This is a genomic window from Streptomyces albus subsp. albus (genome assembly GCF_000719865.1).
Taxonomy (GTDB): domain Bacteria; phylum Actinomycetota; class Actinomycetes; order Streptomycetales; family Streptomycetaceae; genus Streptomyces; species Streptomyces albus_E.
This window is the reverse complement of record NZ_JOID01000001.1, coordinates 115,344-173,014: the sequence shown is the minus strand read 5'-3', so window position 1 is coordinate 173,014 and position 57,671 is coordinate 115,344. Positions and strand designations below refer to the sequence as shown.

The 57,671-nt window shown below is 72.3% G+C and carries 50 protein-coding genes and 1 tRNA gene (2 of these 51 cut by a window edge); 35 read left to right on the top strand and 16 right to left on the bottom strand.

The window, feature by feature from the left end; all coding sequences use genetic code 11:
- The 4 genes from IF83_RS34440 to IF83_RS0100735 form a co-directional block, all read right to left on the bottom strand.
- On the bottom strand, positions 1 to 2,754 hold the 5' portion of the coding sequence (locus IF83_RS34440; protein WP_244176741.1) for a DUF5682 family protein. 552 nt of this gene lie to the left of the window's left edge; the window shows 2,754 of its 3,306 coding nt (coding positions 1–2,754); the start codon lies at positions 2,752 to 2,754; the stop codon falls past the left edge of the window.
- A gap of 14 nt (positions 2,755 to 2,768) precedes the next feature.
- On the bottom strand, positions 2,769 to 3,920 hold the full coding sequence (locus IF83_RS0100745) for an ATP-binding protein (protein WP_030542015.1): 1,152 nt from the start codon (positions 3,918 to 3,920) through the stop codon (positions 2,769 to 2,771).
- On the bottom strand, positions 3,917 to 7,690 hold the full coding sequence (locus tag IF83_RS0100740) for a DUF4132 domain-containing protein (RefSeq protein ID WP_030542014.1): 3,774 nt from the start codon (positions 7,688 to 7,690) through the stop codon (positions 3,917 to 3,919). The genes IF83_RS0100745 and IF83_RS0100740 overlap by 4 nt, the downstream gene beginning before the upstream one ends.
- Positions 7,691 to 8,043: 353 nt before the next feature.
- Positions 8,044 to 8,679, bottom strand: coding sequence for a DUF4291 domain-containing protein (locus tag IF83_RS0100735; RefSeq protein ID WP_037678114.1), 636 nt, complete (start codon positions 8,677 to 8,679; stop codon positions 8,044 to 8,046).
- A gap of 433 nt (positions 8,680 to 9,112) precedes the next feature.
- Between IF83_RS0100735 and IF83_RS0100730 the strand changes: the two genes are divergently transcribed.
- Genes IF83_RS0100730 through IF83_RS0100720 form a run of 3 tightly spaced genes read left to right on the top strand, consistent with a single transcriptional unit; the run spans position 9,113 to position 10,444 of the window.
- Positions 9,113 to 9,469 (top strand): hypothetical protein, encoded by a 357-nt coding sequence (locus tag IF83_RS0100730; protein ID WP_158710960.1) that lies wholly within the window; start codon positions 9,113 to 9,115, stop codon positions 9,467 to 9,469.
- A 20-nt stretch (positions 9,470 to 9,489) separates the two neighbouring features.
- Positions 9,490 to 9,807 (top strand): hypothetical protein, encoded by a 318-nt coding sequence (locus tag IF83_RS0100725; RefSeq protein WP_158710959.1) that lies wholly within the window; start codon positions 9,490 to 9,492, stop codon positions 9,805 to 9,807.
- Positions 9,808 to 9,844: 37 nt separating this feature from the next.
- Positions 9,845 to 10,444: a 3'-5' exonuclease family protein gene (locus IF83_RS0100720; RefSeq protein WP_030542010.1), complete on the top strand. Its 600-nt coding sequence runs from the start codon at positions 9,845 to 9,847 to the stop codon at positions 10,442 to 10,444.
- A 79-nt stretch (positions 10,445 to 10,523) separates the two neighbouring features.
- Here the strand turns inward: IF83_RS0100720 and IF83_RS0100715 are convergent, their stop codons facing one another.
- Positions 10,524 to 11,585, bottom strand: coding sequence for an AAA family ATPase (locus tag IF83_RS0100715; protein WP_030542009.1), 1,062 nt, complete (start codon positions 11,583 to 11,585; stop codon positions 10,524 to 10,526).
- Positions 11,586 to 11,737: 152 nt separating this feature from the next.
- Positions 11,738 to 12,460 carry a nicotinamide riboside transporter PnuC gene (pnuC, locus tag IF83_RS0100710; RefSeq protein ID WP_078843039.1) on the bottom strand — a complete coding sequence of 241 codons (723 nt, stop codon included), beginning with the start codon at positions 12,458 to 12,460 and terminating at the stop codon, positions 11,738 to 11,740.
- Between the two features lie 336 nt (positions 12,461 to 12,796).
- Here pnuC and IF83_RS0100700 point away from each other — a divergent pair, with 336 nt between their 5' ends.
- A complete protein-coding gene (locus IF83_RS0100700; protein ID WP_030542007.1) occupies positions 12,797 to 13,027 on the top strand; it encodes a YcxB family protein in 231 nt (76 codons plus the stop codon).
- Positions 13,028 to 13,081: 54 nt separating this feature from the next.
- Here the strand turns inward: IF83_RS0100700 and IF83_RS0100695 are convergent, their stop codons facing one another.
- Positions 13,082 to 14,377 carry a serine hydrolase domain-containing protein gene (locus IF83_RS0100695; RefSeq protein WP_030542006.1) on the bottom strand — a complete coding sequence of 432 codons (1,296 nt, stop codon included), beginning with the start codon at positions 14,375 to 14,377 and terminating at the stop codon, positions 13,082 to 13,084.
- 713 nt (positions 14,378 to 15,090) lie between these two features.
- Between IF83_RS0100695 and IF83_RS0100690 the strand changes: the two genes are divergently transcribed.
- Positions 15,091 to 16,632 carry a PE-PGRS family protein gene (locus tag IF83_RS0100690; protein WP_244176739.1) on the top strand — a complete coding sequence of 514 codons (1,542 nt, stop codon included), beginning with the start codon at positions 15,091 to 15,093 and terminating at the stop codon, positions 16,630 to 16,632.
- A gap of 67 nt (positions 16,633 to 16,699) precedes the next feature.
- Here IF83_RS0100690 and IF83_RS0100685 read toward each other — a convergent pair whose 3' ends face one another.
- Positions 16,700 to 18,304: an FAD-binding oxidoreductase gene (locus tag IF83_RS0100685; protein ID WP_030542004.1), complete on the bottom strand. Its 1,605-nt coding sequence runs from the start codon at positions 18,302 to 18,304 to the stop codon at positions 16,700 to 16,702.
- Between the two features lie 68 nt (positions 18,305 to 18,372).
- Between IF83_RS0100685 and IF83_RS0100680 the strand changes: the two genes are divergently transcribed.
- On the top strand, positions 18,373 to 19,011 hold the full coding sequence (locus tag IF83_RS0100680; RefSeq protein WP_030542003.1) for a TetR/AcrR family transcriptional regulator: 639 nt from the start codon (positions 18,373 to 18,375) through the stop codon (positions 19,009 to 19,011).
- Between the two features lie 117 nt (positions 19,012 to 19,128).
- Here IF83_RS0100680 and IF83_RS0100675 read toward each other — a convergent pair whose 3' ends face one another.
- Positions 19,129 to 19,530 carry a RidA family protein gene (locus IF83_RS0100675; protein ID WP_030542002.1) on the bottom strand — a complete coding sequence of 134 codons (402 nt, stop codon included), beginning with the start codon at positions 19,528 to 19,530 and terminating at the stop codon, positions 19,129 to 19,131.
- Between the two features lie 101 nt (positions 19,531 to 19,631).
- On the opposite strand from IF83_RS0100675, the gene IF83_RS0100670 reads away from it, so the two are divergent.
- The 5 genes from IF83_RS0100670 (at position 19,632) to IF83_RS0100650 (ending at position 22,770) form a co-directional block, all read left to right on the top strand.
- Positions 19,632 to 20,015 (top strand): winged helix-turn-helix transcriptional regulator, encoded by a 384-nt coding sequence (locus IF83_RS0100670; protein ID WP_030542001.1) that lies wholly within the window; start codon positions 19,632 to 19,634, stop codon positions 20,013 to 20,015.
- A gap of 135 nt (positions 20,016 to 20,150) precedes the next feature.
- The gene (locus IF83_RS0100665) at positions 20,151 to 20,432 is read left to right on the top strand and encodes a hypothetical protein (protein WP_030542000.1); all 282 of its coding nucleotides are present in this window, start codon (positions 20,151 to 20,153) and stop codon (positions 20,430 to 20,432) included.
- On the top strand, positions 20,429 to 21,052 hold the full coding sequence (locus IF83_RS0100660; protein ID WP_030541999.1) for an HD domain-containing protein: 624 nt from the start codon (positions 20,429 to 20,431) through the stop codon (positions 21,050 to 21,052). Before IF83_RS0100665 ends, IF83_RS0100660 begins: the two co-directional genes overlap by 4 nt.
- A 103-nt stretch (positions 21,053 to 21,155) precedes the next feature.
- Complete coding sequence (locus tag IF83_RS0100655) at positions 21,156 to 21,698, top strand: DinB family protein (RefSeq protein ID WP_030541998.1); 543 nt, start codon at positions 21,156 to 21,158, stop codon at positions 21,696 to 21,698.
- A gap of 199 nt (positions 21,699 to 21,897) precedes the next feature.
- The gene (locus tag IF83_RS0100650) at positions 21,898 to 22,770 is read left to right on the top strand and encodes a class I SAM-dependent methyltransferase (protein ID WP_030541997.1); all 873 of its coding nucleotides are present in this window, start codon (positions 21,898 to 21,900) and stop codon (positions 22,768 to 22,770) included.
- Positions 22,771 to 22,978: 208 nt separating this feature from the next.
- Here the strand turns inward: IF83_RS0100650 and IF83_RS0100645 are convergent, their stop codons facing one another.
- Entirely contained in the window at positions 22,979 to 23,818 is an 840-nt protein-coding gene (locus IF83_RS0100645) for an SMP-30/gluconolactonase/LRE family protein (RefSeq protein WP_030541996.1), read from the bottom strand.
- A gap of 518 nt (positions 23,819 to 24,336) precedes the next feature.
- Between IF83_RS0100645 and IF83_RS0100640 the strand changes: the two genes are divergently transcribed.
- The 5 genes from IF83_RS0100640 (at position 24,337) to IF83_RS31470 (ending at position 28,411) form a co-directional block, all read left to right on the top strand.
- Positions 24,337 to 25,722 (top strand): hypothetical protein, encoded by a 1,386-nt coding sequence (locus IF83_RS0100640; RefSeq protein WP_030541995.1) that lies wholly within the window; start codon positions 24,337 to 24,339, stop codon positions 25,720 to 25,722.
- A gap of 225 nt (positions 25,723 to 25,947) precedes the next feature.
- Positions 25,948 to 26,247 (top strand): hypothetical protein, encoded by a 300-nt coding sequence (locus IF83_RS0100635; protein WP_030541994.1) that lies wholly within the window; start codon positions 25,948 to 25,950, stop codon positions 26,245 to 26,247.
- Positions 26,248 to 26,254: 7 nt separating this feature from the next.
- A complete protein-coding gene (locus IF83_RS34435; protein ID WP_244176737.1) occupies positions 26,255 to 26,527 on the top strand; it encodes a hypothetical protein in 273 nt (90 codons plus the stop codon).
- A gap of 75 nt (positions 26,528 to 26,602) precedes the next feature.
- A complete protein-coding gene (locus tag IF83_RS29660; protein ID WP_244176735.1) occupies positions 26,603 to 27,877 on the top strand; it encodes an alpha/beta hydrolase in 1,275 nt (424 codons plus the stop codon).
- Positions 27,878 to 27,898: 21 nt separating this feature from the next.
- Complete coding sequence (locus IF83_RS31470; protein WP_244176733.1) at positions 27,899 to 28,411, top strand: hypothetical protein; 513 nt, start codon at positions 27,899 to 27,901, stop codon at positions 28,409 to 28,411.
- 90 nt (positions 28,412 to 28,501) lie between these two features.
- Here the strand turns inward: IF83_RS31470 and IF83_RS0100620 are convergent, their stop codons facing one another.
- The 3 genes from IF83_RS0100620 to IF83_RS0100610 all read right to left on the bottom strand — a co-directional run bounded on the left by IF83_RS0100620 (position 28,502) and on the right by IF83_RS0100610 (position 32,680).
- Entirely contained in the window at positions 28,502 to 28,717 is a 216-nt protein-coding gene (locus IF83_RS0100620) for a DUF397 domain-containing protein (RefSeq protein ID WP_030541992.1), read from the bottom strand.
- Positions 28,714 to 29,562 (bottom strand): helix-turn-helix domain-containing protein, encoded by an 849-nt coding sequence (locus IF83_RS0100615; RefSeq protein ID WP_030541991.1) that lies wholly within the window; start codon positions 29,560 to 29,562, stop codon positions 28,714 to 28,716. Before IF83_RS0100615 ends, IF83_RS0100620 begins: the two co-directional genes overlap by 4 nt.
- 217 nt (positions 29,563 to 29,779) lie before the next feature.
- Entirely contained in the window at positions 29,780 to 32,680 is a 2,901-nt protein-coding gene (locus IF83_RS0100610) for an SCO7613 C-terminal domain-containing membrane protein (RefSeq protein ID WP_051722322.1), read from the bottom strand.
- A gap of 444 nt (positions 32,681 to 33,124) precedes the next feature.
- Here IF83_RS0100610 and IF83_RS0100605 point away from each other — a divergent pair, with 444 nt between their 5' ends.
- The 4 genes from IF83_RS0100605 (at position 33,125) to IF83_RS0100590 (ending at position 36,611) form a co-directional block, all read left to right on the top strand.
- The gene (locus IF83_RS0100605; protein WP_030541989.1) at positions 33,125 to 33,586 is read left to right on the top strand and encodes an SRPBCC family protein; all 462 of its coding nucleotides are present in this window, start codon (positions 33,125 to 33,127) and stop codon (positions 33,584 to 33,586) included.
- Positions 33,587 to 33,649: 63 nt separating this feature from the next.
- A tRNA-Val gene (locus IF83_RS0100600) sits at positions 33,650 to 33,724 on the top strand.
- Positions 33,725 to 33,951: 227 nt separating this feature from the next.
- Positions 33,952 to 35,931, top strand: a complete 1,980-nt coding sequence (gene thrS / locus IF83_RS0100595) for a threonine--tRNA ligase (protein ID WP_030541988.1) — start codon at positions 33,952 to 33,954, stop codon at positions 35,929 to 35,931.
- Positions 35,932 to 36,053: 122 nt separating this feature from the next.
- Positions 36,054 to 36,611 (top strand): HIT family protein, encoded by a 558-nt coding sequence (locus tag IF83_RS0100590; protein ID WP_030541987.1) that lies wholly within the window; start codon positions 36,054 to 36,056, stop codon positions 36,609 to 36,611.
- Between the two features lie 180 nt (positions 36,612 to 36,791).
- On the opposite strand, the gene IF83_RS0100585 is transcribed toward IF83_RS0100590, so the two are convergent.
- Together IF83_RS0100585 and IF83_RS0100580 are read right to left on the bottom strand one after the other, a co-directional pair.
- Positions 36,792 to 38,438, bottom strand: a complete 1,647-nt coding sequence (locus IF83_RS0100585; RefSeq protein WP_030541986.1) for a hypothetical protein — start codon at positions 38,436 to 38,438, stop codon at positions 36,792 to 36,794.
- Between the two features lie 190 nt (positions 38,439 to 38,628).
- Positions 38,629 to 40,845 carry an elongation factor G-like protein EF-G2 gene (locus IF83_RS0100580; protein WP_030541985.1) on the bottom strand — a complete coding sequence of 739 codons (2,217 nt, stop codon included), beginning with the start codon at positions 40,843 to 40,845 and terminating at the stop codon, positions 38,629 to 38,631.
- 209 nt (positions 40,846 to 41,054) lie between these two features.
- Here IF83_RS0100580 and pgsA point away from each other — a divergent pair, with 209 nt between their 5' ends.
- The 15 genes from pgsA to IF83_RS0100505 all read left to right on the top strand — a co-directional run bounded on the left by pgsA (position 41,055) and on the right by IF83_RS0100505 (position 57,042).
- Positions 41,055 to 41,726 carry a phosphatidylinositol phosphate synthase gene (gene pgsA / locus IF83_RS0100575; protein ID WP_030541984.1) on the top strand — a complete coding sequence of 224 codons (672 nt, stop codon included), beginning with the start codon at positions 41,055 to 41,057 and terminating at the stop codon, positions 41,724 to 41,726.
- Positions 41,723 to 42,655 carry a phosphatidylinositol mannoside acyltransferase gene (locus tag IF83_RS0100570; protein ID WP_030541983.1) on the top strand — a complete coding sequence of 311 codons (933 nt, stop codon included), beginning with the start codon at positions 41,723 to 41,725 and terminating at the stop codon, positions 42,653 to 42,655. The genes pgsA and IF83_RS0100570 overlap by 4 nt, the downstream gene beginning before the upstream one ends.
- The gene (locus tag IF83_RS0100565; RefSeq protein WP_030541982.1) at positions 42,652 to 43,845 is read left to right on the top strand and encodes a glycosyltransferase family 4 protein; all 1,194 of its coding nucleotides are present in this window, start codon (positions 42,652 to 42,654) and stop codon (positions 43,843 to 43,845) included. The genes IF83_RS0100570 and IF83_RS0100565 overlap by 4 nt, the downstream gene beginning before the upstream one ends.
- Positions 43,846 to 44,153: 308 nt before the next feature.
- Positions 44,154 to 44,699, top strand: a complete 546-nt coding sequence (locus IF83_RS0100560; protein ID WP_037678106.1) for a membrane protein — start codon at positions 44,154 to 44,156, stop codon at positions 44,697 to 44,699.
- A gap of 178 nt (positions 44,700 to 44,877) precedes the next feature.
- Positions 44,878 to 45,795, top strand: a complete 918-nt coding sequence (gene pdxS / locus IF83_RS0100555) for a pyridoxal 5'-phosphate synthase lyase subunit PdxS (protein ID WP_030541980.1) — start codon at positions 44,878 to 44,880, stop codon at positions 45,793 to 45,795.
- Positions 45,796 to 45,976: 181 nt separating this feature from the next.
- Positions 45,977 to 46,579, top strand: coding sequence for a pyridoxal 5'-phosphate synthase glutaminase subunit PdxT (pdxT, locus tag IF83_RS0100550; RefSeq protein ID WP_030541979.1), 603 nt, complete (start codon positions 45,977 to 45,979; stop codon positions 46,577 to 46,579).
- A 44-nt stretch (positions 46,580 to 46,623) separates the two neighbouring features.
- Positions 46,624 to 47,385, top strand: coding sequence for a YebC/PmpR family DNA-binding transcriptional regulator (locus IF83_RS0100545; RefSeq protein ID WP_030541978.1), 762 nt, complete (start codon positions 46,624 to 46,626; stop codon positions 47,383 to 47,385).
- A gap of 141 nt (positions 47,386 to 47,526) precedes the next feature.
- Positions 47,527 to 48,192 (top strand): crossover junction endodeoxyribonuclease RuvC, encoded by a 666-nt coding sequence (ruvC, locus tag IF83_RS0100540; protein ID WP_051722320.1) that lies wholly within the window; start codon positions 47,527 to 47,529, stop codon positions 48,190 to 48,192.
- Entirely contained in the window at positions 48,189 to 48,812 is a 624-nt protein-coding gene (gene ruvA, locus IF83_RS0100535; protein ID WP_030541976.1) for a Holliday junction branch migration protein RuvA, read from the top strand. Before ruvC ends, ruvA begins: the two co-directional genes overlap by 4 nt.
- Before the next feature lie 95 nt (positions 48,813 to 48,907).
- Entirely contained in the window at positions 48,908 to 49,993 is a 1,086-nt protein-coding gene (ruvB, locus tag IF83_RS0100530; RefSeq protein WP_030541975.1) for a Holliday junction branch migration DNA helicase RuvB, read from the top strand.
- Positions 49,994 to 50,158: 165 nt separating this feature from the next.
- Positions 50,159 to 50,638, top strand: a complete 480-nt coding sequence (gene yajC / locus IF83_RS0100525; RefSeq protein ID WP_030541974.1) for a preprotein translocase subunit YajC — start codon at positions 50,159 to 50,161, stop codon at positions 50,636 to 50,638.
- A gap of 189 nt (positions 50,639 to 50,827) precedes the next feature.
- The gene (gene secD / locus IF83_RS0100520) at positions 50,828 to 52,624 is read left to right on the top strand and encodes a protein translocase subunit SecD (protein ID WP_030541973.1); all 1,797 of its coding nucleotides are present in this window, start codon (positions 50,828 to 50,830) and stop codon (positions 52,622 to 52,624) included.
- A 1-nt stretch (position 52,625) separates the two neighbouring features.
- The gene (gene secF, locus IF83_RS0100515; RefSeq protein ID WP_030541972.1) at positions 52,626 to 53,756 is read left to right on the top strand and encodes a protein translocase subunit SecF; all 1,131 of its coding nucleotides are present in this window, start codon (positions 52,626 to 52,628) and stop codon (positions 53,754 to 53,756) included.
- Positions 53,753 to 54,313 carry an adenine phosphoribosyltransferase gene (locus IF83_RS0100510; protein WP_037678103.1) on the top strand — a complete coding sequence of 187 codons (561 nt, stop codon included), beginning with the start codon at positions 53,753 to 53,755 and terminating at the stop codon, positions 54,311 to 54,313. The genes secF and IF83_RS0100510 overlap by 4 nt, the downstream gene beginning before the upstream one ends.
- Before the next feature lie 221 nt (positions 54,314 to 54,534).
- Positions 54,535 to 57,042 carry a RelA/SpoT family protein gene (locus tag IF83_RS0100505; RefSeq protein WP_030541970.1) on the top strand — a complete coding sequence of 836 codons (2,508 nt, stop codon included), beginning with the start codon at positions 54,535 to 54,537 and terminating at the stop codon, positions 57,040 to 57,042.
- A 96-nt stretch (positions 57,043 to 57,138) separates the two neighbouring features.
- On the opposite strand, the gene IF83_RS0100500 is transcribed toward IF83_RS0100505, so the two are convergent.
- A protein-coding gene (locus IF83_RS0100500) for a DUF349 domain-containing protein (protein ID WP_030541969.1) crosses the window boundary here: on the bottom strand, positions 57,139 to 57,671 show its 3' portion. It continues 697 nt past the right edge of the window; only the last 533 of its 1,230 coding nucleotides appear in the window; its start codon lies beyond the right edge, outside the window; its stop codon occupies positions 57,139 to 57,141.

Genomic DNA, 57,671 nt, shown 5'->3' with positions numbered 1-57,671 from the left:
GTCGCCGCCGGTGCGCAGCAGGGCGCGGGCCGAACCGCGCACACCGCGCGTCTCCAGCAGCCGCCCGGCGATCCGCTCCCGCTCCCTGGGCGGGAAGAAGGCGAACGCCTGGCGGAGCGCGGGCAGCGCGGCGAGGAAGGCACTCTCGCTCATCCCGCCCACGGTGCGGTCCAGCACCCCGATCAGTTCCCCGACGTCGTCGCGGGAGACGGCGAACAGCCCGGCCAGCCAATCACCCAGCACATCCGGGCCGAACTCCGCCACCGCCGTGGCCGGTTCGCCGTCCGTGCCCAGAGCGCGGGCCAGCCCGAAGGCCGCGCCGCGCAGATCTGCCGGGACCTGCCGGTCGGCCGCCATGCGGCGGGCCGCCGCGGCCGCCGTGCCCCGGTCGAGGGACAGCGGTCGCGGGGCGTGGAGCAGCGCGTCGCGGAGCGCCGCCACCGCCGCGAGCCGGCCGGGGTCCACGCCGGACGATCCACCGTGCACACCCTCCAGCAGCCACAGCAGGCGGACGGCCGCCCCTTCCACGACCTCCGCGAGGAGCGGGCCGCGCGCCACCCCGTACACCCGGTCGTGCCGCCACAGGCCGAGGGAGGCCGCCAGCACCTCCCCGAGCGTGCCGGGCTCCGGCAGTTCCCGGACTCGGCCGGCCAGCGCCGCCAGCAACTCCTCGGCCGGCGGCCCGACTCCGCACAGCACGGCGTCGAAGAGGGTGCGCGCGAGTTCGTCCGCACCCGCTCCGTCCCGCCGGGCACGCTCGGTCAGCGCCGTCGCGGCCGCGTCCGCCAGCCGCGCCCCGTAGGCGCCGGCCTCCACCAGCGCCGCGTCCCGGCCGGGCGCCGGCACGGGCTCCCACCGCTCGGTGAAGACGGCCTCGCTCCCGTGCCGCGGCCCGGACCTCCGCTCGTGACCGGGAACGCCCAGCACGCGCAGTCGGTGCAGCACGCGGCTGCGGTCCAGCCCGCGCGGGGTCGTCAGGTCCAGGACGATCTGCCGCTCGCCGTCGAGACCGAGGCGCTCCAACTCGGCCGCCACGTCATGGACGAGGGGCGGGGCCGGGGTGGCGGGGTGCAGCCGGCCGGTCCGGTCACCGCAAGCGACCGCGACCATCTCCACGATCGCCGGATGGCTCCCCGGCGCGAGGGTGCCGCGCGTGGTCCAGGGGAGGGGCTGGTCGAGGGCGTCGGCGACCAGCGCCCCGGCCAGCCCGTCGAGCACGTCGACCCGGGCCGGGACGGGGTGGCCGCGCAGCAGGGACAACCCCTCCGCCTGGGCACGTGCGGCGATCAGCGCGGCAGTCGAGACCGGATGGCGCCGCTTCCGCAGCCGTCCGGCGACCTCCCGCAGGAGGGTGTCGGCGGCGGCCCGGGGGCCCTCCTCCCACAGCCGCTGGTAGTAGCCGGGCGAGGGCATGCCGGACTGGTAGCCGGCGAAGGCGTCCAACTGCCGGAAGGAGTACGGGACGAGGAAGCTGCCCGCCAGAGCCCCCGCCGGCGGCTCCGGCACGCCGGGCCACGTGGTGCGGGGCCGGGCACCGGACCCGGCTTCCGGCCCGGGTTCCTCTTCCGCTGCGGGGCCGGGGCCGGGGCTGGTGGCGGGTCCGGCCCCCGCGTCAGCGCTCGGGTCCGGCTCGCGGGCGGCCCGGGTCCGGGCACGGGACACGGGCTCGGGCTCGCTCTCCGGCCTGTGCCGGGTCGTCCCGGGCCCGTCCTCCCTCTTGGGCTCGGCCTCGGCCGTCATGCTCGGGCCCGGCCCGGCTGCGATCCCCGTCCCGGAATCGGCACCGGCTCGGACCTCGACTCCGGGCCCGGCGAACCCCGTTCCGGGCACGGCGACCCCGGGGCCGTCGGTGTGCTGCCGCCGTCCCGCGGGGGAGAAGCCGGTGAGGGCCCGGAGGGCCGGCTGGTGGAAACCGCCGGTCACCACCAGCACCGGGCGGCCGTCGGCCCGTCCGGCAGCCGCCCGGACCCAGGACGCCATGTACGCCTCGCGGGCACGGTCGCCCTCGTCGGCCTCCGCGTCACCGCGGACGACGGCGAAGTAGGCGTCCAACCGCTCGGCAAGCTCCGACAACTCGCCGAAGCGGGCGGCACCGGACCCGGCCCCCGTCTCCGCGGAGTCCGTCCGCACCTCCGCGGAGTCCGCGACCTCGAACAGCCGGTCCCACAGCGCGTCCACCGAGTCGGCCGCGAACCGTTCGCAGAGCCGCGCGGTGGCCTCGGCGTACCGGGCCTCCGCGTCCGCGAAACGGTTCACACGCCCGGCGAACGCCGGGTGCCAGGCCGGCAGGTCGATGAAGCGGACCTCGGCGCCCGCCGCCCGGCCCTCGGTCAGCGCCACCCATTCCGGCGAGTAGTCGCACAGCGGCGCCCAGGACGTCGCCGACCGCTCTCCGTCCCGGTAGTGGCTGAACACCGCTACGGGCAGGTCGTGCCCGAGCAGCAACTCGTCCAGCCGGCCGTTCATGTCGGCCGGGCCCTCCACCAGGACGTACGCGGGCCGCAGCGCGTGTATGGCACGGGCCACCAGCCGGGCGCAGGCGGGGGAGTGGTGGCGCACCCCGAGGAAGGTGACGTCCGCACCGGCACCGGCACCGGCCTCGGCCCCTCCATCGGGACGGGCGCCGGTATCGGCACCCGTCCCAGCCTTGGCCCAGGCCCGGTCGCCCGCCGCGCCGTCTCCGGCTCCCCTTGCGGCCTCGGTGCCGGCTCCGGAGCCCGAGGCCGCGGCCGGTTCCGCCGTCGTCGCTGTCATGACCGTGACTCCCGTCAGCCGTCCAGCAGATGGCGCGCCTGATACAGCGCCTTCCACCGCGCCCCGGACCGGCCCTTCACCCGCTGCTCCAGATAGCGGCGCAGCCGGGCCAGGTCCTCCGGGCTGTCCTTGGCGGCCGTGCCGGCGAGGCACGACACCACGTCCGCCGCGCCGCCCGGTTCCCCGCGCAGGAACCACCCGCGGATGCCGACCGCATGGGCCACCGCGACCGCCTCGGCGGTGCTCATCACGGCGTCCGGCCGGTCCACCCGCGCGCCCTCGCCGCCCGCCCCGGACCGCAGCTCGCGGAAGGTGGTCACCAGGACCTCCAGCACATCCCGCTCCGGGGGAGCCGTGACGCCGGAGCGGCGCAGCAGGGCGGTGGTCTCGGCCTCCACCAGCTCCAGTTCGGTGTCGAGGTCCGGGATCGGGAACACCGTCTCGAAGGTGAAGCGGCGCTTGAGGGCGGCGCTCATCTCGTTCACCCCGCGGTCGCGGGTGTTGGCGGTGGCGATGACGTTGAACCCCTGCCGGGCGAAGACCATGCCGTCCGGGCCGTCCAGCTCCGGTATGGCCACGACCCGTTCGGAGAGCAGCGACAGCAGCGAGTCCTGCACCTCCAGCGGGCAGCGGGTGATCTCCTCGAACCGCACGATCCGGCCCTCCGCCATGCCGCGCAGCATCGGCGCCGGGACCAGGGAGCGTTTCGACGGGCCCTCGGACACCAGCAGGGCGTAGTTCCAGCCGTACTTGATCTGGTCCTCGGTGGTGGCCGCGCCGCCCTGCACGGTCAGGGTGGACGTACCGCTGACGGCTGCCGCGATCAGCTCCGACAGCAGCGACTTGGCCGTGCCCGGCTCGCCGACCAGCATCAGGCCGCGGCTGGTCGCCAGGGTCACCAGGGCCCGTTCGACCAGGGACGGGTTGCCGACGAACTTCCGCGCGACGCCGGCCTCCTCGTCCCCGACGATGAAGCGGCGCGCGGCGCGCAGGCTGAGCCGCCAGCCCGGTGGGCGCGGCGCGTCGTCGGCGGCGCGCAGGGCGTCCAGCTCTCCGGCGTACCGGACCTCGGCCGGGGGCCGCTGCCACGCCTCCCCGTCCCCGGACCGGCCGTTCTCCGGCGCGCTCGCGCCGGCGGTCGTCTCCAACGTGTCGTACGTACTCATGCGGCGGTCAGCTCCGTCAGGTCGGCGATCACCTCGGAGAGGATCACGGGATCGATGTCCGCGAAGGGCAGTTCGACGCCCTGGTGCGGCGGGGACCAGTCACCGGGCCGGTTGTGCAGCCACACCGCCTCCACCTTCTGCTCGGGGAAGATGTCGATGGCGCCGACCGCTATGCCGTCGCTCGGGTTGAGGATCACCCAGCGCTTCTCGGCGACCTGCCGGGTGATCCAGCACTCGACTCCCGCGTCCTGCGGCTCGCCGCGCCGCCAGCCGCGCCGCTCCAGACCGAGCAGCTTGCGGGTGTCCACGGTGATGCCCTCGAAGCGGGGGAGCCGGCCGCCGGCCGCCTCCTCCTCGGTCAGCCGGTGCACGGGGCGGCCGAGCTGGGGGAAGGGCTGCAGGATCTCGTAGTCCGCGAACAGCCCCGCCCACAGGGGGAGTTCGGAGCCGAGGTGCAGCGGGTGTGCCAGCCGCACGGTGGCGTCCTCGGGAAGTGTGAACTCCTCGTCCTCCACGTCGGCGAACGTACGGTCCTCCGCGACCCGGAACGCCGTCACGGCCCGGTTCTCCGGCACTCCGTCACCGGATCCCGCACCGGAGGCACCGGCATCGGAGGCCCCGGTGGCTGCTTCCGCCCCGCCCCGAGCGGCCTGTGCCCCGGCCTTGCCGGCCTCCGCGCCGGCGCCCGTCTCGCACAGCCACACCAGCCGCCGCACCAGGTGCCCCAGCAGCGGATGGGTCACGAACAGCTCGCGGAACTCGGCGGCGGTCCACGCCCGCCCCTCCACCATGGCGCTCTCGAACCGGCGCACCTGGTCGGAGGCGACCGTGCGCACGTCCTTCTTCAACGCCAGGAACCGCTTCCGCTCCGCCGGCGCCAGCTCCGCGTCGTCCCGCGCGCCCGGCTTCGGGAGATCCTTGCGCCGCTTGCCGTCCTCGTCGAGGACGTACGGCCGCAGTTGCTCGTCGAAGCCGACGGTGAAGCGGCGCGAGCCGTAGTCCACGACCGTCGAACCATTCGCGTCGAGGCCGAAGTCCGGCACCAGCCGGTCGGCGAGCTGCTCGCCGGAGAGCCCGAGCCCGGCCGCCACTTCGGCGATCTTCTCCGTGGCCCGGACCTTCAGCGCCTTGAACTTCACGCGCTGCGAGATGCCGTGCAGATGCATCAGCGCCACATCGCTGCCGATGGCGGCGAGCACGTCCAGCCCTTCCACGGCGCGGTGGTGGGCGCCCTGGCCCGGCCAGGCCCGCAGAACCGGGGCGAGCGCGCGCACCGTGTCGTCGTCGCCCAGCGGCCCCAGCGCGTGCAGTGCCCAGCTGTCCTTCGCCGGCATCCCCGCCAGCCGCCACTGCTCGAACAGCGCCCAGCCGAAGCGGGCGAGCGATCCGCGGTCGCAGGCCTCCCGGACGACGTCGACGCCCGGATAGACCTGGCCGGGCTTGGAGATCGCCAGCATGGTGAGGAGGTGCCCGACGGACGCGGACGGCAGCGCTTCGCCGCCGCCGCGGAGCAGCACCTGCGGCAGCAGTCCGGGCTCGGCCCAGGCGCCGACCTGGGGCATCCGCGCGGGCAGGGCGTTCTCCAGCGGGTCGGCCGACAGGAGCTCCTCGACCGCCGCCGCGGCCTCGTCCCCGTAGCCGGCGGCGGCCTCGCGCACCACGTCGGCGCCGTGCCGGGCGGCGATGATCCGCAGGGCCTGCCCGGCCGCGCGCCGGGCGGGACCCGCGGCGCCCACCGCGTCCGGGACGAGCAGGGCCGCCGGTGCGCCGCCGTGCCGGGCGAACCACGAACGGGCCGTGCCGGCCGCCGACTTCAGCCGCACGGCCCAGTCGGCCATCAGCCGGGCGACCTCCACGTCCACGTACGGCAGCAGGATGGCGCCGACCGTGGCCGGGTGCCGGGCGGCGACCCGGCGCAGGGCCGGCAGCGCCTCGGTACCGAAGCGGGCCGCGACCGGCCTCATCGCCTGGTCGGCGTCCCAGATGGTGTCCGGGTCCCAGTCGGCCAGAAGGGGGCGGACCAGTTCCTCGGGGCCCTCGGCGAACAAGCTGATGGTGAGGCCGCGGAACTTCCCGTCGCCGCTGCGGAGTTCGGCAACGTCCTTCTCCAGCCGGTATCGCCGGTACCACTCCCGGCTCCAGGACTCGGTCGCCGCCCACTCCTCCCGCTCGCCCGGCAGCCATGCCGTCCGCGCCGGCGCGTCCGCCGACAGACCGGTGACGGTCCTCGGCTTCTTCACCGCGCGCTTGCGGGTCCACGGCGGGCTAACCAGCAGCGCGGGCAGCGCCTCGGCGGGGGCGTCCGCCACCCGGTCCGCCGGGTCCAGCAGTGCCGTCACCATCTCCGCCACCGGCGGGGGGAAGCCGTCCAGCCGCGATTCCAGCAGCTCCCGGTGCGCGGCCACGTGCGCGGCCAGGATCTGGCGGGCCGGGCCGGCTCCCCGCGCGGATCCCGCGGCCGCCTCCGCCAGCAGCCGCGCGGCCCGCAGCGGATACCGCCGCGTGGCCTCCATCAGTGCCGGCCGGACGTGCTTGTCCTCGACGCGGCTCAGCAGCATCCCGAACGCCGCGTCGGTCGGGAGTTCGGCGAGCGCGCCGGCCATCGCCTTCGCGGAGTCCGCCGAGACATAACTGTTCGCCAGATAGGCGTCGATGAGGACCGCCACGCCCATGCCGGTGCCCTCGGCGATGGTGGCGACGGTGGCGAGGCCGCCGTTGACCGGGTTGGGGCCCGGTCCGGCCGCCAGCCGGTGAAGCTGCTCCGGCGCGTACAGCGCCTCGAAGAGCAGGGAACGGATCACGTGGTCCTCCGTCCCGCTCGGTCCCGGATCGTCGCAGCACTCGTCCACCCAGCGGGTCTCGCCCGGCACCAGGTAGGCGGCGACGATCCGCCGCCGCGTCCCGCCCGCTTGCCCGCGGTGCCCGGCGACGGCGGCGACGGCCTCGCGGTGGGCCTCCTCGCCGGCGACCGTGAGCAGCGCCCGGAGCCGGTCGGCGGCCTGCCGGCGCATATGGCTCAGGTACTGGTGCGCGCCCTCGGGAAGCGGCCCGAGGGAGACCGCGGTCCGGACGTGCTGCTGGTTGTAGCGAGTCCTGACTTCCACGTCGAACAGCTCCATGACGGCGCGCGCCGCGAACGGCAGGCCGTGCAGCGACACCCAGGCGTCCACCACGGTTTCGTACCGCTGCTGCCAGCTCTCGGTGATCGCCGCGAGCACCGCGGCACCGAGGGGATCGGCCTCGCCCGCGAGGTGGGCTCGTGCGGCCGCCGCCATCCGCTCGTCGCGGCTGCCGCCCCCGAGTGTCCTCTCGATCGCCGCCGTGCCGGTGCGGAGCCGGTTGTGCCACTGCTCCACCGCGTCCTTCGCGGGCGGGGCCACGGACCGCCGCAGCCCGCCGCGGCGCGGCCGCAACTGGCGCCGCCAGGCGGCGGGCAGGACAAAGGTGTCCTCGTCCGGGGCCTCCGGAGCAGACGGTGCGGCGGAGGCGGGCGCACTCGCCGTACCGGCCGGTCCGGCGCTGCTCTCCGCCGCGCCGGAAGTTGGGGCGCCGGGACCGCCCGGGGTCTCCACGGCCACGTACCCCTTGCGCTCCTTCTCCGCGATCACCTTGCCGAGATATGCCTCGGCCGCCTCGGCGGAGCCGCAGTCCTTCTCCTGTGTACGGCCCCGCGAACCGATCCGCCCGTACCGGACGGTGACCACCGCCCCGGCCGAACCGGCCTCCCAGAACTTGGCCGCCTTGCCGTCCTCGAACTCCCAGCGCCGCACTTGCGCCCCTCCCCTTGGCCCGGCCGGACCTGCTCCGACCCCGCTCCGACCTGCAACAGCGCACACGTCACCCCTGCGGGCACACGCGTGGATTCCGCCCGTGCTCGGTGACCCGGGCGATCAATGGGCATCACCCTAGGACCGGGCACTGACAGTGACACCCGGGGAGCCGTGAACGGTCGCCGACCGGCCCGGAGAGAGTGCCGGAGCGGCCGGGTACAGGCGCGATCTCCGCGCACCCTGTGCCGCCACGCCGTGCTCCGCCGTCACAGGAGAACGGGAAGCCTGGATAACCCGATCACCGCGGCTACAAGGGTTGGTGACGCCCAGAACGGCCGCCCCACAGCCTCGGTTCAGGTCGTCTCCGGCGCCACCGCACGCGCCGGCCCGGGGCGCAGAGGGGCGAGGAGCTCGTCGCCGGCGTCGTACACGGTCTCCGCGGGGAGTTCCCGCGCGGCGGCGGCCAGACCGCCCTCCCGCACCAGGCCGTGGATGCGCCGGGCGAGCGGGGTGACGTCGGTGATGGACACCGTCCACGCGTCCGCGTACCGGCGCGTGGCCTCGCCCGCGAGGCCGAGTTGCAGTGAGCGGTACGTCAACGGCCGCAGCCGCAGATCCCGTTCGGGATCCCACTGCACCCGCGCCGGCGCGCGGCGCAGTTCGCGCCGCCAGGAGTCGCGGTCCGGGTGGACGCCGGGCTTGTAGTGGGAGAGGCAGGAGTGGCGCAGGGCCCACTCGAAGCCCTCGCGGCTGATCTCGACGGCGAGTACGGTCCGCTGCCCCTCCTTGGTGCCCCAGCCGGAGCGGTACATCATCCACAGGAACGACGGCTTGATCCACGTCATCCGGTCCCGCTTCCAGGCCGCGGGGAAGCGCCCCTCGCGGGCCGCGGGCAGGCCGATGCGCGGGTCGTAGGCCTGATAGACGGTCACGGTCGTCGCCGTGTGGAGGGCGCGGATCTCGTGGAGGGGTCTTTCGGGTCGGTCCATGGACGGCAAGAGTGCCGCCGCCCGCCGCGTCGCGGCCACTGATTATGCGTCCGCCGCAGGACGACACCGGCGGACGATACCCGCGGCGGACACTCGCGGACGGTGCCCGTCCGGTCCCGGTCGGTGCCTCGTCCGCCGACGGGAATCGACGGACGAGTACGGGAGCGGTGCGGTCCGCAGGGACCCGGGCATCCTCGAGGCCGAGTGCCGCTGCCCGGGCTCCCGCCGCGCTCCTCCGCCTCCGGCTCAGCTGGACGCAGCAGTGGCCCCGTGGCCGGGGCCGGCCTGGCGCGGTGTCCGTGCCGGGGAGGCCGTCGAGGACGCCGAGCAGCAGGGTACGGCGTCGTCACCGGGGCTTCGGCGTAGTAGCCTCAAGCAATTCATGATCGGCTTCTGACGGCGAACCGATGCTGCCGGGGGGCGAGTTCGGGCTATGGCGTCTCCATGCCGGCCCGGAACACCGGAAGGGGCGGGGCGGGAGGAGGACCTGGCCGGCCGGCCGCCCGAGGCGCTCGCCGGGCTCCAGGAGTGGATGGGTGACCGGCCCGAGTCCGACCGGCCCGCGCGGGTGATCCACCCCAAGGACAACTTCGTGGTCAAGGAACTGGTGGAGGAGTCGTTCCCCGCGCTGGAGGAGTGGAGGAGCGGCCGGGAGGAGAAACTCGGCCGGGAGGTCGCCCCGGCGCTGTTCACCTCGGACGGCCCGCCGGACAGAAGCCACACGGGTATCTCGACGCATTTCCGCGACAGTGATTGGATCATCAACCGCCCGGGAGGCGCTGAGAAGTGAGGCACCAGTTGAGTGTCCGGATGAGGGGCGAGTTCGCCCGAGGGGGGCTCAAGGAGTTCCGGGAGCGGGTGGGGCTCAGGCCCCGCGGCCGCGTCAGCGACGACTGGGACCAGGAACTCGGTGTCCGGGAGTTGCGCTCCAAAGAACAGGGTGGCCGGGTGCGGCTGAAGCTGTGGCGCTATGACGACGACGACTGGCTTGTCGATCTCACCTGTCAGGACGGCGACCCGCTGCCCTCGGAGCGGATCGAGGAACTGCGGGGGGCCATTCTGGACGCTGCCGCCCACGCCGGACTGACCGTGACGGCGCAGTTGCCGCCACCGCCCGGCACGGACTGAGGAGTGGCACGGATGAACGCAACAGGACGGACAAGATATGGCGAAAGCTGAGTTCTACGTATCAGCCGATGTGGAGGCGGACGGCCCGGTGCCCGGCCCGTTCTCCATGTCGAGCTTCGGCCTCGCGGTGGCCGGTGTCCACGACGGGACGGCGTTCAAGCCGCTCGATCCGGCGGAGCGCACGTTCTACGCCGAGCTGAAGCCGATCAGCGACACCTACGATCCGCAGGCGCTGGCGGTCGGCGGCCTGGACCGCGACCGTCTGGCCCGCGAGGGGCAGGACCCCGAGCGGGCCATGAACGGGGCGGCGGCGTGGCTCGCCTCGGTGTCCCGCGAGCTGGAGGCCACACCGGTGTTCATCGCGTATCCGCTGGGATACGACTGGATGTGGATGTACTGGTACTTCATGCGCTTCGCCACCGGCGGATCGCCGTTCGGGCACTCCCGCTGCGTGGACATCAAGACGCTCTACGCCGCCAAGGCGGGCACCCCGGTCAGCGAGTCCACGAAGCGCTCCATGCCGTCCCACCTGCTGTCCTCGCGCCCCCATACGCACAACGCGCTGGACGACGCCATCGAACAGGGGGAGCTGTACCAGAACCTTATGCGCTGGGACGGAGGGGCCGAAGGGCGGTGAGACGGGCCGGGGGCGTGTCAGGCGTCGGCGCCCGCCCCAGCGCCCACGTCTCCGCGGAGGAGGTGACGCGGCTCGCCGTTCACCCCCGTTCCGGCAGCGGGTCCGTGAAGTGCCAGCCGCACGCCAGCAGTTCGTCGACCGCCGCCACGGCCGTGCGCAGCCGTTCCTCGGGCGGGCCGGTGAGCAGCAGGTGGGGCAGGCCGCGCCGGGTGAGTTCGGTACGGAACCGGCCGGTCATCCAGGCGCGCAGGTGTTCGCCGTCGCGCAGCCCGTCGTCCTCGAAGGGGACGCCCGTGTGGTCGGTGAGCAGCCACAGATGCCGACGGCCCCGGGCCGCGACGGCCTCGACCGCCGGGCTGCGGCCGCCCAGATAGCGCTCGTGCCAGATGGTGGTGGCCAAGGCGTCGGTGTCGCAGAAGAGGACGGGGGAGCCGGCGCCCGCCGCAGCGTCCTCCTCCGCCGACTGCCGTTCGGCGATCAGTTCGAACTCGGCCGATTCCCAGGTCACTTCGCCGAAGTCCGCGTCCGGCCTCGCCGCACGCAGCCGCGCGATCTTCTCGGCACTGAACCGGCGCCCGTACTCCGGCACCCACCGGGTCTCCGCCCAGACCCCGCCACGGGCCCGGTAGTGCCCGGCCAGGGCGCGGGCCGTGGTGGTGGTGCCCGTGGACTCCGCGCCCACCACGACCACCCGGCGGGCCAGCGCCGCGCGCACCGGGGCGGCCAGGTGGGGCCAGCAGCCGGCCGGGTCCGCACGGACAGCCGTACCGGAGACCGGGTGCGCGGTGCGGTCGGCGTCCACGGTCACCGCCACCGCCCCGAAGCGGCGGCCGAGTTCGGCCCCGTACGCCTCCGAGGTGAAGACGGCGTCGACGCGGTCCGGGACGGCGGCCCGGAAGACCGCCATGTGCGCGTCCCAGACGGCGGGGTCGGAGTAGTCGACGGGCACGTCGTCCACGGCGCCGACCACCTCGATGTGCTGCTCCGGGTGCACCGCGCGCATCCATGCCACCCGCTCCGCGAGCGGGACCGACTCCACGGAGGAGGCGCAGACCAGCACGGTGAGCCGGTGGCAGCGCGCGGCGGCGCTGCGCACCAGATGGTGGTGGCCGGCGTGCGGCGGATAGAACTTGCCGAGCACGAGCCCGTGCCCGTACCGGGGTTCGCGGCCGCCCGTACGGACACCCGTACGGCTCTCCGTGCCGTCGGCCGTGCGGATCGGGGAGGCGTCCCCTCCGGTCGCACCTCCGCATGTGTCTTCGCCCGTGCCCTGGTCCGTGCCCTGGTATGTGCTCACGCCGCGGCCTCCACCGGCCCCGGACTCGTCGGACCCGTCGGGCCCTTCGGACCCGCAGGCCCCACTGGTCCCGCCGGCCCCAACGCGACCTCGGACGCGTTCAGTTCACGCCGCCAGTTGCGCAGCCCCAGCACGCACAGGGCCATGAAGCCCAGGTAGAGCAGCGCGGTGAGGTACAGCCCCTTGTAGGCATAGAGGGGGACGTAGACGATGTCGGCGGCGATCCACAGATACCAGGACTCGACCTTCTTCCGGCACTGCCCGTAGGTAGCGGCCAGCGACAGGGCGGTGGTCAGCGCGTCCCAGAACGGCACGGTGGAGTCGGTGGCCCGGTCCAGCAGCAGGGTCAGCAGCACGGTGCCGGTGAGCGCGGCGGACCCCAGGACCCACCAGGTACGGATCCCCGTACGGCTCACCGGCAGGCGTCCCGAGGCCTGCTCCGGGCCGCCGGTCACCCAGGCCCGCCAGCCGTACACCGCCAGCGCGATGTAGACGATTTGCAGCCCGGCGTCCGCGTACAGCCCCGCGCCTGTGAACAAGAGGATGAAGAACAGGTTGTTGGCGATGCCGATCGGCCAGTTGGCGATGTGCTGACGGGCCACGAGCCAGACGCACAGCGCCCCGCTGCCGAAGCCCAGCACCTCCACCCAGCTGACGGGGGTCTCCAGTGCGGTGAAGAGAGGCTGCTGGAGGGGAGCGAGCAGGTCCGCGATGTCCACGCGGCGACCTCCTTAAGTGTCAGAATGACGATAATCGGAACCCGGCCGCCGGGACAAGGGGATTGCGCACCCTTCACCGCCGCCGGCGGGCGGGAGCTCCAGCCGGCGGCGGCCGCGTACCTGCAGGGCGGTCCCGCCCCTCCTGGTGCGGACCGGACGGGGCCGGACCAGGCCGGAGCCGGGTGCGGGCCGCGGCGGGCGAGGGCCCAGGATCCGGCAGAACATCCGATCGGGAGGGTCCGTGACCGAGAAGCAGGACGTGGCGCAGTCGGTGGAACTGGTCTTCGCCCCCGCCGCCAAGGACTTCGGGGAAGCTCTGCGAGCCCGGCAGCCACGGTGAGCGACGACGGCGTGCGCGTCGCCGTGACGAACGGGGAATCGCGGCTGGGCTGGGAGCTCTACCCCCGGTATGTGGAGACGGCGAACCTCTTCGTGGCGCTGAGCCGGGACAAGAGCGCGGTGGGGGTCGCGCTGCTCCCCAAGCGCGGGGCCGGCGGGCCCGGTGACGTGGACCGGCTGCGGGAGATCTTCGACCGCAACGCCGTCCGCGCCGACCGGAAGGCATAGCCCTGCCCGTCCGGAAGGGCTGTGCCCATGCGTGCGGCGCGGACGGGCCCGGGCTCAGCGGCGGGTGGCCCACTCACCGGAGGAGAGGTCCGTGCCGGGCAGTCCCCGGGGGAGCAGGTGCCGGGCGTCCGCGGTCGCCGCTTCACGGGACTCCGGGGTCCGGCAGAGGGCCTGGACGAGGTGTTCGTTGACGGCGTCGTCGATCGGGCTCGGTTCCAGGGCGGTCCCGTCCTCGTTGAGGCGCTGGTACTTCATGAGGTTCAGGCCCAGGGCGAACTGGCGCTTGCCGTCGCGGCTGGACAGGGCGATCGTGCCGGCACCGAAGACCGCTCCGTCGTGGCCCCAGAAGCGGCCGCAGCCGGGCAGGTCGAGCACGTAGATGCCGAGGCCGTAGTCGATGTGGGCGGGGCCGGCCGCGACGGGGACCGTGCGCAGCATCTCGTCCAGGGCGGCGGGTCCGATCAGCCTGCCGGTCAGCAGGGCGCGGTAGAAGCGGTTCAGGTCGTCGGTCGTCGAGATGAGCGAGCCCGCGGTGGACGCCCAGGACATGTCGTAGACGCTGTAGTCGCGCGGTGGGTCGATCAGGCCGTGGAACGACTCGTACATCCGGGAGTGCGGGCCCTTGATGTACGGGGTGCGGGGGTAGGAGGTGGCGCGCAGCCCGGCCCGGTCGATGACGTGGCGGGTGATGTACGTCCCCGCGTCCCGGCCGGTGACCTTCTCCAGGAGCAGGCCGGCGATCACGTAGTTGGTGTTGGAGTACGACCCCGGCTGTTCGCCGGGCCGTCCCGTGGCGGGGGCCGCCAGACCGAGCCGCACCAGTTCTTCCGGCCGGATGGAACGGAAGCGTCCTTCGTCAAGGCTGGCGGCGGAGTTCTCGGCGAGGGAAGGGAAGGCGCCCAGGACGTAGTCGCCGATGCCGCTGGTGTGGTTGAGGAGCATCCGCACGGTCACGTCGCGGCCCCGTCCCCCGGGGATCAGGTCCGGGAGGTAGTCGGCGACGGGCGCGTCGAGCCGGATCCGGCCGCGTTCCACCTGCTGGAGTACCGCGACAGCGGTGAACGTCTTGGTGATGCTGCCCACGCGGTGTCGCATGCCGGGCCGGACGGGACGCCCGGTGTCCACGTCGGCGAGCCCGGCCGCGCCGGTCCACCGCTCAGCCCTCTCGCGAACGGACGAGTAGCTGCCGTACATGCCGGCTTCGTGGACGGCGGCCAGCGTGGTGCGCAGAGCGCCACGGTCCAAGGACTCGGCCGTCGGCGAGGCGGTCTCGGCCGCTGCCGCCGGCACCGCGGTGGCTGTTAACAGCGTGGCGCCGAGGATGATTCCGACGAGTCGGGTGATGCGCAAGGCTTGTCCCTTCCAGGTGTCGAACTGGTGTTGGAGTCATCCTCATGGGCGTGGGTGCGGCCCCACATCCTTCTCGCGAATGACCGGCGGCGGGGTGCAAGGTGGGGGGATGTCCGCAGAGCAGCCGGCCGACGGGCCGGGAGGAGAAGGCGCCGACGGCGGGTGCTCGACGGCCGCTGCGCCGCCGGACGCCGGCACCGGCTCGGGGACGGGCGGGAGCATCGCGCGGTCCGCTCCCGAGAGCAACGTCGTCACGCGTCTGGACCTGTTGCAGCACACGGCGGGGAACGCAGCCGTCGTACGTCTCCTGAGACCGCGGGAACCCTCGGACGAAGCCGAAGCCGAAGCCGAAGCCGAAGCCGAAGACGAGGGCGGGGTGGCACGGAAACCGCCGGCCCGGCGATCACCCCCGGGCCAGGAGCTTCGGGCACCGAACTGTGCCCTCGCGGCCGTTCCTTCGCCAGGCGGCGAGGCGTACGACTGATACGGCTGGAACACCGTCATCGAGGAGAACGCTCATGCACTCCCGCGAGAGGGAAGGCCGCCGAGCCGGTGGAGAGACGGCGGCACCGCCACGGAGCGGCCGGCCGCCCGCCACCGTGACGGGTGCGTGGATCCACCATCTGCAGCGCGTGGCGTCGGGTGGTGCCGGGGCACCGGCGGTACAGCGCGCCGGAGCCGAGGCCGCCGGCGGGGGCCGGGTCCCGGCCCCGGTGCAGCGTACGGGGCAGGCCGCCGCCGGGCCGGGGGAGCAGTCCGCCCCCGCGGAGGAGGCGGGCCGGGACGACGACAGGGGTGCGGCGGTGATCGCCCGGCTGAGCCGGTCGATCGAGCGGCACACGGTGCAGCAGAAGATGAAGACCAACATCTTCGCCCCCGGCACCTGGTGGCCCGAGCACTGGATGGCCGAGGGGCCGGCCCGGCTGAGGAAGACCCTCGACCGGCGGGTGCTGCGTGGTGAGCCCTTCAACGACCAGGAAATGGCGGACATCCGGCACCTCTCCGCCGTCAACCCCGAGTGGCTTCGCGAGGTGGGCATCGGCACCCATGAGGAGGCCGAGGAGTACACGCGCGGCCAGTTCAAGGACTGGCTGAAGCTTCCCGCGGGCAAGCGCGTGCTGACGGCGACCATCGCCCTCAGAACGAACCACCCGGACGTGCGCGCGGTCGGCGAGGCACCCCCGACCTCTCCGGACTACACGCTGGGCCGGTTCATGACCACCCAGGCGCCCGGCGTCTCACCGGAGGACAAACGGGTCCTGGGGGAGGAGCGGGACGAGCAGATCCGCCAGACGGCCATTGCCACCCTGTATCCGGCGGGCATCCCCGCCGAGCGGATGCACCCCCGGGCGGACGAGAACGTCACCGAGGCGCACCGGAGGAAGGACGCAAGCGCCCGCGAACTGCTCACGAACGTCCTCCTCGTTCTGCGGCACGGGCTGCAGCTCTACGACGCCGGACGCAAGGCCCACGTGGCCGACCACGGGAAGGACGTCATCCGTGCGCTGGCGCACGGCGGCCGGGTCACCATCCGCATCCCGGCCCTGGGCGAGGGCGAGTCACCGACCGCGTTGACGGACTTCCTGGGCGTCACCCGGCCGAAGGAGGGGAAGCCCGGGGAAAGCGAGCTCGGAGAGCACGTGGAACGCCGGGGGTTCGCGACCCACCGCGTCTCCATCGAGCCGAACACCGCGGACAAGCGGGGGAAGTTCAAGGAGAAGGGCGAGATCCCCGCCAGCCTGACGAACGCGCTCGCGCCGCCGGTCCGCGGCCTCGGCCCGGACCGTCCGGCCCTGCTGGGGCACGACATCTCCGGCGGGGGCCTCGGCGCCAAGGACTGGAACGGCGACGTGATCCTGCCGAACGGGTCGCACGGACACATGCTGCTGGTCTTCCACGAACCGACCAGGAAGAAGGACGGCGCCCTGATGGTCGGCATCGAAACCATCGGCCCGGGCGCCGCCAGCCCGGTGGGCTACACACACGACTTCCGCTCCAGTGAGGCCACGGCCAACCCCGAGAGCGTCCTCCACGGCCACAAGGGCGACAAGATCGGGGAAGGCAGCCTCGGTCAGAACCAGCGTCTGGTGGACCTGCAGGAGGTGGGCAGCCGTCACGACAGCGGAAGCTGGCTCACCTTCCTGAACGCGATCAAGGAGGAGTGGGTCGCAGACCTGGCACAGGCCGAGGAACAGGGCGCGCCGCAGGCTGAGGAGCTCTACCGGAAACTCGTCGGCCCGCGCTCGCAGCGGTAGTCGCAGGGGCGGCGCGGTGAAGCGTCGCGGCAGTTCTCGCCACCCTCGCGGGATCGCCGCTGCCGTGTCAGCCGATCAGGACACCGGGGTTGAGGATGCGGTGGGGGTCCAGGGCGTTCTTGGCCGCGCGCAGGGCCAGCGCGAAGGGTTCCGGGCGCTGGAGGTCGTAGCCGGTGCGGTGGTCGCGGCCGACGGCGTGGTGGTGGGTGATGGTGGCGCGGTGGCGGTGCAGGACGTCGGTCGCGACGGCTTTGATGTCGTCCCAGACCTCGGCCTCGTCACCGGGCCGGCCGGCGACGGCCACGGTGAAGTAGGGGGCGGCGCCGTCGGGGTAGACGTGGGTGAGGCGGCAGTTGACGGTCGCCGGGTGCCCGGTGGCCTTCGAGGCGGCGGCGCCGACCTCGGTGCGGACGGCGTCGATCAGGCCGGGGATCTTGTCCCAGGTGGCGGCGGTCTCGAAGGTCTCGACGACGGCGCCCATGCGGGCCAGACCGTCGCGCAGGTAGGGCATGCGCAGGAACGCCGAGCGCCAAGCCCTCACGGCGACGTCGGCCGGGGCGTCGCGGTCCGCCGCAGGTGTCCCGCCGCGGCCGCCGTGGGCGCGGGCCAGCTCCACGGCGGCCGTGAGGCGGTCGTCGACGGGGGTGGTGGCGGACTCGAAGCCGAGGACCAGGACGGTGGAGCCGTCGTGGGAGGCGCCGGACAGCAACGCCTCGCCGGGGTCGAGCAGGCGGCAGTTGGCCGGGGCGAAGTCGGACTGGGCGATGGCCCGTACGGCGTCCAGCGCGTGGTGGAAGCCGGCGAAGGCCACCGACGCGGAGGCTTTGTGGCGGGGGCGCTCCTGCAGGCGCATCCATGCCTCGGTGATGACGCCGAGCGTGCCCTCGGAGCCGAGGAAGAACCGGTCGGGTGACGGTCCAGCGCCGGACGCGGGCAGCCGCCAGGAGGCGTTGGCGCCGGCGGGTGTGATCACGCGCAGGGACTGGACGAAGTCGTCGATGTGGGTGCGGCCGGTGGCGTAGTGGCCGCCGGCCCGGGTGGCGAGCCAGCCGCCGAGGGTGGAGAACTCGAAGCTCTGCGGGAAGTGGCGCAGGGTCAGTCCGTGGGGCCGCAACTGGTCTTCCAGTACGGGGCCGAGGGCTCCGGCCTGGATGCGCGCCGAGCGGCTGGTGGTGTCGATCTCCAGGACGCGGTCCATTCCGGTCAGGTCGAGCGAGAGCACCGCGTGGTGGGCGTCGCCGCGGTACTCCACGCCGCCGACCACCGAGGAGCCGCCGCCGAAGGGGACGACGGCCACGCCGTGCTCGCCGGCCCAGTCCAGCAGGTCGGCCACGTCCTGGTCGCCGGCCGGGTGGGCGACGAGGTCGGGGATCCGGCCGGGCCGGCCGCGCAGGGCCCGTATGACGTCGCGGTACGCCTTGCCCATGGCATGGGCGGCGCGCGCCCGCGGGTCGTCGGTGACCAGGTGTGCCAGGGAGGTCGGGGGCGTCGCTGCGGGACGGCCGATGGGCAGGTCGGCGATGCGGGGTACCGGGAGCGGGCGGGCCGGGGTGCCCGGCAACAGGGCGCCGAGCGCGGCGCATTCGGCGTCGTCGGGGTGGGCGTCGGCGTAGCCCCAGCCCCACCAGGAGCGGGCGCGGGAGGTACGGGGGTCGGGCGCGGCAGCGGGCATGGGGGCGCTCCAGCAGGGTTCAAGGAATTTACCCGTTGGTAAATTACCCTAAGGTAAGATCTGGGCCCATGACAACGCCCCCCTCCAAGGCCGGCACCAAGGGCGTACCGAGGGCCGCACGCGAACAACAGGTCCTGGCCGCGGCAACCCAGGAGTTCGGCCGCCACGGCTACGAGGCCACCACCGTGGCCGCCATCGCCACCCGCGTCGGCGTCACCAAACCACTCCTGCACCACTACTTCGGCAGCAAGCAGGAGCTCTACCTCGCCTGCCTCGACCCCGTCGGCGAGGAACTGCTGGCCGCCATCCGCACCGCCATGGCCGACCACGCCACCGACGCAGCGCCCACACCCCTGCGCGTGCTGCACGCCCTGTTCACCGCACTCGACGGCCGGCGCGAGGCATGGTTCGTCCTCTACGACCCCACGCTTCCGCCCGGCAGTGAAGCCGCCCACCGCGCGGCCCACTACCGCAACGCCATCGACGACCTCGCCGCGACCGGCAGCGCCGACCTCCTGCACACCGCCGGAGCCGGCGACCCACTCGACGCCGACGCTCTCACGTACGCGTGGCGTGGCCTGTGCACGGCCCTGGTCCGCTGGTGGATCAACCACCCCGACCAGACACCCGACGCCATGACCCGGCGCTGCGCACGCCTCTTCTGGGCCGGCCGGACCATCCTCGCCGCCGACGACGACAACCCGTGAGGCGGACGACGGCCCCGCACCCTTGCCGGCGATCAGGGAAGCGTGCGTGGAACGGTCACTGTGCCCGTTCCACGCACGGAGCCCCCAGAGGGCTGTGGGACGTGCGAGGAGGAGACCTCAGGCGGGCAGTTTCATGTCGATGACGCAGCTGATCTCAACGACCTGGCCGGGCAAGGTCAGTTCGGTGACGCCCAGGACCGTGCTGGCCGGGCGATGGCCGCCGAAGTACTCCAGGTTGCCCTCCGCCGTCGCCGCCGCATTCTGCCGCAGGTTCACCACGTACAGGGTCTGCGAGACGATCTGGTTCCGGGTGGCGCCGTAGTGCTTCAGGACCTTGTCCATGTTGGCCTGGGTCTGCTTGAGCTGGGCGGCGAAGTCGCCCGCGTGGAGGAACTCGCCCGCCTCGTCGAACGAGAGCTGTCCGGAGACGTGGATCAGCTTGCCGGACCTGATCGCCTGTGAGTAGCCGAAGTCGCTCTCGGCCGGCACGTTGTAGGTGAAGACATCAAGGGTGGCCACGGTGTTCGCCCTTCCGTTCTGCTCTCTTGTAGTTACTCGGAAACTGTAGGAGAGTGACGGTTGACCTGGAAGAACGCACTTTTCGGTGACTGAGGAACCTCATGGTGACCAAGCAACTGCTCAAGGGCCTGCCCGAGGACGCCGACCTGCGGCGCGCGGACTCCCTGGCGCGGGAGATCTTCTCGGACGTCGCCAACAAATGGGCGCTCCTGATCATCGAGGCACTCGGTGAGCGCACCCTGCGCTTCAGCGAGCTGCGGAACGAGGTCGACGGCATCAGCCACAAGATGCTCACCCAGAACCTGCGCATGCTGGAGCGCAATGGCCTGCTCGACCGGAAGGTGCACCCCACCGTGCCGCCGCGAGTCGAGTACACCCTCACCGAGCCGGGCCGGGCCCTGCGCACCGCGGTCGACGCCATATGCGGCTGGACCCACCAGCACCTCGGTCACATCGAGAGCGCACGCGGCCGTTTCGACGCCTGACGGTGAGGATGTGCGGTGGCTTCTCCGCCGGATCCGACTCACCGCCTGACCGACACCGACCGGCCGTCCGGTGGCCGATTCGCCGGCCCGGCGAGTACAGGTCCGAGATCAGGAAGAGACTCGCAGGAGGTACCCGTGACCGATGAGACCGGACCGAAGTTCGTCATGATCTCGACGTACCGCAGAAAGAGTGAGGACGGATTCATGCTCGCGGCTTTCGTCATCGACGAGAGGGAGTGCGAATCCCCTGCGGAGATGAAGTCGATCAGAAATGAAGCCCTCACCGAGATCCAGCGTCGGCGCATCGTCGGAGAGGTCGAGACCCGCAGGGCGAAGGCCGGCGAGTTGCCGTCGACCCTGCCCCGCTGGCCGGAATACAAGAGGCAGCTGGAAGCTGAGGATCAGGAGTCGTCATGACCCATCGGGTGTTCGGCGCGTGGCACGACTGGGACACCGCCCGCCGGCAGTTGGCGGTGCTCGCCCCGGAGGTTTCGGCGCAGCGCCTGGGGGAGGCCGTCGCATTCGCCGAAGAGGCCCACGGGGACCAGAAGAGGCCCGCCGGTGAGCCGTACGTGGAGCACCTCCTGGAGGCGGTGGAGATCCTCGTCTCGGGCGCGGGTGTCCGCGACGAGGACCTGCTGGTCGCGGCCGTACTCCACGACGTCGTGGAGGACACCGACCGCACAGCCGGGGAGGTCGGCGAGCAATTCGGCCCCAGGGTCGAGGAGATGGTGAGCTGGGTGACGAAGCCGCACCCCGAGGCCCACGAGGATCCGGCGGAGGTGCGTGACCGCTACCTTCTGAGCCTGCGTTCCGCCCCGCCGGAGGTCCTGCTGCTCAAGCTGGCGGACCGGTTCAGCAACGTGCAGCGGCTCGACACGCACCCGCGGCCCGAGAAGCGGCATTCCTACTACCGCGAGACGTGCCGCCACCTGGTACCCCTCGCCGCGGGCGTCCCGTGGTTCGAGACGGCCTTCGAGGAGTGGCGGGAGTTCCACCGCCACCTGGAGGACGGGGCGCCCGCGACGACGGTCTGACGCCCGCCGCCGGAGCGGCCGCCGGTCGTGCGCCACCAAGGCGTGACGGACTGGCAGACCTCGTGCTGCGGTCCAACTTCTCCGTTGTAGGTAGCGTGCGGGGATGACAAGAAGTGCGCGACTCGCGGAGCAGTTGGACTGGTACTGGCGCAAGAACCTGCGGCCACGGCTGGAGGGTCTTACCGATGAGGAGTACTTCTGGGAGCCGGTGCGCGGCTGCTGGAGCCTCCGCCCACGTGGCACGTCGGCCGCACCGATGTCGGCGGGTTCAAGGGAGTGGACGATGGACTTCGCGTCCCCTGCCCCGGAGCCGGCGCCGGTGACCACGATTGCCTGGCGGCTGGCGCACATCATCGTCTCGTGCCTGGCCTATCGGGTCGAATGGTACTTCGACGGCCAGGACTTCGACGCCGAGGCGTTCGCCTACGCGGGGACCGCTGACGAGGCGCTGAAACAGCTCGATGAGATGTATGCGAGGTGGAACGCGGGGGTCCGCGAACTCTCGGACGCCGACCTGGACAATCCGCCCGCGATGGGTCCCGAGCGGTTTCCCATGGAGAACAGGGTCCTGCACGTCAACAGGGAGCTGATCCATCACGGCGCCGAGATCTCCCTGCTGCGCGACCTCTACCGCCGGCAGGACTGAGTCGTACCGGGCCGGATACGACCTTCCGGTAACCGGCGATCGAGCTTCGAGAAGCTACGCCGCCAACATGGCGCGCCGGCCGCGCGAAGGACTCCGCAACCGGGGCCTCTTGCGCGGCAGGCAGCATCCCTGGCCATCGTCTTGCGTAGAGGGAAAGATTTCGTGCCGGAGGCGCATAGCCGTCCCTAGTGTGAGAAGCATGAACCCATCACCCACGCACACCTCCCATCACGGCGCTTCGCACGGTCATCACCACGAACACGGAACCGACGACCTGGCGGAGATCCTCGACCTGGACGCCGAGGTCCTCGCCGAGCACACGGCCTCCATCACCGCATGGCTGCCCCTGCGTACCGGCCCACACCGCATCGTGGATCTGGGCTGCGGCACGGGCGCGGGCACCTTCGCCCTCCTCGACCGCTTCCCCGACGCGCACGTCACCGCCGTCGACGCGTCCGCCGAACACCTTCAGCGTCTGCGCACCAAGGCGTGCGCCCGCGGCGTCCAGGAGCGCGTGCACACCGTGCAGGCCGACCTCGACGAAGCCGCCTGGCCCGACCTCGGCTCACCGGACCTCGTATGGGCGTCGGCCTCGATGCACCACATGGCCCGCCCCGACCGCGCGCTGCGCACCGTCCACGACGCGCTCGCGCCCGGCGGCCTGTTCGCCGTCGTCGAACTGGCCGGCCACCCCCGCTTCCTGCCCGAGAACGCCCCCGAGGACCGGCCCGGCCTGGAAGAGCGCGTCCACGCCGAGGCCGACCGCATCCAAGCCGCACACATGCCCCACCGCGGCGCCGACTGGGGCCCGATGCTGGCCGCCGCCGGCTTCACCGTCGAGGACGAACGTGCCATCGCCGTGAACATCGAAGGCTCCCGCAGCGAGGCGATCGGCCGCTACGCCCTCGGCATCCTGCAGCGCATCCGCAGCGCCACCGCCGAAAGGCTCTCCCCCGAGGACCTCACCGCGCTCGACCGGCTCCTCGACACCGGCAGCCCGCACAGCATCCTGCGCCGCGACGACCTGACGGTCCGCACCGAACGCACCGTCTGGGCCGCCCGCCGCACCTGACCCCGAACACGGGGGTGCCGGTTGAGAACGCTGTCACCGGTCGCGAACGAGGGGGTATCACGTCAGGCGGGGCCGCCGTGCTCGGCAACGCGCGGGCGACTGCGCGGATGCCGGGTCGGGGCGGTGTGTGATGTCGTTGCGACGACGACCAGTCGGGGAGACATCAAGCCTGGCCGGGTCAGGCCTCACCGAGTCGAGTCCCGCCGGGTCATGGTTTTCCGGCGCCCGGGGCCGGCGCGGGGAACGCCACGACCCGTCCGCTGGGTTGCCGCGACTCGGCGGGGCCGCCCCAGGTCTGGCCGACGACGAACAGGCGGGGGTCGTCCCCGCGGCTGAGCGCGCAGGCGAACGCTCCGCGGTCCAGATCGACCGCGGCGAGCACCTCACCGCCCTCGCACACACGGACGCAATGCTGATTGCCGACGTCGGCGTACCAGACGGCGCCTTCGGCGTCCATGCAGATCCCGTCGGGGTGGTCGCCGGGTGTCTCCGCCCACACGCGCCGGTTGCCGAGGTGGCCGTCGCTGCCGATGTCGTAGGCGGTGAGCCGGTTCGCGTAGGACTCGGCAACGATCAGCGTGGCGCCGTCCGGGCTGATCGCCATGCCGTTGGGGAACGCCAGGCCGTCGGCAACCCGGTGGACGGTGCCCTCCGGCGCGACGAGCACGATCGAGCCCGGCGCGAACTCACCGCCGGGAAAGTCGAAACCGATGGTGTTGACGTAGGCGTTGCCCCGGTCGTCGACCACGATGTCGTTCCACGGCTTCTCCGAGACCCGGGAGAGATCGGCATGCCGGACGAGTGATCCGTCGGGTTCACGACGCAGCAGCCGCCGCTGCGCCGAGTCCACGACGAGCAGCCGTCCGTCGGGAAGGAAGTCGATGCACATCGGGAACGACGGGACGGTCACCACCACCTCATGGCATCCGTGGACGTCAAGCGCGATCACCTGGTGCGCGCCCCAGTCGGAGAACCAGAGCCGCTCGTCGTGCCAGCGCGGCGACTCACCGAACACGATGCCCTCCATCAGGACCTCGGGTGCGCTCATCACACTTCTCCTCTCGCTTCGCAGGGGGGACTCGTACGGGAGACCTGCCCTGGCACGGAAACTCATCGGGGCCCGCGGCGGTGTTCCGTTCACAGATGGACGTCCGAACAGCGGTACGCCGCGGGGCACCCAGGGGCAAACGCTTTCCGCCATGTTCGAGATACCGGACCGGGCGGCGCGACCGCTCTCGGTGCCGCCCCCACGGGCCCCCACCGGGCACCCGTCGAAGCCATGGGAAAAGCAGCCGTCGGGACGGCCCGTCCGGTTGTTCATTTTTGGTCAGCTGCAGAACAGAGAAGGGTTGCCGCCAAAACTTTCAGGGGTGTATATAGACCAACGTATTCGGGCCCGATCGAAGCCTGGGGGCACTTCGGCGACATCGCGGCCCTGCACGTCTTCCACCCCACGTATTCCGGCGTGCATCAACCGACAGCACAAGCCATGCCGTTCGGCCGTGCCGCACGGCCAGGGCCATGGCTGTCCTTTGCGCGCGCTCCCTCTCTGGAAGGACCCCCCACATGTACTTCCAAAGGCACCGGCGGCCCGGATTATGGGCGGCCGCGACCCTCGCGGCCGTCGCGAGCCTTGCGGCCTCCACCCTCACCGCGCAGGCCGCCGACACCCGCCCGTCGGACACCCTGCGAGCCGCGGACAACCCCTCCTGGGGCAAGGAACTCCCGCCCGCCGACGCACCCACCAGCCGCGCCTACGACCTCATCGTCGAGGACAACGACAAGGGGTACGCGCCGCGCAGCGGTGAGTGCTCCAAGGAGATCCACGCGCGGTACTGGGCGTACGGGCCCGACGGCAAGGTCTACCCGACCTGGCACCCCGCGAAGGATGCCGGCGGATGCACGTTCGGCCACGAACACGGTGACGACCCGCGCCGTTCCGAGCTGTTCTCCACGGTCGACTGGCCGACGTTCGGCTACACCAGCGAGGTGCTGGCCGAGTCGAAGCCCGAGAACAGCCACCGCCACGAGGACCACGTCGGACACAAGGTCCTCTCGGTCAACAACATCAACGTGATCCAGGGCGACAACGGGACGAGCTTCTTCCCGCCCCAGGGCAACACGATCGCGAACTGCGACGTGCTGCTGAAATTCCACCAGGGCACCCACTCGCCGGACGCGTTCGCCAACAACGCGCACGAGCTGATCTACAACAACAAGTGCACCCGCAACGGGCAGACCTTCGAGGCCCGGTACACCGCACTGATCCCGCTCGGCCGCCCGGGCGGCTTCGGCGCCACGGACTGCCCCGGCCCCGGCCTCGGCATGGGCTTCAAGAACGTCGGCCCGGCCGTCCCGGGTGACTCGCCGTCGGACACCCGGTCGCTCGGCCGGCTCATCACCGACGCCGGCTGCGTCCAGGCGATCCGCGAGGGCAAGACGCACTACGAGCCCATCACGAACTCGTACATCCCGTTCGACACCAACGACCTGCACGAGTTCTGGTTCTCGGACGTGACCGTGCAGGGCGCCGGGGTGAACTTCAACATCGGCCCGCTGTTCTACGTCCTCAACCCCAGCCGGTACTTCGACTCGAGCAAGCCGAACAACCTCGCCCGCCAGGTCGACCTCTGCTACGAGAACATTCGCGGCCAGTACTGCGACCAGGTCCGCCGGACCACCCAGCAGACCGGCCAGCGGGTCCAGTGGGACTCCGTGGACTCCCCGTTCAAGGGCACGCTGCGCGAGTTCCGGCCCGGCACGCTGAGGCTCAGCAACAGCGGCCCCACCACCGTCTACACGGACGTGTACGGGCGCAACGTCTCCACCTCGCCGTTCGACGGCTCGATCAAGCAGTACTTCTCGGGCAACAGCGGCGACACGATGTACCTCCGGGGCGCCACGCGCGACTACGCGGCCAACTCCAGCGACCGCATCCACGCCCCGAACTGACCCGAATCACCCCCACACAGAAAGTGGTTGATGAGCTGATCCACTGACGCACGAGCGGGCCCGCAGCGGACGGTTCCGCTGCGGGCCCGCCCGTGCGCGCCTCGGACGACCGCGACCGGTCCGCTCTCCTCGCCCGGCGGACCCGCCCGCCGGGCGAGCCACCCCCGGGAGTGACACCCGTATGGGCTACGCTCGGGCAGCAGTTGATTACGGGGAGGGTATGGCGTGGCCTGGGATCTCAACATCTCCCGGAAAGAGTTACTGGCTTCAGCCGGAGCCGCGGACACCTTGGTGGAGGACCTCGGACCGCCCCTGGACAAAGCGGTCACGGACCTGGCCGATGCGGCGGCGGCCTTCCGTGACTGGTCGGTTGGGCCCTCGCTGCGGGAGACCGGCGAAGGGTGGGGGGAGGCCCTGGGGGCGTTACGTGAAAAGCTGGCATCTCATGCGGAGGGCATGCGACTCCTCGTCGCAGGCAATGACATCCAGGAGCAGGAAGTAGCGGCCTGCTTCAGGGGCTGGTGAAGACTCCGTGTTGGAGCATTACGCACGCCTTCTCCGCCAGGATTTCTCCGATCTGGAGAGCGCCGCGACCTCCTGGAAGAAACTCGCTGAGGCGCTCGGGGATACCCAAACCGGAAGCGGCAGGCGGGTGACCGGCCCTCTGCACGCGGCCGGCTGGACCGGTGTCAGCGCCCACTATGGTTTCGCCGCGATGGAGGCCACCGAGAGCAAGCTCGGTACCGCCCGGCTCAACGCCGGCTTGATCGCCGCGACTCTGGACACTCTGAGCACCAAGATGTAGACCGCCCAGCGGAAACTGCGTCGTGCGGTCGCGGAGGCCGAGGACGCGGGCCACCATGTGTCGGAGGACGGCTGGGTGGAGGCCAGGCAGGCCGTGGATCCCAAGTACCACAACGACCCGGAGTACGCGGGCGTGCAGGAACGGGCCAACGCCGGACTTGGCGGCTACCGCGCCGCGATCGAGGCGGCCTTGTTCGCAGCCTCCTCTGCGTCCTACGAGGCCGGCGAGATCCTACGGGCGCTCGACCCCTTCGATCTCGACAAGATGTACGGCGCCGCCCACGCCCAGGAAGACGCGGCCCGGGTTGCCGAGTTCGCCGGGCTCGACAAGAACGACCTGCCCGACGGGAAGGATCCGCAGCGCACGGCCGCGTGGTGGTCCGGGCTGGGCGAAGAGGAGCAGGGCCTTTACCTGGCCGCCTATCCCGACCGGATCGGCACGCTGGACGGCCTGCCCGCGACGGCCCGGGACCAGGCGAACCGCACGGTGCTGGACATGCGCCTCAACGACTACGCGCTCCGGGAAGGCGATCTCGGGTTCAGCGACAGGTACAACTACCGCTCCCTGAACGCGCTCAAGGAACGCTTGGACCAGACGGACACGGTTCCTGCCCACAAACGACTGTATCTGCTCCAGTTCAGCACGGAGAAAGACGGCCGAGCGGCCGTCGCCGTCGGAAATCCGGACACCGCCCAGCACACGGCCGTCCAGGTCCCGGGGACGAGCAACCAACTGGATAACGTGTCCAGTCAGATCGAGAGAGCGGGAAAACTGCAGGATGCGGCCTCGGAGTGGCTTCCCGGACGGGGCCGCGAGGTCGCCGTGATCAGCTGGCTGGACTATGACGCCCCAGAGGCGAAATTCCAGTTCCCGGATTTTGAGCTCAACCCGGCTATTGCCACCCAGGGAAGAGCGCAGGATGGGGCGGAAGATCTCCGCGACTTCACGCACGGTCTCCGCGCCGCTCACGAAGGTGAGCGCTCCCATCTGACGGTTCTCGCCCACAGTTATGGATCCACTACGACAGGAGCAGCCGACGCTGGTGGCCAGGGGCTTGATGCTGACGATTTGGTGGTTCTCGGCAGCCCAGGGTTGACGGTCGATCGTGCTGATCGGCTGCATGTGGATCCCGGACGATTGTGGGTGGGGGCCGCAGAGGACGACCTGGTGGCCAACGTCGCATCGGGTGCCACACTCGGTGAGGATCCCAAGAGTGCCGATTTCGGTGCGCAGCGCATGTTCGTCGACACAAAGGGACACAGCGGTTACTGGGACGACGGCAGTCAAAGCCTGGAGAATCAAGGGAGAATTATCGCCGGTCTCACGCCCGACAACAACGCGAACCGCTGACTTGAAGGAGGTCGTGGGCCGATGCGCATATTCGGCAAAATTTCCCTGGTCCTGGCCAGTGTTCTTCTATTGGGAGCTTGCATGTCCGAGGATTCGATCAACGATCCGCTGCCCAGGATGAGCAAGGAGAAGGCTGAAAAATGGGCGAAGCATTGGACGGAGTCCATGGCGCGCACAGCCAAAGCTGAAATCGTTCCCAAGTCGCACACGGCGAACTTCTCAAAGTGTATCGGCAAAAATAATGAAATCGCTGACGACGGCCGTTTCAACCTCAGCTATCACATTCGTGCGAAGCTGTCGAAAGAGCGGCACGCCGACGCCATCCGTGCAGTGAGGGACAAGCTTGAAGAGGAAGGGTTTGAGATCGTCGGCTACAGGTCCGACCCAAAAGTTAGACCTGCAAACCTCGTTGACGCCAAACATCCGAAACAGCGCCATTTCGTCTCGGCTGGTGACGTTTCTGATGACCTGCTCACCCTTATCGTCAGGACTCCCTGCCTCCTCCCGCCGGGTGTCAAACAGCAGCAGTTGTGACAACGGCATACCCCTGCCTGACCTTCAGGGCTTACGAGGCGGTGGCGTGCCCGCGGTGGTGCGACGCGGCGTGCTGTGGGGGCGGGGCCTTCAGCGCAACGGGAAAGTTCCGTTTCTCACCGCCGTCACGAATAGGGCCCAGCCGTCCACGGGGATGGTGAAGGAGGGGCCGTCCGGGAGCTTGCTGTCCCGGACGGGGACCGCGCCGGGGATGTTGTCGGCGACCTCGACGCACGCACCTCCTTCGCCGTTGCTGTAGGACGACTTGCGCCAGACAGCGGTGCTCAGGTCGTGGTCGGTGCTCATGGTGATGTGTAGTCCTTCGCTACCGATTCGATCAAAGCCAGGGACGCCCTCGGGGGCAGTGCTGCGGCCCTCACGTGATCGTATGACCTGTCGAACTTGGCGACCAGAGCTGGATCGTCGATGAGCTGGCCCGTGTGCGCGCCTTCCGTGTAGGCCACGGGAGGAGCATCGTTGAACGTCATCAGCAGCGTCGTGCCGTACATCAGCGGGTGCGGCCCGGCCGAGTAGGGGACCACCTGCACGACGACGCGGCTGTGGTCATGCCCCAAGGTCACCAGTCGATCGAGTTGCTCACGCATGACCTCTGGGCCGTCGACGGGAACACGGAGTGCGGCTTCGTGAAGGACTGCCCACAACTCGGGTGCTCCGGGGTCGTCCAGCCGGCCACCTCGCTCCATACGGGCGGCCACATGGGTTTCCACCTCCTCGATGGCGGCGTAAGGAAGCGTTGCCCGCGTCAGCCCGCGCGCGTACGCCTCCGTCTGCAGCAACCCGGGTACCAGCATTGGCGCGTACTCGCTGATCGTGGCGGCATGCTTCTCCAGGTCCGCCGCGTCCGCGAAGTAGTCCGGGTGTTTCGAGAGCCGGGCGAGTCGGCAGAGGCGCTGCAAGTGTTCGCCGCTGCCCAGGACTTCGTCCAGGAGCCTGGACACCTCCGGCTGGGGGCGGCGGGACGCCGACTCGAAGCGGCTGATGTAGTCGCGCGAGCAGAAGACCCGCTCGCCGAGCTGGTACTGGGTGAGGCCGGCGGCCTCGCGCAGGCGGCGCAGCTCGGCCCCGAAGAAGGTCTTGGGTGAGCTGTAGGGGTCGAGGTTCTCGGCGTTCCCGAGGTGGTCGGTCGTCACGGTGCGGTGCCCCCGATGCGTTGCACGTGTTGAGCTGGGTGATTCCACTCAACGTAGTGACGTCATCGCGCACGGCGCGCGGGTCTTCCGGGAGTTGACCGTGACAATCCACCGGTCGGGTGACGGGCCGCCCGGCCGCCCCCCTCCCGGCCCGCGCGCTCCCTCCACGCCCGGTACGGTCCCCGCCGCCGGGAAGTGCCCCGCGCCGCACGCCCGTTCAGCGCATGCGGCCCAGCAGCTCGCGGAGTCTGCGGGCGTCGCGCAGCCGCTGTTCGTACGTGGCGCCGGCGCCGAGCAGCAGGAGTCCGGCCAGCGCGGGCGGGACCCAGCGCGGCAGCGCGTCCGCCATCTGCACGAGGTACGGGGCGAGTTCGTGCAGGGCGACGAGGGCCAGCACCCCGCCGCCCAGCAGCAGCGGCGCCTGGAGCCGGGCGCGAGCGCCGAGCAGGGTCAGGCCCAGCGCCGCCAGGCCCAGCAGCAGCGGACGCGTCCAGCCGCTGTCCGCCCACACCGCCGCCAGGCTCGGGAGCAACGTCACGGACAGCCCGGGGCCGTACGCCACCCACGACAAGGCCGTCGCGTCCGCGCGGCGCCGCAGCAGCCCGACCACCAGGGCCGGGACGGTCACCGGAAGGGTGTACGCCTCCGGAGCCTCCACCCCGGCCGAGCCGAGCCGCACCCACGTGGCCAGGACGAACAGCGCCGTGGCCGCGTAACCGGCGGTGCGGTGGCGGTCGGCGCGGAGCGCGCAGCCCGCGGCCACCACACCGGCCAGAGCCAGCACGGCAGCGAGGACGGCCGCCGGCCCTGCGATCGCGAGGCCTACCGCGAGCAGCCCCGTGACCGCACCCGTCACCTCCAGCGGCAGCCCGACCGGGCGCTTCCGCAACCGGGCCGCCAGCAGCTCCACGGCCGCCGCCGCGGCGAGGACGGCGAAAGCCGTGTGGTGCGCCGGGAAGCCGGCGCCCGCGCACAGCGCCACCACCAGCCCGACGGCGCTTGCGACCGCCGCGCACGCCGTCACGGGCTGCCGCACGCGGTCGTCGGCCGGGGATGTCACGGCGGCTACCGTGAACGCCACGACCAGTGCTGCCAACGCCCCTTGTGTCACCGGCCGTTCGGCCAGGCTCCAGGCCGCGGCCGTACCCGCCACCGCCACGGCGCAGGCGAGCGCCGTGCGCGAGACCACCACGGGCCCCGAGGTCCCGGCCGCCACCAGCAGCACGGCCGCCTGCGCGGTGAGCAGCAGGACCGCAACCGGGTACAGGAGATCGAGGGTCACCGGCAGCACCGCCGCCGCGGCGGCGGCGAGGACGAGGGCGCCCGCCGAGGCGGCCCCGTGTCCGGGCCACGTGGCTGTAGCTGTTCCGGGGACGGAGGCCGGGGCCGTCGCCGCCCCCGCGTCCGCCGCCGTCCCGGGCCGCCCGGCGCGAAGCCGGGACGCCGCGCACACGGAGACGGCCAGCATCGCCAGGACGACCGGCACGACGGCACCGCCCGACCAGAGCACGCCGGGTGCCACGGCGGCGCGCGCCCCGCGCGGAGCGCCCTCCCACACCGCGTCCACCCAGCCGAGCGGCCCCAGCAGGGCGGAGGCCGTGTCCGGCAGGACCCACAGCAGGGCGAGCGCGTGAACGACGCCCGCGGCCACGGCCGTACCGCGCTCCACCGCGCGCTCCGGCGCGCGGTGCCCGACCGCGCTCACGGCGTACGGCAGCAGCACGGCGCACAGCAGATAGCCCGCCACAGCGAACCCTGCGGGCAGAGCCACGCGCAGCAGGCCCCCGGCCGCCGTGACGACGGCCAGCCCGGCGACCGCGTCGGGAACGGCCGGGGACAGAAGAATGGCCCGTGGTCCGCGGTGTGACCGGAGGGCGAGGGAGACCAGCGCGGGGCTGCGGCCCGCCACCGGGCCCGATGCCGTTCCCGTAACCGGCCCGGCGCCCTTGGCTGTCCCAGGGGTGGCGTTGGCCGTGCCGGGCGCGGGGCTGCGGCTCGGCGTGGATGACGGGACGGTGCCCGGAGCCGCCCCCGGGCCCGTTCCCGTAACCGGCCGGGCGTCCGTAGCCGTCCCGGGCGGGGTGGCGGTCGCGCCGGATGCCGGGAGGCGGGGCGCGACGGACCACAGGACCACGGCCGCGCCGCACAACAGGAGGGCTCCCCGTGCCGCCTCCGCGACGTCCCACGCGGTCACCGACATCCACACCGCCGGTATGAGACCGGCGGCGCCCGCGAGCGTTCCCAGGACCGCCGCCGTGCGACGTATCGCGGGCTGTGCGAAGCGCAGGGCGATCACGGCGTCGAGCGCGGCCGTGGCCAGCAGCGCGGCGCCGGAGCCGAAGGCGTCCGCCTCCACCGCGATGGACCAGAGCAGCAGCGGCAGTTGGGCCGGCAGTACGGCCAGGGCGGGGATCAGCCGCGGCACCCTGCCGCCGCCGTCCGGAAGGGCGCGGCCCGGGACACCACCGCCCGGAGCACCGCCGGTCGAAACGCTCACCGCGCCACTGCTCGCCGGGGAGGAGTTCCCCGCCCCGGGCGGCGACACAAGCTGGGACAACAGCCGGCTGTACCCGGCCCACACCACGGCCAGCACCGCGCTCACGATGGCCGCGTACGCCGTGCCGTCGACGCCCGGGAGGGCCACCCGGTGCAGGGCGTAGGCGTCCAGTACCAGCAGGAGCAGCCCCAGGCAGGCGATCACCTCCGCCGTGGCCCCCAGCCTCCGCCGCAGCAGCGGCACGGGCACCGCGAGCGCGCAGACGGTCAGCACGCCGAGCACCGCGGCACGGCCGCCGATGCCCATCCGGCCCCAGCTGAGGACGGTGAAGGCGATCACGGCGACGGCCAGGAGAATCCCGCCGAGGGTCAGCAGCACGTTCCGCACCGTCGGTGCGCCCGCCTCCCGCCGGTCCACCGGGCGCGGGAGCGTACTCCCGGGCCCGCCGCTCGCGGCCGACGCGCGCGAGCGCCGTCCCCACAGCTGTGCGACCAGCTCGGACCTGCGCGCGAGCAGCCGGGCACGCTCGGCGTCGATCCGGGCCAGTGCGCGGTCGATCTCCCGCAGTTCGGCTTCCGCGTCCCCTTCGGGAGCGGGCGCGGGCGGTGGCTCGTTCTTCATGGGCGGGAGTCTGTCGCCTTCAGCGGTCCCCGGCATGGGTACCCCTACTCAGTCGAACGTGAGTACCGTCCCGGACAGGGCGGTCCGCACCGGAGCGCACCTTCTCCCGGGACGGAGAGCGCCCCGCCCCGGCGTCCGTGGTGCCGGGTGGCTGTGCCTCCGGGGGACCGGGCGGGGCCGGGGGGACGGGCCCGGACCGTTCGAAGAGGGAGCGTCGCTGGTGTGGGCAGACTCTACGCCGCCGTGAGCTGCGATCCCATGCCCGGAGCCCGATCGTCCGGGAGCCGCGGGTCCCCGCCGATCCGGCCCGGGGGAGAGGCCACGGCCGGACGAGCCGGTCCGGGCGGGGCCGACCGCGACGCCGGCAGGGAAGCGAAGCCCGGGAGGAGGAACACCGGCCGGGAAGACGGGTAAGGGAAAGCAGGGACCGAGGAGGAGACGCCCATGGACCCGCACCACTACCGCTTCCGCAGCCTCTGGACGCTCGACGCACCGCCCGGGGCGGTCTACGCGGTGCTGGAGCGGCCCGAGGAGTACCCGCTGTGGTGGCCGCACGTGCGGGAGGCCGAGCGCACCCCGACCGGCGCCGGACGGGCCCGCTTCCGCTCCGTGCTCCCGTACGACCTGGTCGTCACCGCGCGTGAGAGCCGGCGCGACCCGGTGGCCGGGGTGCTGGAGACGGCCCTGAGCGGCGATCTGGAGGGCTGGGCGCGCTGGACGGTGACGGCCCGCCGCAGTGACCGCGGCGGCGGGAGCCACGCGCTCTTCGAACAGGAGGTGACCGTGCGCCGCAGGCTGCTGCGCGCGCTCGCCGTACCCGGCCGCCCGCTGTTCCGGGCCAACCACCGGCTGATGATGCGGGGCGGGCAGCGCGGCCTGCGGGCCAGGCTCGCCGAAGCCGTTTGAAGGAACTCCTCCGCGCCCTGTATTGTCAGGCCCGAGCCGCAGGGGGAAACCCCGGCACTCCGAGGGCGATTAGCTCAGTGGGAGAGCGCTTCGTTCACACCGAAGAGGTCACTGGTTCGAACCCAGTATCGCCCACCACCCTTGACGCACGGCACGGCCCCGCAGCGGGCCGGGCAGGCCACAGGCCCTTCCTCTGCGGGAGGGCCTTTTCGCCGTCCGGGGCTTTCCTGCCATCCGGGGTCCCGGCCGCGCACAGCCCGGGCCGGCGCCGGACGCAAAGCGTTTCGCGGGGCGGCCGTCCGGCTCGGTACGATTCGCATGCGCAGCGTCCGCTGCGGCGCGAACCCATCAGTCAGGAGAGACCGGTGTCAGACGTCCGTGTGATCATCCATCGCGATTCCGAGCGGGAAGAGCGCGTGGTGACGACGGGCACCACGGCGGCCGATCTCTTCGCCGGCGACCGCTCGATCGTCGCCGCCCGCGTGGCCGGCGAGCTGAAGGACCTGGCGTACGAGCTCGCCGAGGGCGACGAGGTCGAGCCGGTCGGCATCGCCACCGAGGACGGCCTGAACATCCTGCGCCACTCCACCGCGCACGTCATGGCCCAGGCCGTGCAGGAGCTCTTCCCCGAGGCCCGGCTCGGCATCGGCCCGCCGGTCAAGGACGGCTTCTACTACGACTTCGACGTCGAGCGCCCCTTCACCCCCGACGACCTCAAGGCCGTCGAGAAGAAGATGCAGGAGATCATCAAGCGCGGCCAGCGCTTCTCCCGCCGCGTCGTCACCGACGAGGCCGCCCGCGAGGAGCTGGCCTCCGAGCCGTACAAGCTGGAGCTGATCGGCCTCAAGGGCTCCTCCGCCACCGCGGGCGAGGGCGCGGACGTCGAGGTCGGCGCCGGTGAGCTGACCATCTACGACAACCTCGACGCCAAGACCGGCGAGCTGTGCTGGAAGGACCTCTGCCGCGGCCCGCACCTGCCGACCACCCGCACCATCCCGGCCTTCAAGCTGATGCGGAACGCCGCGGCGTACTGGCGCGGCAGCGAGAAGAACCCGATGCTCCAGCGCATCTACGGCACCGCCTGGCCGACGAAGGACGAGCTGAAGGCGCACCTCACCTTCCTGGCGGAGGCGGAGAAGCGCGACCACCGCAAGCTCGGCACCGAGCTGGACCTCTTCTCGATCCCCGAGGAGATCGGCTCCGGTCTGGCCGTCTTCCACCCCAAGGGCGGCGTCGTCCGCCGGGTCATGGAGGACTACTCGCGCAAGCGGCACGAGGAGTCCGGGTACGAGTTCGTCTACACCCCGCACGCGACCAAGGGCACGCTCTTCCAGAAGTCGGGCCACCTGGACTGGTACGCCGACGGCATGTACCCGCCCATGCAGCTCGACGAGGGCCAGGACTACTACCTCAAGCCCATGAACTGCCCCATGCACCACCTGATCTTCGACGCCCGGGGCCGTTCGTACCGCGAACTGCCGCTGCGCCTCTTCGAGTTCGGGACGGTCTACCGGTACGAGAAGTCCGGTGTGGTGCACGGGCTGACCCGCGCTCGCGGCTTCACCCAGGACGACTCGCACATCTACTGCACCCGCGAGCAGATGGCGGCCGAGCTGGACTCGCTCCTCACCTTCGTGCTCAACCTGCTCCGCGACTACGGCCTGGAGGACTTCTACCTGGAGCTGTCCACCAAGGACCCGGAGAAGTTCGTCGGCAGCGACGAGGTGTGGGAGGAGTCCACCGAGGCACTGCGGCAGGCGGCCGAGAAGCAGGGCCTGGAGCTGGTCCTGGACCCGGCCGGAGCCGCGTTCTACGGGCCGAAGATCTCGGTGCAGGCCAAGGACGCCATCGGCCGGACCTGGCAGATGTCCACGATCCAGGTGGACTTCAACATGCCGGAGCGCTTCGACCTCCAGTACACCGCGGCCGACGGCTCCCGGCAGCGCCCGGTCGTCCTCCACCGCGCGCTGTTCGGCTCCATCGAGCGGTTCTTCGCGGTGCTGCTGGAGCACTACGCGGGCGCGTTCCCGGCCTGGCTGGCGCCGGTGCAGGCGGTCGGCATCCCGATCGGCGACGCCCACGTCCCGTACCTCCAGGACTTCGCCGCCGAGGCGAAGAAGCGGGGGCTGCGCTTCCAGGTGGACGCCTCCTCGGACCGGATGCAGAAGAAGATCCGCAACGCCCAGCGCGAGAAGATCCCCTTCATGGTCATCGCGGGTGACGAGGACGTGGCGAACGGCGCGGTCTCCTTCCGCTACCGCGACGGCTCGCAGAAGAACGGCATCCCGCGGGACGAGGCGCTGCGCGAGATCGCCGACGCCGTGGCCCGCCGCGTCCAGGTCTGAGCGTCCCGGTCTTCCGAGCGCCCGGCCGCACGGCCCCGCCGCCCCGCGCGGGCGGCGGGGGAGGGGGTGGCTCCTTGCCGGGAGCCACCCCCTCGCCGCGTTGCCGCCCGCGCCGGGCGAATATGCTGGCCGTCATGACGAGTGAGCCGGAGCAGCAGATCGGAGTCGGTTCCCAGGACGCCTTCCAGCGCCTGTGGACGCCCCACCGGATGGCGTACATCCAGGGCGAGAACAAGCCGACCGGGCCCGGCACCGAGGGCTGCCCGTTCTGCACCATCCCGGCCAAGTCCGACGAGGACGGCCTGATCGTCACCCGCGGCGAGCACGTCTACGCGGTGCTCAACCTCTACCCCTACAACGGCGGCCACCTGATGGTCGTACCGTTCCGGCACATCGCCGACTACACCGAGCTGGACGAGGCCGAGACGGCCGAGCTGGCCGCGCTCACCAAGCAGGCCATGACGGCGCTGCGCACCGCCTCCGGGGCCCACGGCTTCAACATCGGCATGAACCAGGGCGTCACCGCCGGCGCGGGCATCGCCGCGCATCTGCACCAGCATGTGGTGCCCCGCTGGGGCGGGGACACCAACTTCATGCCGGTCGTCGGCCACACCAAGGTGCTGCCGCAACTCCTGGCCGACACCCGCCGCCTGCTGGCCGCGGCCTGGCCGGAGAGCTGAGCCCCCCGGGCAGCCGACGGCCCCGTCCGCGCGCGGCTCCGCGCCCGGGCGGGCAAACACACGGCCGGTGACCGCGGCCCCTCACGGGGCCGGTCACCGGCCGCGTTCCGTAACCGGCGAGGCCGGGACACGGGGATGCCAGGGGACGCCAGCGGGGGTCAGGGGAGCGTCAGGGGAGCGTCAGGCGTTGTAGACGTCCGCCTTGCCCGGCTCCGCTCCCTGGACCGCTCCGCTGAGGAAGCCGGCCCGGTTGCCGAAGCGCTCGGTGTCCACGTCGTGCTCTTCGAGGACGCGTATGGCGGCCTGGTGCACCACGCGCAGCACCGGAGTGGCCGCGCGCAGGGCGTCGTCCGCCATGAAGCGGTGGCGCCAGGGCTGGTCGGCCCAGGCGTGCCGGAGGCCGAACGGCTCGGGCAGGCCCAGCTTGCCGCCCATGTGGTCGAGGACCGCCGGGAACCACGTCAGCGGGGCGCGTGCGGCGAGCCGCACCACCTCCTTGGCGTCCACCAGCGGCAGGGAACGCTCCTTGGTCTCCCAGAACTTGACGGTCTTGGAGATCGTCTCCGTCTTGGGCGAGGGCTTGGTGGTGAACAGCCCGTGCACCGGGCCCAGCGCGTGCCCCGTGACCTCGATGCGCAACGTGTGGTGCAGCACCGTGACGTTGACCAGCAGGGTGATCACCAACTGGCCGTCCCAGAGCACGAACTGGACTCCCAGGTAGTGCCGGTTGCCGCTGCCGAACTGCTGCTGGTCGCAGATGCGCTGTATCTCGCCGGGCCGGATCTGATAGCCGTCGTCACCGGGGCGGGAGACCTCTCCGGCTCCCTCGCCGACCGGGGCGACGATCCAGTGCGTGACCGCGGGAGCGGTGAAACCGCCGGTGTGCAGCGGAGTGCGCTCCAGCAGCTTCAGCTGGTCGTGCACCGCGCGGACGATGTCCCAGCTGCGGAACGGGTCGATGTCCTTGTCCGGGTCCTTGGGCACGAGCTCCTCGGCGAGCTGCCAGCTGCCCCACCGGGTGCCCATGCCGAGGATGCCCTTGGGGCCCGCGTAGAAGACCAGATTGCTGTTCTGCTCGGCGGTGAGCTTGGCCAGATTCTGCCGGAGCTGCTCGGCCGCGGTCTCGTTCGGGTTCGTCGGCACCGCCTCCGGGATCTTCGCCCCGATGACACCGCCGGAGAGCAGCCCGTCCCAGCGCTCCCGCAGATCGGCCGCCGTGCGTTCGCAGACCTGCTTGGCCCAGAGCCAGCCGACGACCGGGGCGACGATCATGGCCCGCAGATAGATGCCCCAGAACCCCGTGAACGGCAGCTTGATCAGGAACACCACGGCCAGCACCCCGAAGGCCACCAGCACTGCCATGCCGAAGGCGCCGGCCCGCTTGTTCGACGCCCCGGCGAGCGTGCGCCGCAGCTGGAACATGACGAGCCACAGCAGCAGCCCGGGCAGGAAGAGCAGCCCGAACACCACCATCAGCACCGTCAGCCGGGTGTCGCGCTCCTTGCGGATGCGGCTGGCGGCCAGGCAGTGCTCGACGACGGTCTGCGGCTCCATCCCGAAGGACTGGACGAGGGCCTTGCGGGCGCCGCCGAGCATCCGCACCTGGACCGCCCGGGAGAACGCCTCACCGAGATTGGGCTCGAACAGCGACAGCTTCGGCGGCGTGATGGCCGACTTGTGCCATTCGTTGTCGGCCTTGAGGATCTCCGCGACCGGGCTGTCCCGGTAGGCGGCCGAGGCCAGGGCCGCGGTCGCCGCCGTCTGCCCCGCCCCGCCGGAGAGCGGCACCTGCGCCCCGGGCCTGAAGTCGAAATCGCTGCTCGCCACTAATGCCCCCACCGCTCGTCCGCTGCGTGGCCTCTTCCCGGGTTCCGTCCCCGGCACACCTGCCGGCCTGCGTCTCAGCGTAGCGAGCGATGGCCGTCCGGCGCAGGGGAGTTGACCCGCGCCGGACGGTTACCGGCCTTTTCCGTCCCGTTTCCCACCCGCTCTCCGTCTCCCGCCCGCTCCTCGTCCGCTATCCGCTCTGCCCGTCCGCGGCGCGGATTTTCTCGGCGAGCTGCGGCGGCATCGGCTCGTGGCGCAGATACGAGCGGCTGAACCGGCCCGTGCCGTGCGAGAGCGAGCGCAGGTCCACCGCGTACCGGCCGATCTCCGGCTCGGGCACCTCGGCGCGGACGAGCGCGCGCCCCGGGCCCGCCTGTTCGGTGCCGACGACCCGGCCGCGGCGCCCGGAGAGATCGCTCATCACCGGCCCCACGCAGTCGTCCGACACCAGGATCCGCACCTCGGCGACCGGCTCCAGCAGATCGACGCGGCACCCGCGCGCGGCCTCCCGGAGCGCCAGCGCGCCCGCCGTCTGGAAGGCGGCGTCGGAGGAGTCCACCGAGTGCGCCTTGCCGTCGAGGAGGGTGACCCGGATGTCGGTCAGCGGATAGCCGGCGGCGACCCCGCGCTCGGCCTGGGCGCGCACTCCCTTTTCCACCGAAGGAATGAACTGCCGGGGGACGGCGCCGCCCACCACCTTCTCCGCGAACTCGATGCCCGAACCGGCCGGCAGCGGTTCGACCTCGATCTCGCAGATCGCGAACTGCCCGTGCCCGCCGGACTGCTTGACGTGCCGGCCGCGCCCGGTCGCCCTCGCGCCGAAGGTCTCCCGGAGCGGCACCCGGTGCGCCTCGGCGTCGACCCGGACGCCGTAGCGGCCGCGGAGCCGTTCCAGCGCGACCTCGCGGTGTGCCTCGCCCAGGCACCAGAGCACCACCTGGTGGGTCTCCGGATTCTGCTCCAGCCGCATGGTCGGGTCCTCGGCGACGAGCCGTGAGAGGCCCAGCGACAGCTTGTCCTCGTCGGCCTTGCTGTGCGCCCGTACCGCGACCGGCAGCAGCGGGTCGGGCATCACCCAGGGCTCCAGCAGCAGCGGCGTGTCCTTGGCGGAGAGGGTGTCCCCGGTCTCCGCCCGGCCGAGCTTGGCCACGCACGCCAGGTCCCCGGCGACGGCCCGCTCCAGCGGGCGCTGCTGTCCGCCGAAGGGGGCGGAGAGGGCGCCGACGCGCTCGTCGACGTCGTGGTCCTCGTGCCCCCGGTCGGCCAGGCCGTGGCCGGAGACGTGCACGGTCTCGTCGGGCCGCAGCGTCCCGGAGAAGACCCGGACCAGGCTGACCCGGCCCACGTACGGGTCCGAGGAGGTCTTGACGACCTCGGCGGCCAGCGGGCCCTCCGGATCGCAGGTGAGCGGCGGCCGCGGCTCGCCCTCCGGGGTCGTGACGGCCAGGGGTTCGCGCTCGGGCGGGGTCGGGAAGCCGCCGGTGATCAGCTCCAGCAGCTCGACGGTGCCGAGGCCCTGCCGCGCGCCGGGAGCGGCGGGGGCGGCGGCCAGGACGGGGTGGAACGTCCCGCGCGCCACGGCCCGTTCCAGATCCTGGGTCAGCGTCCCGAGGTCGATGTCCTCACCCGCGAGATAGCGGTCCATGAGGGTCTCGTCCTCGCTCTCCGCGATGATCCCCTCGATGAGCCGGCCGCGGGCCTCCTCGATCAGCGGCAGCTGACCGGGTCCGGGATCGGCCGCCACCCGGCTGCCCGAGGAGTAGTCGTACACCTGCTGGGAGAGCAGGCCGATCAGCCCGGTGACGGGGGAACTCCCGTTCCCGTTGGCGGGGGAGCCGGCGGAGCCGCCGCGCAGCGGCAGGTACAGGGGGAGCACCGCGTCGGGGTCGTCACCGCCGAACGCCTCCCGGCAGACGGCGGTCATCTCCTCGAAGTCGCTCCGCCCGGACTCCAGATGCGTCACCACCAGGGCGCGCGGCATCCCCACGGCGGCGCACTCGTCCCACACCATGCGGGTGGCGCCGTCCACGCCGTCCGCCGCGGAGACGACGAAAAGGGCCGCGTCCGCTGCCCGCAGACCGGCCCTCAGCTCCCCGACGAAGTCCGCCCTGCCGGGGGTGTCCAGCACATTGATCTTGATTCCGCCCCATTCCACGGGGACGAGGGACAACTGCACCGACCGGCCCTGCCGGTGCTCGATCTCGTCGTGGTCGGAGACCGTGGTGCCGTCCTCGACCCGGCCGGCCCGGTTGACCGCGCCCGCGGTGAGGGCCAGCGCCTCCACCAGAGTCGTCTTGCCCGAGCCGCTGTGGCCGACCAGCACCACATTCCGTATCGCGGAGGGCCGGTCGGCCGCGACTGCCCTGCCCGCGGCCCCGGGGTGTGTCCTGACGCCTGAAGTGCCCACGTGTACCGCCTCCCGGACTGCACGTGTTGCGGTCATTCGAGCTTTGCACCGCGGACACCGGGCGTCCATAGGCCTACCGGCACCCCGCGGGACGGGCCGTCCGGCCCCCCGGCCCCGGGGACGGCGGAGGCGGGTGGGGCGGACCTGGCTACGATGGGCCACCCGGCGGCCCCCCGGCCGCCCGGCTCCAGCGACCCTCCGGGAAGGCCATGCTGAACAAGTACGCGCGTGCTTTCTTCACGCGTGTTCTCACACCGTTCGCCGCTCTGCTGCTCCGGCTCGGGATCAGCCCCGACGCGGTCACCCTCGTCGGCACCGGCGGAGTGGTGGCGGGAGCCCTGGTCTTCTTCCCCCAGGGAGAGTTCTTCTGGGGCACGATCGTGATCACCCTCTTCGTCTTCTCCGACCTGGTCGACGGCAACATGGCCCGCCAAGCCGGCCGGTCCAGCCGCTGGGGCGCCTTCCTCGACTCCACCCTGGACCGGGTCGCCGACGCCGCGGTCTTCGGCGGCCTCGCCCTCTGGTACGCGGGCCGCGGCGAGAACCTGCTGCTGTGCGCGATCGCCATCTTCTGCCTCGCCAGCGGCCAGGTCGTCTCGTACACCAAGGCGCGCGGCGAGAGCATCGGACTGCCCGTGAACGTCAACGGGCTGGTGGAACGCGCGGAGCGGCTCGTCATCACGCTGGTGGCGGCCGGTCTCGCCGGACTGCACGCCTTCGGCGTTCCCGGCGTCGACGTGCTGCTGCCCATAGCGCTGTGGATCGTCGCCCTCGGCAGCGCCGTCACCCTCGGCCAGCGCATGGTGACCGTGCGCCGGGAAGCCGCCGAGGCCGACGCCGCGCCCGCGCCGGGCGGCGCCGCCGAGGGCGGTGCCGCATGAGGGAGCAGCTGACCGACGCGCTGTACGGGCTGGGCTGGAGCGCCGTACGGAGACTCCCCGAGCCCGCGGCCGTGCGGCTCGGCCGGACCATCGCCGACACCGCGTGGAAGCGGCGCGGTAAGAGCGTCCTGCGGCTGGAGTCCAATCTCGCCCGGGTCGTCCCCGACGCGTCCCCGGAGCGGCTGGCCGAGCTCTCCCATGCCGGGATGCGCTCGTACATGCGGTACTGGATGGAGTCGTTCCGGCTGCCCGTCTGGAGTCCGGAGCGGATCCGGGCCGGGCTGGAGGTCAAGGACATCCACCTGGTGGAGGACGCCCTGGAGAGCGGCCGTGGCGTCGTCGCGGCGCTGCCGCACCTCGCCAACTGGGACCTCGCCGGCGCCTGGATCACCACCCGTCTCGGCCGGCCCTTCACCACCGTCGCCGAACGCCTCAAGCCCGAATCGCTGTACGACCGGTTCGTCGCCTACCGCGAGAGCCTCGGCATGGAGGTGCTGCCGCACGCCGGCGGCAGCGCGTTCGGCACCCTGGCCCGCCGGCTGCGCGAGGGCGGGCTGGTGTGCCTCGTCGCCGACCGCGACCTGTCCGCGTCCGGCGTCGAGGTGTCGTTCTTCGGCGAGCCCGCGCGGATGCCCGCCGGGCCCGCCCTGCTCGCCCAGCAGACCGGTGCCCTGCTGCTGCCCGTCACCCTCTGGTACGACGGCCCCACGACGATGCGCGGGCAGATCCACCCCGCCGTGGGGGTACCGGAGACCGGCACCCGCCCGGAGCGCACGGCCGTCATGACCCAGCAGGTCGCCGACGCCTTCGCCGCCGGCATCGCCGAGCACCCGGAGGACTGGCACATGCTGCAGCGCCTGTGGACCGCCGACCTGGAACCGCGCGCGGTGAGCGGCGGCGGCCGGGCACCGGAAACGGAGACGTCGTGAGGATCGGCATCGTCTGCCCGTACGCCTGGGACGTCCCCGGCGGCGTGCAGTTCCACATCCGCGACCTGGCCGAACACCTGCTCGGGCTCGGCCACACCGTCTCCGTGCTCGCCCCCGCGGACGACGACACCCCGCTGCCGCCCTACGTCGTCTCGGCCGGCCGCGCCGTGCCCGTCCCGTACAACGGCTCGGTGGCCCGGCTCAACTTCGGCTTCCTGTCGGCCGCGCGGGTGCGCCGCTGGGTGCACGACGGCGCCTTCGAGGTGCTGCACATCCACGAGCCGGCCTCGCCCTCCCTCGGGCTGCTCGCCTGCTGGACGGCGCAGGGCCCGATCGTCGCCACCTTCCACACCTCCAACCCCCGCTCCCGGGCCATGATCGCCGCGTACCCGATCCTCCAGCCCGCGCTGGAGAAGATCAGCGCGCGCATCGCGGTCAGCGAGTACGCGCGGCGCACCCTCGTCGAACACCTCGGCGGGGACGCCGTGGTGATCCCCAACGGCGTCGACGTCGGCTTCTTCGACCGGGCCGAACCCAAGCACGAGTGGCTGGGAGACGTTCTGCACGCCGATGGCGGCGGCCGGGGCCCCACGCTGGGCTTCATCGGCCGCATCGACGAGCCGCGCAAGGGCCTGCCCGTTCTGATGAAGGCCCTCCCGGGCATCCTCGCGGAGCACCCGGAGGCCCGGCTGCTCGTCGCGGGGCGGGGGGACGAGAAGGAGGCCGTCGCCGGACTGCCCGCCGGGATGCGGGACCACGTCACCTTCCTCGGCATGGTCAGCGACGAGGACAAGGCGCGGCTGCTGCGCAGCGTCGACCTGTACGTGGCGCCCAACACCGGCGGCGAGAGCTTCGGGATCATCCTCGTCGAGGCCATGTCGGCCGGCGCCCCGGTGCTCGCCAGCGACCTCGACGCCTTCGTCCAGGTGCTCGACGGCGGCCGGGCGGGGGAGATCTACCCGAACGAGGACGCCGCCGCCCTGGCCGGCGCGGCGAACCGGCTGCTGCGCGACCCGGCGCGGCTGCGGGAACTCCGCGAGCGGGGCAGCCGCCACGTCCGCCGCTTCGACTGGTCGACGGTCGGCGCGGACATCCTCTCCGTCTACGAGACGGTGACCGACGGCACGGCCTCCGTCGCCCCCGACGAACGCCCGGGCCTCAGGGCCCGCTGGGGCCTGGCCCGCGACTGACGCCCGCCGGGGCCGCACCGCCCGGGACCGGGGACCGGACTGACGGACACCGGGGCCGCCGTCGGGGGCCGGCCGTCAGGGGCCGGACCGGATGCGTGCCGGGGCCGCCGTCCGGGGGCGCATTCGGCTAGCCAGGGGCGTTTCAGGGGCCGAGCCTGGGGTGAACGGCAAACGGGCGGGTGGGAGGGAGGAGAACCCCGCGCGAAGCGCGAAAAGAACCCGCGCGAAGCGCGAACACCCGCCCCGGGGAACCCGGGTGACCCCGGGCGGCGCCGAAGGCGCCCGACCGGCCGGTACTGTGGCCCGCCGTGAGCACACTCATCTGGACAGCGGTGGCCCTCGCCCTCATCGGCGTCTATCTCAGCTGGACCGCGGGCCGCCTGGACCGCCTGCACGCCCGTATCGACGCGGCCCGCGCCGCGCTCGACGCACAACTGCTGCGCCGGGCCTCGGTCGCCCAGGAACTGGCCACCGCCGGAGTGCTCGACCCGGCCGCGTCCATGGTGCTCTACCAGACCGCGCACGCCGCCCGGCAGGCCGAGGAGGAGCACCGCGAGGTCACCGAGAGCGAACTCACCCAGGCCCTGCGGGCCGTCTTCGCGGAGCCCGGCCAGGTAGTGGCCGTCCGGGAGGCGCCCGGCGGTGACGAGGCAGCGGACGAACTGGCCGCGGCGGTGCGCCGGGTGCCGATGGCCCGGCGCTTCCACAACGACTCCGTGCGCGCCGCGCGCGCCCTGCGCGAGCACCGCACGGTGCGCTGGTTCCGGCTGGCCGGCCACGCCCCGTTCCCGCTGGCGTTCGAAATGGACGACGAACCGCCGGAGGCGCTGACGGACCGCACGGCCGGCCACTGAGAGGCGCCCGGCGCGGCCCTGATTGGCCCCTCCGTTCGGGCCACCGTCGGCAAATTGGCCCTTTCCGTACGACACCGCCGCGCGGTTTCCTCGAAGCTGTCCCACACAGGTGTCCGGACCCCCGCCCCACCCCGGGCGGACCGGGCCGCCGTCATCCGCAGCGAATGAGGTCGAAACCGTGTCCACCACGCCCCCCAGCTCCACTCCGTCCGCCCCCGAGACCGGCACCGCGCGCGTCAAGCGCGGCATGGCCGAGCAGCTCAAGGGCGGCGTCATCATGGACGTGGTCACCCCGGAGCAGGCGAAGATCGCGGAGGACGCCGGCGCCGTCGCGGTGATGGCCCTGGAGCGGGTCCCCGCCGACATCCGCAAGGACGGCGGCGTCGCCCGGATGTCCGACCCCGACATGATCGAGGGCATCATCGACGCCGTCTCGATCCCCGTCATGGCCAAGTCCCGGATCGGCCACTTCGTCGAGGCCCAGCTGCTCCAGTCCCTCGGCGTGGACTACATCGACGAGTCCGAGGTCCTCACCCCGGCCGACGAGGCCAACCACAGCGACAAGTGGGCCTTCACCACCCCCTTCGTCTGCGGTGCCACCAACCTCGGTGAGGCGCTGCGCCGGATCGCCGAGGGCGCGGCCATGATCCGCTCCAAGGGCGAGGCCGGCACCGGCAACGTCGTCGAGGCCGTGCGCCACCTCCGTCAGATCAAGGCCGAGATCGGCCGGCTGCGCGCCTGCGACAACAACGAGCTGTTCGCCGCGGCCAAGGAGCTCCGGGCCCCGTACGAGCTGGTCAAGGAGGTCGCCGAGCTCGGCAAGCTGCCCGTCGTGCTGTTCTCCGCGGGCGGCGTGGCGACCCCGGCCGACGCCGCGCTGATGCGCCAGCTCGGCGCCGAGGGCGTCTTCGTCGGCTCGGGCATCTTCAAGTCCGGCGACCCGGCGAAGCGCGCCGCGGCCATCGTGAAGGCCACCACCTTCTACGACGACCCCAAGGTGATCGCCGACGCCTCGCGCGGTCTCGGCGAGGCCATGGTCGGCATCAACTGCGACACCCTCCCGGAGAGCGAGCGCTACGCCAATCGCGGCTGGTAGCAGCCCGTTCCCGCCGCCGCGGGCTCTCGGACCGTGTCCCGGGCCGCGGCGGCGCGGCAGCGCGGACGGCCCGCGCCCTCCGGCCCGGTGACCGGTCCGGAGAGAGCCGGGCCCCCGGCCCCCGCCCGCGCCCCGCCGCGACGTCCCCACCCCGCCCCCGAAGAGGTAGCCACCCGTGCCCGTGCCCACCCCCGCCATCGGCGTCCTCGCCCTGCAGGGCGATGTCCGCGAGCATCTCGCCGCCCTCGCCGCGGCCGGCGCGCCGGCCCGCCCGGTCCGCCGTCCCGAGGAGCTGGATGAGGTGGACGCGCTGGTGATCCCCGGCGGCGAGTCCACCACCATGGTCAAACTGGCCGGTCTCTTCGGCCTGCTGGAGCCGCTGCGGGCGCGGGTGCGGGCCGGCATGCCGGCGTACGGCTCCTGCGCCGGCATGATCATGCTCGCGGACAAGATCCTGGACGGCAGGGAGGACCAGGAGACCGTCGGCGGCATCGACATGACCGTGCGCCGTAACGCCTTCGGCCGCCAGAACGAGTCCTTCGAGGCGGCCGTCGAGGTGTCCGGCATCGAGGGCGGCCCGGTCGAGGGCGTCTTCATCCGGGCCCCCTGGGTGGAGTCCACGGGCGTCGCCGTCGAGGTGCTGGCCGTGCACGACGGCCACACCGTCGCCGTGCGCCAGGGCAATCTGCTGGCCACCTCCTTTCACCCGGAACTGACCGGCGATCACCGAGTGCACGCCCTCTTCGCGGAGATGGCGCGCGGGGCGGCGGCCGCGCACCGGTAGGATCGCGGAGTTCGTATTCATCGGGTCGTTGAAGGAGCGAGGCTGTGTCCGGCCACTCCAAGTGGGCAACCACCAAGCACAAGAAGGCCGTGATCGATGCCAAGCGCGGCAAGCTCTTCGCCAAGCTGATCAAGAACATCGAGGTCGCGGCCCGTACGGGGGGCGGTGACCCGGACGGCAACCCCACGCTCTACGACGCCATCCAGAAGGCGAAGAAGAGCTCCGTTCCGAACAAGAACATCGACAGCGCCGTCAAGCGCGGCGCGGGTCTGGAAGCCGGCGGCGCCGACTACCAGACCATCATGTACGAGGGCTACGGCCCGAACGGTGTCGCGGTGCTCATCGAGTGCCTCACCGACAACCGCAACCGCGCCGCCTCGGACGTCCGGGTGGCGATGACCCGCAACGGCGGTTCCATGGCCGACCCGGGCTCGGTGTCGTACCTGTTCAACCGCAAGGGCGTCGTCATCGTCCCCAAGGGCGAGGACGGCAAGCTGACCGAGGACGACGTGCTGGGCGCCGTGCTCGACGCGGGTGCCGAGGAGGTCAACGACCTCGGTGAGTCGTTCGAGGTCATCAGCGAGGCCACCGACCTCGTCGCGGTCCGCACCGCGCTCGTCGACGCGGGCATCGACTACGACTCGGCCGAGGCCAGCTTCGTCCCCACCATGCAGGTGCAGTTGGACGAGGAGGGGGCGCGGAAGATCTTCAAGCTGATCGACGCGCTCGACGACAGCGACGACGTGCAGAACGTCTTCGCGAACTTCGACGTCTCGGACGAGGTCATGGCGAAGGTCGAGGCCTGATCCACGGGCACCGCGCCACCACGGCCGCACGGCATCGCAGGGTACGGGCCGACGGGACACACCCCGTCGGCCCGTCGCGCTGTCAGCGGCAGCCGATAGCCTGCAGGAACACCTGACCGAATCGAGGGGAGGGGCGCCGCTGTGCGCGTACTGGGCGTGGACCCGGGGCTGACCCGGTGCGGTGTCGGCGTCGTCGACGGCGTGGCCGGACGCCCGCTGACGATGCTCGGCGTCGGAGTGGTCCGCACCCCCGCCGACGCCGACGTCCCCGACCGGCTCGTCCTGGTCGAACGGGGCATCGAGCAGTGGCTGGACGAGCACCGCCCCGACTGCGTCGCCGTGGAACGGGTGTTCAGCCAGCACAACGTCCGTACGGTCATGGGTACCGCCCAGGCCAGCGCTGTCGCGATGCTCTGCGCGGCCCGCCGCGGCCTGCCCGTCGCGCTGCACACCCCCAGCGAGGTCAAGGCCGCCGTCACCGGCAGCGGCCGGGCCGACAAGGCCCAGGTCGGCGCGATGGTCACCCGCCTGCTGCGGCTCGCCGCGCCGCCGAAGCCGGCCGACGCGGCCGACGCCCTCGCGCTCGCCATCTGCCACATCTGGCGCGCACCCGCCACCAACCGCCTCCAGCAGGCGCAGGCCCTGGCGCGCGCCCAGCACGCGGCGCTCCGCTCCGGCCCCGGCCGCGGGCCGGGCGTCTCCCGCGCCCCGCGCCCGGCGGGCACCCCGGCCGCGGGCGCGTCCGCCGCCCCCGCGAGCCCGGCCGCCGCGCGGCCCGAGAACACCCCCGGAGGGGAAGCACCGTGATCGCCTTCGTCAGCGGCCCCGTCGCCGCGATCGCCCCGGGCAGCGCCGTCGTCGAGGTGGGCGGCATCGGCATCGCCGTCCAGTGCACCCCGGACACCCTCTCCGGGCTGCGCCTCGGCGAGCAGGCCAGGCTCGCCACGTCCCTGGTGGTCCGCGAGGACTCCCTCACCCTCTACGGCTTCGCCGACGACGACGAGCGGCAGGTGTTCGAACTCCTCCAGACCGCCAGCGGCGTCGGCCCCCGGCTGGCCCAGGCCATGCTCGCCGTGCACAGCCCCGACGCCCTGCGGCTCGCCGTCTCCACCGGGGACGAGAAGGCCCTCACGGCCGTACCGGGCATCGGGAAGAAGGGCGCCCAGAAGCTGCTCCTGGAGCTCAAGGACCGGCTCGGCGAGCCCCTGGGCACCGGCGTCGCCGCCCGCGCGAAGGCCTCCGGCCCCGCCGCCTGGAGCGAGCAGCTGCACGCCGCCCTGATCGGCCTCGGCTACGCCCCCCGCGAGGCCGAGGAGGCCGTGGCCGCCGTCGGCCCGCAGGCCGAGGAGGCCCTCGCCGCGGGCACCGCCCCGCCCGTGCCGCAGCTGCTGCGCGCCGCCCTGCAGACCCTGAACCGCACCCGCTGACCCCGGACCGGGCCCGGAACCGCCCGCCGCCCCCGCGAAACCGGACCCGTGAGCCGGACCCCGCGCAACCGGTACCCGCCGAGCTGAGAGAGACCATGAACTGGGACGACACCCCTACCGACACCGCGGCCGCGACCGAGGCCGGGGAGCGGCTGGTGGACGCCGGCGCCGCCGGTGAGGACCAGGCCATCGAAGCGGCGCTGCGCCCGAAGAACCTCGGCGAGTTCGTCGGCCAGGAGCGGGTCCGCGAACAGCTCGACCTCGTCCTGCGCGCCGCCCGCCAGCGCGGCGCCACCGCCGATCACGTCCTGCTCTCCGGCGCCCCCGGCCTCGGCAAGACCACCCTCTCGATGATCATCGCGGCGGAGATGGGCGCCCCGATCCGCATCACCTCCGGCCCCGCCATCCAGCACGCCGGCGACCTCGCCGCGATCCTCTCCTCACTCGCCGAGGGGGAGGTCCTCTTCCTGGACGAGATCCACCGCATGTCCCGGCCCGCCGAGGAGATGCTCTACATGGCGATGGAGGACTTCCGGGTCGACGTCGTCGTCGGCAAGGGGCCCGGCGCCACCGCCATCCCCCTGGAACTGCCGCCCTTCACCCTGGTGGGCGCCACGACCCGGGCCGGACTGCTGCCGCCCCCGCTGCGCGACCGCTTCGGCTTCACCGGGCACATGGACTTCTACGAACCCGCCGAGCTGGAGCGGGTGCTGCACCGCTCCGCCCGGCTGCTGGACGTCGAGATCGAGGCCGACGGCGCCGCGGAGATCGCCGGCCGCTCCCGCGGCACCCCCAGGATCGCCAACCGGCTGCTCCGCCGGGTCCGGGACTACGCCCAGGTCAAGGCGGACGGGCTGATCACCCGCGCCGTCGCGGAGACCGCCCTCGGCGTCTACGAGGTGGACGGCCGGGGCCTGGACCGGCTGGACCGGGCCGTGCTCGGCGCGCTGCTCAAGCTGTTCGGCGGCGGACCGGTCGGCCTGTCCACGCTCTCCGTCGCGGTGGGCGAGGAGCGTGAGACGGTGGAGGAGGTGGCCGAGCCGTTCCTGGTCCGCGAGGGGCTGCTGGCCCGCACCCCCCGCGGCAGGGTCGCCACCCCGGCGGCATGGGAGCATCTGGGACTGCGGCCGCCGCAGAGCGCGGGCGGCTCCGGGGCGCAGCAGGGACTCTTCGGGGTCTGACGGCGCGGTCCCCTCGCCCGCCCCGGAACCCCGGTGCCATGCTGGGCGTTGTTCCATCGGCGCGAACTCGCTTAGACTCCGCCGATGCCGTCCCTGCCGGACGGCACACCCACCCCCGAATACCAGGCCGCATCCCCTGCGGTCGTGCGAAGGAAACCCCGTCCCGTGAATATCGTCACTCTCCTCCCCTTCATCGTGCTCATCGGGGCCATGGTCCTCATGACCCGCTCGGCGAAGAAGAAGCAGCAGCAGGCCGCCGCGATGCGCGACCAGATGCAGCCGGGCACCGGTATCCGCACGATCGGGGGCATGTACGCCACCGTCAAGGAGGTCGGGGACGACACGGTCCTCCTGGAGGTCGCTCCCGGGGTCCACGCCGTCTACGCCAAGAACGCCGTCGCCGCGGTCCTCGAGGACGCGGAGTACAACCGCATCGTGCACGGTGCCGAGTTCGACGGCGGCGAGAGCGAGGCCGGCACCCCGGTCGTTCCGGACGACGCGTCCTCGCTGACCGCGGCGGACCGCCCGGCGGCCGGTGACGAGCCCGCGGTCGACCTCGGCAAGGACGGCGCCGCCGAGGACACCAAGGCCGCCGAGGCCGCCGAGGTCAACAAGAAGGACGACGGCGACACCGACGCGAAGTAGGCACGTCCGCGGGCGTGACGCCCGCGCCGGGTGCCGCCGTCCGAGACCGGGATGCGACCCCGCCGCGCGGCGCACGACCGCCCGCCGGACGCCCGCACCCGCGGAGCACCGGAGCACCGTCCTCCATTACACTTCGTGGCCGCCCGCTCACGACCGATGCGGTGCGGTTGGACAGGGAGAATCGAGAAGGTGGCAGCACCGAAGAAGGGCCGGCGCCCCTCGGGGGCCCAGGGCAGGCCGGGGCGCACCCTGGTCCTGTTCCTGATCGCCGTGGTGGCGCTGACCGGGGGGATGTTCCTCTCCGGGCACACCACACCACGGCTGGGAATCGACCTCGCCGGCGGCACGAGCATCACGCTCACCGCCAAGAACCAGCCCGGCGAGAAGGACGCGATCAACCCGACCAACATGAACACGGCGGTCGGCATCATCGAACGCCGCGTCAACGGTCTGGGTGTGTCCGAGGCCGAGGTGCAGACCCAGGGCGACCGCAACATCATCGTCAACATCCCGCGCGGCACCAACGAGAAGCAGGCGCGCGAGCAGGTCGGCACCACCGCGCAGCTCCAGTTCCGCCCGGTACTGGCCGTCGCGCAGGGCGCGCCCGCCCCCGAGCCCTCGGCGAGCCCGTCGGGCAAGGGCGACAAGGACGGCGAGAAGAACGGCGACGAGGCCGACGCCGACCAGGGCGGCGAGAAGGCCGAGAGCGGTTCCGGCGACGAGAACGCGGGGGAGGGCATGCCGTCGCCCTCCGCCACCACCCAGGGCCGGGCCCTGACCGGCGCCCTCGCGGCCGACGCCTCCGAGAAGCCGCTGGCGGCGCCCTCCAAGACCCCGGCGCCCTCCGCCCCTCCGGAGCTCCCGCAGCAGCCGGGCCCGCAGATCCCCGCCGACCTCCAGAAGAAGCTCGACGCGCTGGACTGCTCCTCTCCCGCGCAGCGGGCCAAGGCCGGAGACGGCGCCAAGCCCGACGAGAACACGGTCGCCTGTGACGAGCAGGGCACCGCCAAGTACGCCCTCGGCCCGACGGACGTCGCCGGCACGGAGGTCGACGACGCCAAGGCGCTCTTCGACTCCCAGACCGGCAAGGGCTGGGTCGTCACCCTCGACTTCAACGGCAAGGGTGCCGAGCAGTTCGCGGACGCCACCGAGCGGATCTCCAAGCAGCAGCCCAACCAGTTCGCCATCGTCCTGGACGGCGAGGTCGTCTCGGCGCCCTCCGTCGACACCCGGATCGGCGGCGGCAACGCCGAGATCTCCGGCAGCTTCAACCAGCAGTCCGCCGAGGACCTGGCCAACGTGCTCTCCTACGGCGCCCTGCCGCTGAGCTTCACCGAGTCCAGTGTCACCACGGTCTCCGCGGCCCTCGGCGGCGAGCAGCTCAACGCGGGGCTCATCGCCGGCGCCATCGGCCTCGCCCTGGTCGTGGTCTACCTGGTGGCCTACTACCGGGGCCTGTCCGTGATCGCCCTCTTCAGCCTGCTGGCCTCCGCGATCCTCACCTACGTGATCATGACCTTGCTGGGGCCCGGTATCGGCTTCGCGCTGAACCTTCCCGCCGTCTGCGGCGCCATCGTCGCCATCGGCATCACCGCGGACTCGTTCATCGTGTACTTCGAACGGCTCCGCGACGAGATCCGCGAGGGCCGGTCCCTCCCCTCGGCCGCCGAACGCGGCTGGCCGCGGGCCCGGCGCACCATCCTGGTCGCCGACTTCGTGTCGTTCCTCGCCGCCGCGGTGCTCTTCGTCGCCACGGTCGGCAAGGTCCAGGGATTCGCCTTCACCCTGGGACTCACCACGATCCTCGACGTGGTCGTGGTCTTCTTCTTCACCAAGCCGATGGTGTCCCTGGTCGCCAGGACCAAGTTCTTCGGCGGCGGCCACGCCTGGTCCGGAGTGGACCCGCAGCGGCTCGGCGCGCGGCCGCCGATCCGTGGCGGACGCCGCCGCCCCGTCATCGCCACGACCGAACCGAAGGAGGCCTGAGATGTCGCGACTCGGCGATCTCGGCGCCCGGCTTCACCACGGTGAGGTCGGCTACGACTTCATCGGCAAGCGCATGCTCTGGTACGGAGTCTCCGTACTGATCACCATCACGGCCATCGTCGGCCTGGGTGTCCGCGGCCTCAACATGGGCATCGAGTTCTCCGGTGGCGCCGTCTTCACCACGCCGAAGAGCACGGTCTCCGCCCAGCGCGCCGAGGAGATGGCCGAGGAGGCCTCCGGCCACCAGGCGCTCGTCCAGGAACTCGGCAACGGCGGCCTGCGGATCCAGATCAGCGAGGTCGACACCGCCAAGTCCGACCAGATCAAGGCCGATCTGGCCGAGGGGATGAACATCCCGGCCGACGACATCAACGCCGATCTGGTCGGCCCCAGCTGGGGCAAGCAGATCGCCAACAAGGCCTGGATGGGCCTGGGCATCTTCATGGCGCTGGTGGTGATCTATCTCGCCATCGCCTTCGAGTGGCGCATGGCCGTCGCGGCCCTCGTCGCGCTGATCCACGACATCACCATCACCGTGGGCATCTACGCCCTGGTCGGCTTCGAGGTCAGCGTCGGCACCGTCATCGGTCTGCTGACGATCCTCGGTTACTCCCTCTACGACACCGTCGTGGTCTTCGACAGTCTCAAGGAGAGCAGCCGGGGCATCCTCAAGCAGAACCGCTACACGTACAGCGAGATCGCCAACCGCAGCATCAACGGCACCCTGGTGCGCTCCATCAACACCACGGTGGTGGCGCTGCTCCCGGTCGCCGGTCTGCTGTTCATCGGCGGCGGCGTGCTCGGGGCCGGCATGCTCAACGACATCTCGCTCTCCCTCTTCGTCGGTCTGGCCGCCGGTGCGTATTCCTCGATCTTCATCGCGACCCCGCTGGTCGCCGATCTCAAGGAGCGCGAGCCGGAGACGGCCGCCCTGCGCAGGCGGGTCCTCGCCAAGCGCGCCTCGGCCGCCGCGCGGGGCGAGAGCGACGCCGAGGCCGAGGGCACCGCGCGGCGGTCCGAGGACGACGAGGACGGCACCGGTGCGCACGGCGCCACCGCCGCCGCCGGGGTCTCCGGGCCCCCCGCCCCCCGGGGCGGCCGCCGCGGGCGCCCCTCCGGGAGGCGCCGGTGACCGTCTCGCCACTCGCCACCGCCGAGCTGCGGAGCCTGCTCACCGCCCGGATCCGGGACGTGGCCGACTACCCGAAGCCCGGCGTGACGTTCAAGGACATCACCCCGCTGCTGGCCGACCCGGCCGCCTTCGGCGCGCTCACGGACACCCTCGCCGAGCTGTGCCTGCGGCACGGCGCGACCAAGGTCGTCGGCCTGGAGGCGCGCGGGTTCATCCTCGCCGCCCCCGCCGCCGTCCGCGCCGGACTGGGCTTCGTCCCCGTGCGGAAGGCCGGCAAGCTCCCCGGGGCGACGCTGGGCCAGGCCTACGACCTGGAGTACGGCAGCGCCGAGATCGAGATACACGCCGAGGACCTGGTGCCCGGCGACCGTGTGATGGTGATCGACGACGTGCTGGCCACCGGCGGGACCGCCGAGGCCTCCCTGTCGCTCATCCGGCGGGCCGGGGCCGGCATCGCCGGGGTGGCCATGCTCATGGAGCTGAGCTTCCTCGACGGCCGGGAGCGGCTGGAGCGGTCGCTCTCCGGGGCCCCGCTGGAGGTCCTCCTCACCGTCTGAGCCGGCCGCTGAGACGCGGATCACAGCATGACCGAGGGCGGGCGTCACCTGGGCGTCCGCCCTCGGTCATGTCTCCGTCATGTCCGCCGCCCCGGCCGCGGCGGAGCCGGGCCGCGCCGATTCACCGGGGGCCGATACCATGGATGTCCGGATCTCAACGGGAGTCCGGACCCGTCTCCCCGGCTGCCCGCGGGGAGAGGCCACCCCCCTGAGGAGTGCTCTTGCCGGACAAGGCCAAGCCGCTCACCGCCGCGACGCAGCCGGAGAAGCCCGCCGGGAGCACGGCGGCGCAGGACACGACCGCACGCCGGAACGGGAGCGCGGCCGACCCGGCGACGCCACTCTCCGCGCCCAAGCCGAAGCCCCCCGCCACCGAGACCCGCGCGAACGGCGCGGGCGCCACGGCCCGCCCGGCGCCCGGCGCCGTGGCGCGATCCGGCTCCTCCAACCGGGTACGCGCCCGGCTGGCCCGGCTCGGGGTGCAGCGCTCCAGCCCGTACAACCCGGTGCTCGAACCACTGCTGCGCATCGTCCGCAGCAACGACCCCAAGATCGAGAGCGGCACGCTCCGCCAGATCGAGCGGGCCTACCAGGTGGCCGAGCGCTGGCACCGCGGCCAGAAGCGCAAGAGCGGCGACCCGTACATCACCCACCCCCTCGCGGTGACGACCATCCTCGCCGAGCTGGGCATGGACCCGGCGACGCTCATGGCGGGCCTGCTGCACGACACCGTCGAGGACACCGAGTACGGCCTGGACACCCTCCGCCGCGACTTCGGCGACCAGGTCGCCCTCCTCGTCGACGGTGTCACCAAGCTCGACAAGGTCAAGTTCGGTGAGGCCGCCCAGGCCGAGACCGTGCGGAAGATGGTCGTCGCCATGGCCAAGGACCCGAGGGTCCTGGTCATCAAGCTCGCCGACCGGCTGCACAACATGCGCACCATGCGCTACCTCAAGCGGGAGAAGCAGGAGCAGAAGGCCCGCGAGACGCTGGAGATCTACGCCCCGCTCGCGCACCGGCTGGGCATGAACACCATCAAGTGGGAGCTGGAGGACCTCGCCTTCGCGATCCTCTACCCCAAGATGTACGACGAGATCGTGCGGCTGGTCGCCGAACGCGCCCCCAAGCGCGACGAGTACCTGGCGATCGTCACCGACGAGGTGCAGGCCGACCTCCGCGGTGCCCGCATCAAGGCCACCGTCACCGGCCGGCCCAAGCACTACTACAGCGTCTACCAGAAGATGATCGTCCGCGGCCGCGACTTCGCGGAGATCTACGACCTGGTGGGCATCCGCGTCCTGGTGGACACCGTCCGCGACTGCTACGCGGCGCTCGGCACCATCCACGCCCGCTGGAACCCGGTGCCGGGGCGGTTCAAGGACTACATCGCGATGCCCAAGTTCAACATGTACCAGTCGTTGCACACGACGGTTATCGGGCCCAACGGCAAGCCGGTCGAGCTGCAGATCCGCACCTTCGACATGCACCGCCGCGCCGAGTACGGCATCGCCGCGCACTGGAAGTACAAGCAGGAGGCCGTCGCCGGCGCCTCCAAGGTCCGCACCGACGCCCCCCGGGGAGCGGGCGGCAAGGACGACGCCATCAATGACATGGCGTGGCTGCGGCAGTTGCTGGACTGGCAGAAGGAGACGGAGGACCCAGGGGAGTTCCTGGAGTCCCTGCGCTTCGACCTCTCCCGCAACGAGGTCTTCGTCTTCACCCCCAAGGGCGATGTCATCGCGCTGCCCGCCGGCGCCACCCCCGTCGACTTCGCCTACGCCGTGCACACCGAGGTCGGCCACCGCACCATCGGCGCCCGCGTCAACGGCCGTCTCGTACCGCTGGAATCGACCCTGGACAACGGCGACCTGGTCGAGGTCTTCACCTCCAAGGCGCCCGGCGCGGGCCCTTCGCGGGACTGGCTCGGCTTCGTCAAGTCCCCGCGGGCCCGCAACAAGATCCGCGGCTGGTTCTCCAAGGAGCGCCGTGACGAGGCCATCGAGCACGGCAAGGACGCCATCGCCCGGGCCATGCGCAAGCAGAATCTGCCCATCCAGCGGATCCTCACCGGCGACTCCCTGGTCACGCTGGCGCACGAGCTGCGCTACCCGGACATCTCCTCGCTCTACGCGGCCATCGGCGAGGGCCACGTCACCGCGCAGAACATCGTGCAGAAGCTGGTCCACGCCCTGGGCGGGGAGGACGAGGCCAACGAGGATCTCGCCGAGTCCGCCCCGCTGCGCCCCCGGACCAAGCGGCGGGCGAAGGGCGACCCGGGCGTGGTGGTCAAGGGCGTCGACGACGTCTGGGTGAAGCTCGCCCGCTGCTGCACCCCGGTGCCGGGGGACCCGATCATCGGCTTCGTCACCCGCGGCAGCGGCGTCTCCGTGCACCGCGCGGACTGCGTCAACGTCGACTCGCTGTCCCAGCAGCCCGAGCGCATCCTGGAGGTGGAGTGGGCGCCGACCCAGTCCTCCGTCTTCCTGGTGGCCATCCAGGTCGAGGCGCTGGACCGGTCGCGGCTGCTGTCGGACGTCACGCGGGTCCTCTCCGACCAGCACGTCAACATCCTCTCCGCGGCCGTGCAGACCTCCCGGGACCGGGTGGCCACCTCGCGCTTCACCTTCGAGATGGGCGACCCGAAGCATCTCGGCCATGTGCTGCGGGCGGTCCGCACGGTGGAGGGCGTCTACGACGTCTACCGCATCACCTCGGCCCGCCGGCCGTGAGCACGGCGGGACCGGGAACAGCGGGACTGGGAACGGCGAACGGCCCCGGCGCGCACCACCTGCGCGCCGGGGCCGTTCCGCGTCCCTGTCCGGGGCTCAGCCGCCGAACTCCTGCAGGCCCTTGAGCGCCTGGTCCAGCAGGGCCTGGCGGCCCTCCAGCTCCTTGGTGAGCTTGTCGGCCTTGGCGTTGTTGCCGGCGGCGCGGGCCGCGTCCACCTGGCCGCGCAGCTTGTCGACGGCGGCCTGCAGCTGGCCGGTCAGCCCCTCGGCGCGGGCCCGCGCCTCCGGGTTCGTCCGCCGCCACTCGGCTTCCTCGGCCTCCTGGATGGCGCGCTCGACGGCGTGCATCCGGCCCTCGATCTTCGGGCGGGCGTCGCGCGGCACATGGCCGATGGCCTCCCACCGCTCGTTGACCGAACGGAAGGCCGCGCGGGCCGCCTTGAGGTCGGTGACCGGCAGCAGCTTCTCCGCCTCGGCCGCCAGCTCCTCCTTGCGGGTCAGGTTCTCCCGCTGCTCGGCGTCGCGCTCCGAGAACGCCTCGGAGCGGGCCTGGAAGAAGACGTCCTGGGCGCCGCGGAAGCGGCTCCACAGGTCCTCCTCAGCCTCCCGCTGGGCGCGGCCCGCCGCCT

Coding starts and splice junctions, on each gene's coding strand:
- IF83_RS0100650 (WP_030541997.1), top strand. CDS start 21,898: ATGAACCCATCACCCACGCACACCTCCCATCACGGCGCTTCGCACGGT.
- IF83_RS0100610 (WP_051722322.1), bottom strand. CDS start 32,680: ATGAAGAACGAGCCACCGCCCGCGCCCGCTCCCGAAGGGGACGCGGAA.
- IF83_RS0100660 (WP_030541999.1), top strand. CDS start 20,429: ATGACCCATCGGGTGTTCGGCGCGTGGCACGACTGGGACACCGCCCGC.
- IF83_RS0100605 (WP_030541989.1), top strand. CDS start 33,125: ATGGACCCGCACCACTACCGCTTCCGCAGCCTCTGGACGCTCGACGCA.
- IF83_RS0100745 (WP_030542015.1), bottom strand. CDS start 3,920: ATGAGTACGTACGACACGTTGGAGACGACCGCCGGCGCGAGCGCGCCG.
- IF83_RS0100680 (WP_030542003.1), top strand. CDS start 18,373: ATGACAACGCCCCCCTCCAAGGCCGGCACCAAGGGCGTACCGAGGGCC.
- IF83_RS0100730 (WP_158710960.1), top strand. CDS start 9,113: ATGGCGTCTCCATGCCGGCCCGGAACACCGGAAGGGGCGGGGCGGGAG.
- IF83_RS0100735 (WP_037678114.1), bottom strand. CDS start 8,679: ATGGACCGACCCGAAAGACCCCTCCACGAGATCCGCGCCCTCCACACG.
- IF83_RS0100655 (WP_030541998.1), top strand. CDS start 21,156: ATGACAAGAAGTGCGCGACTCGCGGAGCAGTTGGACTGGTACTGGCGC.
- IF83_RS0100685 (WP_030542004.1), bottom strand. CDS start 18,304: ATGCCCGCTGCCGCGCCCGACCCCCGTACCTCCCGCGCCCGCTCCTGG.
- IF83_RS0100670 (WP_030542001.1), top strand. CDS start 19,632: ATGGTGACCAAGCAACTGCTCAAGGGCCTGCCCGAGGACGCCGACCTG.
- IF83_RS0100645 (WP_030541996.1), bottom strand. CDS start 23,818: ATGAGCGCACCCGAGGTCCTGATGGAGGGCATCGTGTTCGGTGAGTCG.
- IF83_RS0100640 (WP_030541995.1), top strand. CDS start 24,337: ATGTACTTCCAAAGGCACCGGCGGCCCGGATTATGGGCGGCCGCGACC.
- IF83_RS0100570 (WP_030541983.1), top strand. CDS start 41,723: ATGAGGGAGCAGCTGACCGACGCGCTGTACGGGCTGGGCTGGAGCGCC.
- IF83_RS0100590 (WP_030541987.1), top strand. CDS start 36,054: ATGCTGGCCGTCATGACGAGTGAGCCGGAGCAGCAGATCGGAGTCGGT.
- IF83_RS0100620 (WP_030541992.1), bottom strand. CDS start 28,717: ATGAGCACCGACCACGACCTGAGCACCGCTGTCTGGCGCAAGTCGTCC.
- ruvB (WP_030541975.1), top strand. CDS start 48,908: ATGAACTGGGACGACACCCCTACCGACACCGCGGCCGCGACCGAGGCC.
- pgsA (WP_030541984.1), top strand. CDS start 41,055: ATGCTGAACAAGTACGCGCGTGCTTTCTTCACGCGTGTTCTCACACCG.
- IF83_RS0100725 (WP_158710959.1), top strand. CDS start 9,490: ATGAGGGGCGAGTTCGCCCGAGGGGGGCTCAAGGAGTTCCGGGAGCGG.
- secF (WP_030541972.1), top strand. CDS start 52,626: ATGTCGCGACTCGGCGATCTCGGCGCCCGGCTTCACCACGGTGAGGTC.
- IF83_RS0100720 (WP_030542010.1), top strand. CDS start 9,845: ATGGCGAAAGCTGAGTTCTACGTATCAGCCGATGTGGAGGCGGACGGC.
- IF83_RS31470 (WP_244176733.1), top strand. CDS start 27,899: ATGCGCATATTCGGCAAAATTTCCCTGGTCCTGGCCAGTGTTCTTCTA.